The 57,671-nt window shown below is 70.4% G+C and carries 45 protein-coding genes and 3 pseudogenes; 34 read left to right on the forward strand and 14 right to left on the reverse strand.

Features of this window, described 5'->3' with window-relative positions; all coding sequences use genetic code 11:
• The first annotated feature begins 160 nt into the window (after nt 1-160).
• On the forward strand, nt 161-436 hold the full coding sequence (locus tag ABZ208_RS16580) for a hypothetical protein (RefSeq protein WP_356910191.1): 276 nt from the start codon (nt 161-163) through the stop codon (nt 434-436).
• Nucleotides 437-470: 34 nt separating this feature from the next.
• Here ABZ208_RS16580 and ABZ208_RS16585 read toward each other — a convergent pair whose 3' ends face one another.
• The gene (locus tag ABZ208_RS16585) at nt 471-1,391 is read right to left on the reverse strand and encodes a hypothetical protein (RefSeq protein WP_356910192.1); all 921 of its coding nucleotides are present in this window, start codon (nt 1,389-1,391) and stop codon (nt 471-473) included.
• A gap of 292 nt (nt 1,392-1,683) precedes the next feature.
• On the opposite strand from ABZ208_RS16585, the gene ABZ208_RS16590 reads away from it, so the two are divergent.
• The 6 genes from ABZ208_RS16590 (at nt 1,684) to ABZ208_RS16615 (ending at nt 11,108) form a co-directional block, all read left to right on the forward strand.
• On the forward strand, nt 1,684-3,777 hold the full coding sequence (locus ABZ208_RS16590; protein WP_356910193.1) for a phosphocholine-specific phospholipase C: 2,094 nt from the start codon (nt 1,684-1,686) through the stop codon (nt 3,775-3,777).
• Between the two features lie 197 nt (nt 3,778-3,974).
• Nucleotides 3,975-6,194 carry an MMPL family transporter gene (locus ABZ208_RS16595; protein ID WP_356910194.1) on the forward strand — a complete coding sequence of 740 codons (2,220 nt, stop codon included), beginning with the start codon at nt 3,975-3,977 and terminating at the stop codon, nt 6,192-6,194.
• Between the two features lie 15 nt (nt 6,195-6,209).
• On the forward strand, nt 6,210-6,812 hold the full coding sequence (locus ABZ208_RS16600) for a GNAT family protein (protein WP_356910195.1): 603 nt from the start codon (nt 6,210-6,212) through the stop codon (nt 6,810-6,812).
• Nucleotides 6,813-6,839: 27 nt separating this feature from the next.
• Entirely contained in the window at nt 6,840-7,616 is a 777-nt protein-coding gene (locus tag ABZ208_RS16605; protein WP_356910196.1) for a GNAT family N-acetyltransferase, read from the forward strand.
• 161 nt (nt 7,617-7,777) lie between these two features.
• The gene (locus ABZ208_RS16610) at nt 7,778-7,954 is read left to right on the forward strand and encodes a hypothetical protein (protein WP_356910197.1); all 177 of its coding nucleotides are present in this window, start codon (nt 7,778-7,780) and stop codon (nt 7,952-7,954) included.
• A gap of 25 nt (nt 7,955-7,979) precedes the next feature.
• Nucleotides 7,980-11,108 (forward strand): AAA family ATPase, encoded by a 3,129-nt coding sequence (locus ABZ208_RS16615; protein WP_356910198.1) that lies wholly within the window; start codon nt 7,980-7,982, stop codon nt 11,106-11,108.
• 33 nt (nt 11,109-11,141) lie between these two features.
• Here ABZ208_RS16615 and ABZ208_RS16620 read toward each other — a convergent pair whose 3' ends face one another.
• On the reverse strand, nt 11,142-12,299 hold the full coding sequence (locus ABZ208_RS16620) for a PQQ-dependent sugar dehydrogenase (protein WP_356910199.1): 1,158 nt from the start codon (nt 12,297-12,299) through the stop codon (nt 11,142-11,144).
• A gap of 124 nt (nt 12,300-12,423) precedes the next feature.
• Complete coding sequence (locus ABZ208_RS16625) at nt 12,424-13,434, reverse strand: aldo/keto reductase (protein WP_356910200.1); 1,011 nt, start codon at nt 13,432-13,434, stop codon at nt 12,424-12,426.
• 74 nt (nt 13,435-13,508) lie between these two features.
• On the opposite strand from ABZ208_RS16625, the gene ABZ208_RS16630 reads away from it, so the two are divergent.
• From ABZ208_RS16630 to serA, 6 genes are all read left to right on the forward strand, one after another.
• Nucleotides 13,509-14,459: a 2-hydroxyacid dehydrogenase gene (locus tag ABZ208_RS16630; RefSeq protein WP_356910201.1), complete on the forward strand. Its 951-nt coding sequence runs from the start codon at nt 13,509-13,511 to the stop codon at nt 14,457-14,459.
• A gap of 390 nt (nt 14,460-14,849) precedes the next feature.
• Nucleotides 14,850-17,675 (forward strand): EAL domain-containing protein, encoded by a 2,826-nt coding sequence (locus tag ABZ208_RS16635; RefSeq protein WP_356910202.1) that lies wholly within the window; start codon nt 14,850-14,852, stop codon nt 17,673-17,675.
• A 204-nt stretch (nt 17,676-17,879) separates the two neighbouring features.
• Complete coding sequence (locus ABZ208_RS16640) at nt 17,880-19,766, forward strand: acetolactate synthase large subunit (RefSeq protein WP_356910203.1); 1,887 nt, start codon at nt 17,880-17,882, stop codon at nt 19,764-19,766.
• Nucleotides 19,767-19,792: 26 nt separating this feature from the next.
• Complete coding sequence (gene ilvN, locus ABZ208_RS16645; protein WP_328396109.1) at nt 19,793-20,317, forward strand: acetolactate synthase small subunit; 525 nt, start codon at nt 19,793-19,795, stop codon at nt 20,315-20,317.
• 95 nt (nt 20,318-20,412) lie between these two features.
• The gene (gene ilvC, locus ABZ208_RS16650; RefSeq protein ID WP_356910204.1) at nt 20,413-21,414 is read left to right on the forward strand and encodes a ketol-acid reductoisomerase; all 1,002 of its coding nucleotides are present in this window, start codon (nt 20,413-20,415) and stop codon (nt 21,412-21,414) included.
• 328 nt (nt 21,415-21,742) lie between these two features.
• Entirely contained in the window at nt 21,743-23,347 is a 1,605-nt protein-coding gene (serA, locus tag ABZ208_RS16655) for a phosphoglycerate dehydrogenase (protein ID WP_356910205.1), read from the forward strand.
• Nucleotides 23,348-23,433: 86 nt separating this feature from the next.
• Here serA and ABZ208_RS16660 read toward each other — a convergent pair whose 3' ends face one another.
• A complete protein-coding gene (locus tag ABZ208_RS16660) occupies nt 23,434-25,053 on the reverse strand; it encodes an MFS transporter (RefSeq protein ID WP_356910206.1) in 1,620 nt (539 codons plus the stop codon).
• A gap of 95 nt (nt 25,054-25,148) precedes the next feature.
• Here ABZ208_RS16660 and ABZ208_RS16665 point away from each other — a divergent pair, with 95 nt between their 5' ends.
• Complete coding sequence (locus tag ABZ208_RS16665) at nt 25,149-25,736, forward strand: TetR/AcrR family transcriptional regulator (RefSeq protein WP_356910207.1); 588 nt, start codon at nt 25,149-25,151, stop codon at nt 25,734-25,736.
• Here ABZ208_RS16665 and ABZ208_RS16670 read toward each other — a convergent pair.
• Nucleotides 25,731-27,056 (reverse strand): helix-turn-helix domain-containing protein, encoded by a 1,326-nt coding sequence (locus ABZ208_RS16670; protein WP_356910208.1) that lies wholly within the window; start codon nt 27,054-27,056, stop codon nt 25,731-25,733. The genes ABZ208_RS16665 and ABZ208_RS16670 overlap by 6 nt on opposite strands.
• A gap of 172 nt (nt 27,057-27,228) precedes the next feature.
• Between ABZ208_RS16670 and ABZ208_RS16675 the strand changes: the two genes are divergently transcribed.
• The 9 genes from ABZ208_RS16675 to ABZ208_RS16715 all read left to right on the forward strand — a co-directional run bounded on the left by ABZ208_RS16675 (nt 27,229) and on the right by ABZ208_RS16715 (nt 34,827).
• On the forward strand, nt 27,229-28,155 hold the full coding sequence (locus tag ABZ208_RS16675) for a proline dehydrogenase family protein (RefSeq protein ID WP_356910209.1): 927 nt from the start codon (nt 27,229-27,231) through the stop codon (nt 28,153-28,155).
• A gap of 256 nt (nt 28,156-28,411) precedes the next feature.
• Nucleotides 28,412-30,043: an L-glutamate gamma-semialdehyde dehydrogenase gene (pruA, locus tag ABZ208_RS16680; protein WP_356910210.1), complete on the forward strand. Its 1,632-nt coding sequence runs from the start codon at nt 28,412-28,414 to the stop codon at nt 30,041-30,043.
• Nucleotides 30,044-30,170: 127 nt separating this feature from the next.
• The gene (locus ABZ208_RS16685; protein ID WP_356910211.1) at nt 30,171-30,410 is read left to right on the forward strand and encodes a hypothetical protein; all 240 of its coding nucleotides are present in this window, start codon (nt 30,171-30,173) and stop codon (nt 30,408-30,410) included.
• A 108-nt stretch (nt 30,411-30,518) separates the two neighbouring features.
• Nucleotides 30,519-30,890 (forward strand): hypothetical protein, encoded by a 372-nt coding sequence (locus ABZ208_RS16690; RefSeq protein WP_356910212.1) that lies wholly within the window; start codon nt 30,519-30,521, stop codon nt 30,888-30,890.
• A gap of 101 nt (nt 30,891-30,991) precedes the next feature.
• A complete protein-coding gene (locus ABZ208_RS16695; RefSeq protein ID WP_356910213.1) occupies nt 30,992-31,537 on the forward strand; it encodes a GNAT family N-acetyltransferase in 546 nt (181 codons plus the stop codon).
• Nucleotides 31,538-31,768: 231 nt separating this feature from the next.
• Entirely contained in the window at nt 31,769-31,897 is a 129-nt protein-coding gene (locus tag ABZ208_RS16700) for a hypothetical protein (RefSeq protein WP_356910214.1), read from the forward strand.
• A gap of 202 nt (nt 31,898-32,099) precedes the next feature.
• Nucleotides 32,100-32,285, forward strand: a complete 186-nt coding sequence (locus tag ABZ208_RS16705) for a hypothetical protein (protein ID WP_356910215.1) — start codon at nt 32,100-32,102, stop codon at nt 32,283-32,285.
• A 126-nt stretch (nt 32,286-32,411) separates the two neighbouring features.
• Nucleotides 32,412-33,455: a 3-isopropylmalate dehydrogenase gene (locus ABZ208_RS16710; RefSeq protein ID WP_356910216.1), complete on the forward strand. Its 1,044-nt coding sequence runs from the start codon at nt 32,412-32,414 to the stop codon at nt 33,453-33,455.
• Nucleotides 33,456-33,714: 259 nt separating this feature from the next.
• The gene (locus ABZ208_RS16715) at nt 33,715-34,827 is read left to right on the forward strand and encodes a branched-chain amino acid aminotransferase (RefSeq protein WP_356910217.1); all 1,113 of its coding nucleotides are present in this window, start codon (nt 33,715-33,717) and stop codon (nt 34,825-34,827) included.
• Between the two features lie 6 nt (nt 34,828-34,833).
• Here the strand turns inward: ABZ208_RS16715 and ABZ208_RS16720 are convergent, their stop codons facing one another.
• On the reverse strand, nt 34,834-36,255 hold the full coding sequence (locus ABZ208_RS16720) for a cytosine permease (RefSeq protein ID WP_356910218.1): 1,422 nt from the start codon (nt 36,253-36,255) through the stop codon (nt 34,834-34,836).
• Nucleotides 36,256-36,422: 167 nt separating this feature from the next.
• On the opposite strand from ABZ208_RS16720, the gene ureA reads away from it, so the two are divergent.
• From ureA to ABZ208_RS16745, 5 genes are all read left to right on the forward strand, one after another.
• A complete protein-coding gene (gene ureA / locus ABZ208_RS16725; protein ID WP_356910219.1) occupies nt 36,423-37,109 on the forward strand; it encodes an urease subunit gamma in 687 nt (228 codons plus the stop codon).
• Nucleotides 37,109-38,791, forward strand: coding sequence for an urease subunit alpha (locus tag ABZ208_RS16730; RefSeq protein WP_356910220.1), 1,683 nt, complete (start codon nt 37,109-37,111; stop codon nt 38,789-38,791). Before ureA ends, ABZ208_RS16730 begins: the two co-directional genes overlap by 1 nt.
• A gap of 26 nt (nt 38,792-38,817) precedes the next feature.
• Nucleotides 38,818-39,840 (forward strand): agmatine deiminase family protein, encoded by a 1,023-nt coding sequence (locus ABZ208_RS16735; RefSeq protein WP_356910221.1) that lies wholly within the window; start codon nt 38,818-38,820, stop codon nt 39,838-39,840.
• Between the two features lie 336 nt (nt 39,841-40,176).
• On the forward strand, nt 40,177-40,401 hold the full coding sequence (locus ABZ208_RS16740) for a hypothetical protein (protein WP_356910222.1): 225 nt from the start codon (nt 40,177-40,179) through the stop codon (nt 40,399-40,401).
• Nucleotides 40,402-40,724: 323 nt separating this feature from the next.
• A complete protein-coding gene (locus ABZ208_RS16745; RefSeq protein ID WP_356910223.1) occupies nt 40,725-41,330 on the forward strand; it encodes a TetR/AcrR family transcriptional regulator in 606 nt (201 codons plus the stop codon).
• Here the strand turns inward: ABZ208_RS16745 and ABZ208_RS16750 are convergent.
• Nucleotides 41,302-42,069 carry a hypothetical protein gene (locus ABZ208_RS16750; RefSeq protein ID WP_356910224.1) on the reverse strand — a complete coding sequence of 256 codons (768 nt, stop codon included), beginning with the start codon at nt 42,067-42,069 and terminating at the stop codon, nt 41,302-41,304. The two genes, ABZ208_RS16745 and ABZ208_RS16750, sit on opposite strands and share 29 nt — an antisense overlap.
• Nucleotides 42,070-42,560: 491 nt before the next feature.
• Here ABZ208_RS16750 and cimA point away from each other — a divergent pair, with 491 nt between their 5' ends.
• On the forward strand, nt 42,561-44,192 hold the full coding sequence (cimA, locus tag ABZ208_RS16755) for a citramalate synthase (protein ID WP_356910225.1): 1,632 nt from the start codon (nt 42,561-42,563) through the stop codon (nt 44,190-44,192).
• A 27-nt stretch (nt 44,193-44,219) separates the two neighbouring features.
• Here cimA and ABZ208_RS16760 read toward each other — a convergent pair.
• From ABZ208_RS16760 to ABZ208_RS16775, 4 genes and pseudogenes are all read right to left on the reverse strand, one after another.
• Nucleotides 44,220-44,738 (reverse strand): annotated as a pseudogene (locus ABZ208_RS16760) (transposase); the annotation flags it as partial.
• Nucleotides 44,707-44,851 (reverse strand): annotated as a pseudogene (locus ABZ208_RS16765) (30S ribosomal protein S1); the annotation flags it as partial. The pseudogenes ABZ208_RS16760 and ABZ208_RS16765, both read right to left, overlap by 32 nt.
• 73 nt (nt 44,852-44,924) lie before the next feature.
• The gene (locus ABZ208_RS16770; RefSeq protein WP_356910226.1) at nt 44,925-45,272 is read right to left on the reverse strand and encodes a hypothetical protein; all 348 of its coding nucleotides are present in this window, start codon (nt 45,270-45,272) and stop codon (nt 44,925-44,927) included.
• Nucleotides 45,260-45,892 carry an RNA polymerase sigma factor gene (locus tag ABZ208_RS16775; RefSeq protein WP_356910227.1) on the reverse strand — a complete coding sequence of 211 codons (633 nt, stop codon included), beginning with the start codon at nt 45,890-45,892 and terminating at the stop codon, nt 45,260-45,262. The genes ABZ208_RS16770 and ABZ208_RS16775 overlap by 13 nt, the downstream gene beginning before the upstream one ends.
• A 425-nt stretch (nt 45,893-46,317) precedes the next feature.
• Between ABZ208_RS16775 and ABZ208_RS16780 the strand changes: the two are divergent.
• Nucleotides 46,318-46,509, forward strand: a pseudogene (locus ABZ208_RS16780) (IS982 family transposase); the annotation flags it as partial.
• Nucleotides 46,510-46,527: 18 nt separating this feature from the next.
• On the opposite strand, the gene ABZ208_RS16785 reads toward ABZ208_RS16780, so the two are convergent.
• Complete coding sequence (locus ABZ208_RS16785) at nt 46,528-47,511, reverse strand: BtrH N-terminal domain-containing protein (protein ID WP_356910228.1); 984 nt, start codon at nt 47,509-47,511, stop codon at nt 46,528-46,530.
• Nucleotides 47,512-47,786: 275 nt separating this feature from the next.
• A complete protein-coding gene (locus tag ABZ208_RS16790) occupies nt 47,787-49,661 on the reverse strand; it encodes a ricin-type beta-trefoil lectin domain protein (RefSeq protein WP_356910229.1) in 1,875 nt (624 codons plus the stop codon).
• Nucleotides 49,662-49,905: 244 nt separating this feature from the next.
• On the opposite strand from ABZ208_RS16790, the gene ABZ208_RS16795 reads away from it, so the two are divergent.
• The 4 genes from ABZ208_RS16795 (at nt 49,906) to ABZ208_RS16810 (ending at nt 56,801) form a co-directional block, all read left to right on the forward strand.
• Nucleotides 49,906-50,892, forward strand: coding sequence for a LacI family DNA-binding transcriptional regulator (locus tag ABZ208_RS16795; protein ID WP_356910230.1), 987 nt, complete (start codon nt 49,906-49,908; stop codon nt 50,890-50,892).
• Nucleotides 50,893-50,983: 91 nt separating this feature from the next.
• Nucleotides 50,984-54,070: a glycoside hydrolase family 3 N-terminal domain-containing protein gene (locus ABZ208_RS16800; protein ID WP_356910231.1), complete on the forward strand. Its 3,087-nt coding sequence runs from the start codon at nt 50,984-50,986 to the stop codon at nt 54,068-54,070.
• Nucleotides 54,071-54,125: 55 nt separating this feature from the next.
• Nucleotides 54,126-55,460 (forward strand): hypothetical protein, encoded by a 1,335-nt coding sequence (locus tag ABZ208_RS16805; RefSeq protein WP_356910232.1) that lies wholly within the window; start codon nt 54,126-54,128, stop codon nt 55,458-55,460.
• A 141-nt stretch (nt 55,461-55,601) separates the two neighbouring features.
• Entirely contained in the window at nt 55,602-56,801 is a 1,200-nt protein-coding gene (locus tag ABZ208_RS16810; RefSeq protein ID WP_356910233.1) for a S8 family peptidase, read from the forward strand.
• A gap of 95 nt (nt 56,802-56,896) precedes the next feature.
• Here ABZ208_RS16810 and ABZ208_RS16815 read toward each other — a convergent pair whose 3' ends face one another.
• A complete protein-coding gene (locus ABZ208_RS16815) occupies nt 56,897-57,523 on the reverse strand; it encodes a YceI family protein (protein ID WP_356910234.1) in 627 nt (208 codons plus the stop codon).
• Nucleotides 57,524-57,671 lie beyond the last annotated feature (148 nt).

Below are 57,671 nucleotides of genomic sequence, written 5' to 3' on the forward strand. Positions count from 1 at the left end.
GGCGCAGGGGGGGCGGGGGCGGGGGCCGGCGCCCCCCGCGAAGGCAAGGGGACGGCCCCGCCGGGGGGGGGGGCCCCCCCGGGCCCCCCCCACCCCTTGGCGTACGCCCCACGTTCGGCACGCCCGTGACCGGAGCGGGGCCGGGGTCGTTGCTCACGGCATGACCACAGCACAGCGTGTACTCGCCGCCATTGCTCTCGCGACCGGCGCCTCGGCCCTTGCCGCCCCCGCCGCCAGCGCGGCAGCCCCGGTCGAGGTGCCGTCCGTCATCGGGCAGCTCGACTCCCTCGCCGCGACCTCGGTGCCGACGGAGCACCGGGCGCAGGTGCCGACCGTCTCCGAGCAGGTCGGTGGCGGGATGAACCGACTGGGCAAGGTGAACCAGCTCACCGGCCAGGCCGCTCCCGCTCTCGGCCTCGCCTCCGCCCTCCGGTAGCGGATCCGGCCTGTCAGTGGCGTACGGCGGCGTGTCAGTGGCGTACGCCCAGGCCCGGGAGCCACATGTCGCCGCGGTCCTTGCAGCTCACATCCCGGGCCCGCAGTTCCTCCGGCTCCCTGGTGCCACGGGCCCGCAGTTCCGTGACCACCAGGCGGGCCAGCGCGGCGGCGTCCGCCCGGTCGGGGTCGGCGAAGTCCGTCTGCCACCAGCCGCGGTCGCAGCTCTGCCAGCCGCGCGCGAGCATCAGCTGTGCCCGCTCCTGGCCGTCCGGCGCGTCGCGGTCGTCGATCGAGGCATGCAGCCCGTCCTCGAGGCTGTACGACACCAGTAGCTGGCGACCGCGGTCCGCCGCGCTCGTGAGGCAGAAGCTCGTCCAGTCCGTCCCCACCTGCACCGCGAGCTGCTCCACCCAGGCCGCGAGGAGCAGCTCCAGCGAACTCTCGACATGATCCAGCCCGGCGGCGAGCCGGCCGCCGGGCCGCGAGGTCGGACGCTCGCCCGGCCCGCCGCGGTCCAACTGCCAGACGTACGGCAGGAAGTCGAAGTCGTGCGGCTCGCCCCCCGTCCACGCGCCGCCCCATTCGAAGGTCCGGTGTTCCTCCTCCTCCAGGACAACGGTGTCATGAACCGACAGCTGAGCCCGCTGCCGGTCACCCGAGAGGAGCACGAGACGTCCGCTGCCGCGCCACCGGACGTTCGGCCCGCCGGACGAGCCCCCGTAGAGCGTGGGTTCGCCGATGCGGGCCACCACTGCCTCGTAGACGGCACGGAAGGCCTCCCGCCGCTCCCGCAGCGATGCGCCCGGCTCGTACACGAGCACCGGGACGGGAGGCCTGCCGATGTGCGGGCCGGCGGTGTCATGGAGCTGCTGGGCGAACTCCGCTGCGTCGGCCGGCGACAGCGTGGGTTGGTCGGTCCCCGTGTGGATCCCCGTATTCTCCATGCCGGCCATGGTGCCAGCCGGCACCGACATTTCCCCCGGGTCTTGCCGACCTAGGCCGATTCCCGCCTGAGTCTTGCCTGTTGGACGTCGTTACGGTAGAGACCGGACGGCCGGCGGGCTCGAAGGAGCCTCGGTACTCGTGGGGGCGTAGCGGGCGAATCATGACATGCCCAGGCCAAAATGGCATGCCGTGGGGCGTCGGGGAACCGCCGGGCGTTCACTGCCACGCCCTTCGCGGGACCGGTTCAGGTCATCCGGTGTCACTAGCGTCCGGCTGCAGTGCTGGAGTCAGGAGGAAACCGTGTCCAAGGACCTTTCACGACGGCGTCTGTTCGCACTCGGCGGCGCCGGTGTCGCCGGCGCGGCGGCAGGATCGCTGCTGCCGCCGTCCCTGCATGCCGCGCTCGCCGCCGGGCCGCCCTCCGGCGGGCTGCGTGCCGTCAGGCATGTGGTGATCCTGATGCAGGAGAACCGGTCCTTCGACCACTACTTCGGCACGCTGCGCGGCGTACGCGGCTTCGGTGACCGCAACGCCGTCGAACTCCCTTCCGGGGAACCGGTCTTCGAGCAGCCGGGGCCGCTCGGCACGGTGCTGCCCTTCCCCGTACGCGACGCCGCCGAGACGCAGCAGAAGGATCTCCAGTACATAGGCGACCTGGACCACTCCTGGAGCGGCGGCGCCAAGGCCTGGCGCCAGGGCTGGATGGACGGCTGGGTGTCGGCCAAGACCGCCGCGACCATGGCGTACTACGACCGGCACGACCTGCCCCTGCACCACGAACTCGCCGACACCTTCACCATCTGCGACGCCTACCACTCCTCCACCCACACCTCGACCAGCCCGAACCGTAACCATCTGTGGAGCGGCTGGACCGGGTACGAGGCCGACGGCAGCCGGGCCGTGACGAACGCCGCGTATGCCGAGGGCACCCACCCCGGCTACCCCTGGCCGACGTACGCCGAGCGCCTGGAGAAAGCCGGCCGCAGCTGGCGGACCTACCAGGAGTGGGAGAACTTCACCGACAACAACATCGAGTTCTTCACCACCTTCAAGACCATCGCCCGCAAGGCCCTGGCGAAGGCCGGCGACTTCACGTACATGGAGGCCTTCTACGCGAAGGTCCGCGACACCGCCGACGCCGCCGAGCGGACCCGGCTGCTCGCCGCGCTGGAGGAGGGGGTGGCCACGCTCACCGAGCAGGAGCGCTCACTCTTCGAGCGCGGGCTGCGCCGTGGTGAGACCGGCACCCTTGCCGAGCAGTTCCGCGCCGACGTCGCCACGGGCCGGCTGCCCGAGGTCTCGTACCTGGTGCCGTCCGCCGTCGACTCCGAGCACCCCGGCGCCTCCTCGCCCATCGCGTCCGCCTCCCTCGTCTACAAGATCCTTGACGCGCTCGCCTCGCACCCTCAGGTGTGGCGGCACACCGTCGTGCTGATCAACTACGACGAGAACGACGGCTTCTTCGACCACGTACCACCGCCCGTGCCGCCCGCCGACAATACCGACGAGCGCTGGCAGGGCCTGCCGACCGGGCTCGGCATCCGCGTTCCGCTGCTCGTCGTGTCGCCGTGGACCGTCGGCGGATACGTGTGCTCCGAGGTCTTCGACCACAGCTCGGTGATCCGGTTCCTCGAGAGGTGGACAGGTGTCGAGGAGCCCAACATCACCCCGTGGCGGCGGGCCGTCACCGGTGATCTGACCTCCGCGTTCGACTTCCGGCGCGGCAGGCCGCAGCCCGAGGTGGAGCAGCCGGGGCAGATCCCGCCGTTCACCGGACGCTGGCGGCCCGTGCCCCCGGCCGTGCAGCGGATGCCCGTCCAGGAGCCGGGCACCCGGCCCGCCCGTCCGCTGCCGTACCGGCCCGACGCGCACGGCGGGGTGACCGGCCGGACCGTCACCGTCTCGCTCAGCAACCGCGGACGTGCGAGCGCGCACTTCGCCCTCTACCCGTACGCCGGCGAGTTCCCCGTCCCGCAGCACAAGGACGTAAGGGGTGAGGCGCAGTGGTCCGTGCCCCTTACCGGCGAGACGTACCGCTTCACGATCACAGGTCCCAACGGGTTCCGCCGCGAGTTCGCCGGCCGGGCTTCCGGCCGGGCCGGGGTCGTGTCGGCCATCGACCACCACGACCGCGACGTGCATCTCACGCTGCGCAACAGCGGCAGCACGCTCCTCACCTACACCGTCCGGCCGCTGGGTTATGTCGATGAGGCGGACCTGCACGGCTGGACCCGGCGGATCACGGTCAAGCCGGGACGCAGCCGCACCGTCGTCCACTCGGCGGCCGACGCGCACGGCTGGTACGACCTCGAGGTGACCGCCGAGGGTGACGCCGGCTTCCGCCGCCGGCTCATGGGGCACATCGAGAACGGCCGGCCCAGCGTGTCGGGCTGAGCGCGGCACGCTGCGGCAGGTGCGCGGGACCCTCCGGGCCGCAGCCCCGGGGTGCCCGCGCATCGCTGTGCTGTGAGTAACCCCACGAAAGGGACAAAGAAGCCTGTTTGGCTGACAGAGTGTCCCTGTATAGGTCAAGTGTTCTTTGCGGGCTGTTCCCGGACAAAGATCCTCGAACCATCCAGGGAGCGGGTCCGTTGGCAGCTGTTGCCCGGTGGTGCGTCAGTCACCGCCTCGTCGTCGTTCTCCTCTGGTTCCTCGCGCTCGGCGGTGTCACGGCCGCCGCGAGCATCGCGGGAACCGCGTACTCCAACGACTACGAGGTCCCGGGCACCGAATCCGGACGCGCGGTCGACCTCCTGAAAAAGGGCTTCCACGGCCAGGGCGGCGACAGCGACACGATCGTCTGGCACACGGCCGACAGCAGCGTCCGTGCCGACCGCGTCGAGCAGCGCATGGACCGGATGCTCGACGCCGTCGCGGAGCTCGACGGGATCGTCTCGGTCACCAGCCCCTACAGCGGCCGGGGCGACGCCCAGATCAGCGCCGACCGGCACACCGCGTACGCCACCGTCACCTTCGACCGCCAGGCCGACGACATCCCCGAGGAGCAGGTCCGGGCACTCGTCGACACCGCCAAGGCCGCCGAGACCGACGCCGTACAGGTCGAGCTGGGCGGCAGCGCCATCGCGCTCACCGAGGCGCCCGGCGGTCACGTCGCCGAGGTCGTCGGCGTGGCTGTCGCCGCCGTCGTCCTCCTGGTCGCCTTCGGCTCCCTGGCCGCCAGCCTGCTGCCCATAGCGACCGCACTGGTGTCCGTCGGTACCGCCTACTCGGGCATCGTGCTGCTGGGCCATGTCATGACCGTCGCCGACTTCGCGCCGATGCTCGGCATGCTGATCGGCCTGGGCGTCGGCATCGACTACGCGCTGTTCATCGTCACCAGACACCGCAAGGGGCTCAAACGCGGTCTCCCGGTGGCCGACGCGGCCCGCGAGGCCGTGACCACCACCGGCCGTGCCGTCGTCTTCGCCGGCGCCACCGTCTGCATCGCGCTGCTCGGCATGCTGATCCTGCGGCTCAACTTCCTGAACGGCGTCGCGATCGCCGCATCGCTCACCGTCGTCCTCACCGTGGCCGCCTCGGTGACGCTGCTGCCCGCCCTGCTCTCCCTCATCGGCATGCGCGCCCTCAGCCGCCGCGAGCGGCAACGACTCATCAGCCACGGACCGCAGCCCGAACTGCCCACCGGCTTCGCCGCCCGCTGGTCCGCCTTCGTGGAACGTCACCCCAAGCTGCTCGGTGGGCTCGCCGCGGTCGTCATGCTCGTACTCGCCCTGCCGACCTTCTCGCTCCACCTCGGCACCTCCGACCAGGGCAACGGACCCGCCACCGCCACCACCCGCCAGGCATACGACCTGCTCGCCGACGGCTTCGGCCCCGGCGTGAACGGCCCGCTCACCCTGGTGGGCCGGCTCGACGGCGCGGACGACCAGGTGGCGATGGACCGGCTGCCGCAAGCGCTGCGCGGCACCGACGGTGTCGCCTCCGTCGGTCCGGTCACATACAACAGCAGTGGCGACACGGCGGTGCTCACCGTCGTGCCGGAGACCTCGCCGCAGTCACGGTCGACGAGCGAACTCGTCGACCGGCTGCGCTCGGACGTCCTGCCCGACACCGAGCGGGGCACCTCGCTCGAGGTGGACGTGGGCGGTGTCACGGCCGGCTACGACGACTTCGCCGAGATCATCGTGGGCAAGCTGCCGCTCTTCGTCGGCGTCGTCATCGCGCTCGGCTGTCTGCTGCTGCTCGTGGCCTTCCGGTCGGTCGGTGTCCCGTTGAAGGCCGCGGTGATGAACGTGGCCGCCGTCGCCTCCGCCTTCGGCGTCGTCGCCGCGATCTTCCAGTGGGGCTGGGGGAGCGAGTTGCTGGGTCTCGGCAGCGCGGGCCCGATCGAACCCTTCCTGCCGGTGATCATGGTCTCGGTGCTCTTCGGGCTCTCCATGGACTACCAGGTCTTCCTGGTGAGCCGGATGTACGAGGAGTGGCTGGAGACCGGTGACAACCGGCGCGCCGTACGGGTCGGCCTCGCCGAGACCAGCCGCGTGATCAACTCCGCGGCCGTGATCATGATTTCGGTCTTCCTCGCCTTCGTCCTCAGCGGCGACCGGGTCATCGCGATGTTCGGCATCGGTCTGGCCGCAGCGGTCGCCCTGGACGCCTTCGTCCTGCGCACGCTGCTGGTACCCGCCCTGATGCACCTGCTCGGCGGCGCGAACTGGTGGCTGCCACGATGGCTCGACCGGTGGCTGCCTCGGATCAGCATCGAGAATCCCGGGAGCCGCGATGCCGCGCATGCGAGGATCCCGGAGCAGAGCGCAAGCCTCGACGGCGAGGACAGCAAGCTCACACCCTGACCACCGAGGAGCGGTATGTTCGCGATCAGCCTGGGCGACGACGGAGCCGAGCTGCGCCCCCTGGAACCGTGGCAGGCCGAGGAGTACTTCGCCCATATCGAGCGCGGGCGTGAGTACATAGGCCGGTACATCGCACTGGCGAGAGTCGCTTCGGACGTGGAATCGGCCCGTGCCTTTCTCCAGTCGTACGCGGACAAGGCGGCCGCCGATGCCGGCCGGATCTACGGCATCTGGCTGGACGGCACGCTCGTCGGCGGCGTGCTCTTCCGCACCCTGGACGTGGCCCTCGGCACCTGCGAGGCGGGCTGCTGGCTGGAACCCTCCGCGGCCGGCCGGGGCCTGGTCACCCGCGCCGCGACGATGATCATCGACTGGGCCGTGGAGCAGCGCGGGATCCACCGGGTGGAGTGGCAGGTGTCGTCCGAGAACAAGGCCAGCATCAACGTGGCCAAGCGGCTCGGGATGACCTACGAGGGCGCACAGCGCGAGAGCTACCTCTACGGCGGCGTACGGCACGACATGGAGATCTGGTCCGTACTGGCCCCGGAATGGCGCGCCCGTCGCGCGGCAAGCGGCACGGACGAGGTCCTGGCGGGAACGGGAAACCACTTGGCGTGAGCCGGGTCCCGCTGCTCGAATGCCCCGGTGAACCGACGCGACACACTCTCACTCTTCGACCGCCAGATGCGCCGCCGCACCGGCTCCGGACGGTCGGCGGCCGTACGGACCGGCGACGTCGTACGCCAGGTCGGTGCCGACGGCGACTGGTGCGGTGTCGTCTGGTCCGGACTCGAGGCGCGTACGGCGGACGCTGCCATCGCCGAGCAGGTGCGGTATTTCACCGCCCTCGGCCGCCCCTTCGAGTGGAAGCTGTACGACTACGACCGGCCCGCCGACCTCGCCGGCCGCCTGCTGAACGCCGGATTCACCCCCGAGCCTGCCGAGACCCTGATGGTTGCCGGGACGAGCGATCTGCCCACCGCCGTCGATCTTCCCGACGGGGTGCGGCTGGAACGGGTGACCGGGCCGGCAGGCATCGACCTCGTGACCGAGGTCCATGAGCGGGCGTTCGGTACCAGCGGCGCCCGGCTGCGCGAACAACTGCTCGCCCAGCTCGCCGACGGCGGCCCGGACACGATCGAGATCACGATCGCGCTGGCGGGCGACCTGCCGGTGAGCTCGGCGCGCCTCGAAGTGCACCCTGGCACCGACTTCGCCGGCCTCTGGGGAGGCGGCACCCACCCGCTGTGGCGCCGTCGGGGCATCTATCGGGCTCTGATCGCCCACCGCGCCCGTATCGCGGCCGACCTGGGCATCAGCTATCTGCAGGTCGACGCCTCGGCGCAGAGCCGGCCGATCCTCGAGCGGCTCGGCTTCGTTGCCCTGGCCACCACCACTCCCTACCTCCATGACCCGCACTGAGCGGGGGGACTTAGGGCGCCCGGCCGACTGCGGTCGCAGGGCCTAAGGCCCCCGGTCACCGGAAGATGCGGCACTCGCCCGATGCGGCGGTACCCCCTGGGAGACGAAGGTTGAGGCATCAGCCGGGGCCGGCAGTGGCCCCGCCCACCAGGAGGTACGAGATGTTCGAGTACGAGATCCAGAAGCTGCGCCAGAACGAACTGATCAGGGAGGCCGACGCCCGGCGCCTCGTCCGCCAGGTGCAAAGAGCACGCCGTGCCGCCAGAGCCTCCGCCAAGAACGCGGGGGAGGACCGGGTGAATCCAGCAGGAACCAGCCGCTACACACGCGCCGCGTGACCCCGGCGTGATGATCGTCATCCCGATGAACGGTCCCACGCCGCCGGACAGCTGTGCGATGCTCGGCAGCGTGGAGACCAGGTCCGTCAGCCCGGTGTTCGTCGGCCGCGCCGGCGAACTGGCCCTGCTGACCGATGCACTTGCCCGAGCCGCCGGCCCGGACACCTCCGGGGCCGGTGGCCCCGGAGGAGAGCCGCAGGCGCTGCTCGTCGGCGGCGAGGCAGGCGTCGGCAAGACCAGACTCGTCGAGGAGTTCATCGGCGAGGCCTGCCGCACGGACGCCGTCGTCGCCGTCGGCGGCTGCGTCGAGATCGGGGCGGACGAACTGCCGTTCGCGGCCTTCTCCACCGCTCTGCGCACCCTGCACCGGCGGCTGCCGGCCGAACTGCTCGCGGCCGCCGCCGGGCAGGAGGACGAACTGGCCCGGCTGCTGCCCGAACTGGGCACATCGGCCACGGGCGGGCAGAGCCGGCACGACGAGGAGGGCATGGCGCGGCTCTTCGAACTCACCGCACGGCTGCTGGAGCGCATCGCCGCCGAACGCGCCGTCGTGCTGGTGCTGGAGGACCTGCACTGGGCCGACGCGTCCACCCGGCACCTGCTCGCCTACCTCTTCCGTACGCTGCGCCGCGGCCGGCTCGTCATCATCGCCACCTACCGCTCCGACGACGTCCACCGGCGCCATCCGCTGCGGCCCTTCCTCGCCGAACTGGACCGGATGCGCACCGTCCAGCGCATCGAACTGACCCGCTTCAACCGCGCCGAGGTACGCCGCCAGATGGCCGGCATCCTCGCCGTGGAGCCCGACCCGGCCCTGGTGGACCGGGTTTTCGACCGCTCCGACGGCAACGCCTTCTTCGTCGAGGAGCTCTCCAGCTGCAGCGGCGGCGACTGCGCCGGCCTGCCCGACTCGCTGCGCGACCTCCTGCTCGTGCGGGTCGAGGCACTGCCGGACGATGCGCAGCGGCTCGCACGGATCGTCGCCGAGGGCGGCTCCACCGTCGAGCACGGCCTGCTGCACGCCGTCGCCGGGCTGAGCGAGGACGACCTCGACGAGGGCCTGAGGGCCGCCGTCGGCGCGAACATCCTGCTCGCCACGCCCGACGGCGACGGCTACCGCTTCCGGCACTCCCTGGCCCGTGAAGCGGTCAGCGACGACCTGCTGCCCGGCGAGCGCTCCCGTCTCAACCGCCGCTATGCCGAGGCACTGGAGGCCGACCCCGGCCTTGTGCGCGAGGCCGAGCGCGCGATGCGACTGGCGACGTACTGGTACCGCGCGCACGACCCCGCCAAGGCGCTGCCCGCCGTGCTCGAGGCCTCCGTCGAGGCCCGGCGGCGTCATGCCTACGCCGAACAACTGCGGCTGCTGGAACGTGCGATGGAGCTGTGGGACAGCGTCCCCGACGACGTGCGCGGCGCACTGCGGCCCGTCGACCACGCCGAGATCTATCCGCCCTGCGGCTGCGACCCCGCCACCACCCCGCTGCGCTATCTCGACCTGATGGCCGAGGCGGCCGTCGCGGGCCGGCTGTCCGGCGAACGCGAACGCGCACTGAAGATCACCAAGCGGGGGCAGCGCCTCGCCGAGGCCGAGGACGACTCGCTCCGCGCCGCCTGGTTCTCGGTCCAGCGCTCCCGGCTGGTCTCGGCACTGGGTCGCGGCGACGGCTGGGCCGAACTGGGCACCGCACAGGACCTTGTACGCGGCCTGCCGCCGTCCACCGTGCACGCCGAGGTCCTCGTGGAAGCGGCGGCCTGGGGCATGACCCACGAACCCGGCCCCGCAAGTCTGGCAACGGCGGAACGCGCCGTGGACCTCGCCCGCATGGTCGGCGAGGAGGACATCGAACTGCATGCCCGCCTCACGCTCGGCAGCCTGATGGCCGACGCCGGCGACGTCGAGGGTGGACTCGCCGAGATGTACGAGGTCAAGAACCGGGTCGTCGCACTCGGTCTGGCCGTCCACATCGGCCGCACCCATGTGAACCTCCCCTCCGTCCTGGAAGGTGTCGGCCGCTCACGCGACGCCCTCGACATCCTCACTGAGGGCATCGACCTCTCGCAGAAGTACAGCCTGTTGGACACCGAGGCCTGGATCCGGATGAATCTGGCCGAGTCCTGCCAATCGCTGGGACGGTGGGACGAGGCGGTCCGGATGGGCGAACGCGCCCTGCAGATCGCCCTCAGTCCCAAACCTCGCGGTCATGCCAGCACCCGCCTCGCCATCCTCGCGCTGGAGCGCGGCGACGTGACGAAGGCAGCGGAGCACCTGCAGGCCGCCTATGGACACTTCGGCGCCAACGACCCCATGCCCCAGGCGAACCTGCCGCTGACGATGATCGCGCTGCAGATCGCCGCGGCCGAGGGGAGGGTGCTCGACGCCCGCGCCGAACTTCGGCACGCCACCGAAGCCGGCTTTCCGCCCGGCACCCAGCGCTACGCCTGGCCCCTGCTGCGCGCCGCCGCCACCCTGGAGGCCGACACGCGGGGACTGCCCGTCGCCGAGCCGGGGCGCGCGGACGCACTGGACCGGATCCGCGGGGCAGCCAGAACGCTCGTCACCGCCGCGCCGGTGTGGACGGCGCACGAGCGCTGGCTGCGCGCCGAGTTGCTGCGCGCCGGCGGGGAGGACACTCCGGTCGACTGGGCGGAGGCCGTGGACGCCTTCACCGGGCTGGACCGCCCTTACGACCTGGCGTGGGTACGGGTGCGCCTGGCCGAGTCCCAGCTGCAGGCCGCCCGTCCCGGCCCGGGGGAGACGGACCGCGCGACGGCTGCCGGACTGCTGCGTCAGGCGCTGGCCACGGCACAGCAGTTGTGCGCCCGCCCCTTGGCCGAGGACATAGCCCTGCTCGCCCAGCGCGCCCGCATCAGCCTCACCGACGACTGCCCCGACCCGTCGGCCGCGGGGGAGCCGCCGGCCGGCGCCCCGGCGCTCGGGCTGACCCCGCGTGAACAGGACGTACTGCGCCTGGTGGCCGCCGGGCACAGCAACCGCCGGATCGCCGAGGAGCTCTACATCTCACCCAAGACCGCGAGCGTCCATGTCTCCAACATCCTTGCCAAGCTCGGCGTATCGGGCCGTGGCGAGGCGGCGGCCATGGCCCACCGGCTGCGCCTCTTCCCGGACCTGGCGAGCGAAGCGGTCTCCTGACGAAGCGGTGCCGGCCAGGAGCCGCTCACCCCGCTACTTCACCTCCAGCAGGAGGATCTTGTCGTCACCCGGCTCGGGTGTGCCCCGGGTGTCCGTCTCGCTCGTCACGAGCCAGAGCCGGCCACCGCCCGCCGGCAGGACGGTCCGCAGGCGGCCGTGCTTCTCGGTCAGGAACGACTGGGGCTCGGCGGAGGGCTGCGCTCCGTCCAGCGGGATACGCCACAGACGCTTGCCCGCCAGCCCCGCCATCCATATCGACCCCTGTGCGTAGGCGATACCGCTCGGCGAGGCGTCCGCCGTCTTCCACTGGGCGACCGGATCGACGAAGCCGTCCTTGCCGCCCTTGCCCTCGACCTCCGGCCAGCCGTAGTTCCTGCCGGGCTCGATCAGATTCAGCTCGTCCCAGGTGTCCTGGCCGAACTCTGCCGCCCACAGTCGCTTCTCGGAGTCCCACGCGAGCCCCTGCACATTGCGGTGGCCGTACGAGTAGACGACGGAATCCGCCTCCGGATTGCCGTGCACCGGCTGACCGTCCGGAGTCATCCGCAGGATCTTGCCGCCCAGCGACTCCTTGTCCTGCGCCAGCCCCGTCTCCCCCGTCTCGCCCGTGCCCGCGTACAGCATCTTGTCCGGGCCGAAGGCGATCCGCCCGCCGTTGTGCACGAAGCCCTTGGGGATGCCTCTGAGGACTGTGTCCGGCGCGCCGAGCTGCTGCCCGGCAGGCTTCTGCTCGTCGTACAGCAGCCGGGCGATGCGATTGTCCGACGCGGTGGTGAAGTACGCGTACACCTGGTGGTCGGAGGCGAACGACGGGGAGACGGCCAGCCCCAGCAGACCGCCCTCGCCGCCCGGCGCGACTCCGGGCACCGAACCGATCACGGTCTTCTTGCCGCCGTCCGCCGCGACGCGGGTGATCGTCCCCTCGTCGCGTGAGGCGACCAGCAGATCGCCGCCGGGCAGCGTGGCCACACCCCAGGGCGACTCGAGATCCTCGGTCAGTACGGACACGACCTCGACGGACCCCTTGGCGGCCGGCAGGTTCGGGTTCGCGGAGGCGCTGGAACCGGTCGCGGTGGGGGAGGCGGCCGGAGCGGAGGAGGTCGTCCCCCTCCTCCCCGCCCCGTTCTTCTCGTCGCCCGAGGAACACCCGGCCGCGAGAACAAGGACGGCGGTGGCCACGAGGGCACTCACAGCAGGACGGTGCACGGTTCTGATCCCTTCGACGGCTGCTCGAGCTGCCTTACTGCCCTTCTTACACCGCAGCCGCCCCTCAGGTTCCCGATCTTGTCAGATCGCTCGGAGGGCGGAGCGCCGATCAGTCCCAGGATCCCTGCGCGGGCGGCAGTCCGGCGATCTCGGCCAGGTCGTACGCCGTGAGTTCCAGCTCCGTGGCCCGGGCGTTCTCGACGGCCCACTCCTCCCGCTTGGCGCCCGGCACCGCCACCACGTGCCGGCCACGTGTCAGTACCCATGCCAGCGCGACCGTCGCCGGCGTGGCCACCGGCCCGTGCCGCTCGGCGATCCGCCGCAGCCCCGCCACCACCGGCTGGTTCGCGGCCATCATCTCGGCGGTGAACCGCGGATGCCGCGCCCGGACATCGTCCGGCTCGAAGCCCTGTCCGGGCGTCAGCGTGCCCGTGAGAAAGCCGTTGCCCAGCGGCATCGCCGCCAGGAACCCCACCCCGCGCGCCTCGCACCACGGCAGCAGCCGCTCCATCGCCTCGGGCGACCACACCGACAGCTCCGCCTGGACCGCACTGACCGGGAACACCTGCTGCACCCGCTCCAGCTGCCGGATCGTTCCTTCGTGCAGATCCGCCCCGGTCCGCGCCCCCGGCCTCCGCATCGCCCGTGCGCCCACCGCGCACATCCCCAACGCCCGTACCTTGCCGGCCCCGACAAGCTCCGCCATCGCGCCCCAGGTCTCCTCGACCGGAACCTCCGGATCGGCACGGTGCAGCTGGTACAGGTCGATCACATCGGTCTGCAGCCGGCGCAGCGACGCGTCACAGGCCCGTTTCACATAGCCGGGCCTGCCGTTGGCGACCACATGCTGATCACCGGCCAGCAGCCCGACCTTCGTCGACACGAACGCGTCCGCCCGTCGCTGCTTCAGCACCCGGCCGACCAGCAGCTCATTGGTGAACGGGCCGTACATGTCAGCGGTGTCCAGCAGGGTCGAGCCGGCGTCGAGCGCTGCGTGAACGGTGCGCAGCGACCGGTCCCCGCGCTGCTGGGAGCTGCTGTAGGCCCAACTCATCGGCATGCAGCCGAGCCCCACGGCGCCCACTTCGAGGGCTCCCGCACCGATTGTCCTGCGCTCCAACTCCCCGTACCCCTCCCTCGACGCACCCAAAGCTAGCCAATGCCACCGGGCAGGCTTCGCATAGCCTCCGGAGCATGACTGCTGATGTGTGGCTCCCTGTCCCGGCCGACGAGATCGAAGGCCTGCCCGATCCCGCCAAGTCGGGTCTCACCTACCGACTCTGGGACGGCGGGCAGGAGTTCCCGGCCGACCCCGCCGACTGCGTCTTCTATGCCGTCCCGTACATGAAGGGCACGGAGGTCGCCGTACGCCCGCTGGCCGCCATGACCTCCGTGCAGGTCGTGCAGACCCTGTCCGCGGGAATCGACCATGTGGTGCCGGGACTCGGCGCGCTGCGGCCCGGCGTGCGCCTGTGCAATGCCAGAGGGGTCCACGAAGCCTCCACCGCCGAGCTCACCCTCGCCCTGATCCTTGCCTCCCTGCGCGGGATCCCCCGCTTTGTGCGGGGCCAGGACCAGGAGGAATGGCACTCCGGCTTCTATCCGGCGCTTGCCGACAAGTCGGTGCTCATCGTCGGGTACGGCTCCATCGGCGCGGCGATCGAGGACCGGCTCGCGCCCTTCGAATGCGCGCGGGTGGCGCGCGTCGCGCGCTCTGCCCGCGCCACGGAGCGCGGAGAAGTGCGCGCACTCGCCGACCTGCCCGTCCTGCTGCCCGACGCGGACGTCGTGATCCTCTCGACCCCGCTCACCGATCGGACGAAAGGCCTGGTCGGCGCGGACTTCCTGGCCCGGATGAAGAACGGCGCCCTGCTGGTCAACGTCGCCCGGGGTCCGGTCGTGGACACAAACGCCCTGCTCGCGGAGGTCGGGAGCGGACGCATCACCGCCGCCCTCGATGTCACCGATCCCGAGCCGCTGCCCGCCGGTCATCCCTTGTGGCACGCGCCCGGCGTGCTGATCAGTCCCCATGTCGGCGGCTCCACCTCGGCGTTCATGCCACGGGCCAAACGCCTGCTGGCACGGCAGCTCACCCGGTTCGCCGCCGACGACCCTGTGGACAACGTGGTGCTCACGACCGGCTGACGATCTCGAATCGCACCCCTTCGATCACTCTTCGAAGTCACTCGGATGCACCGCGTGCCTTGATAGCCACAGGTCGTCACGGAGAGTAGAGGGGCTATGTCCCTGAGTGACGATATTGGTGTATCGTCCCGACCTGGGGGCTGCGCCGAAGCGAGGGGCGGTGCCGTGACGCGAACTGACTGGCGATCACATCAGAGGGGGGCGACGGGCGATGCACGGCCGATGGACCAACGATCCGACGCGGCGGGGCCGCCACCGGCGACCCCAGCGCGCCCCGGCGCGCCGACTCCTTCCGGCACGACGGACACCGCACCTGCCGGAGCGGCCGCAGACACAGGCTGCCGGACCGCCGAAGCGTCCCACGCCGGCAGCGAGGCCGGAGGCGACGCGATGAGCGCGCCCGGGGCGCTGGTGGCGCCGGGCGCCGCCCGGCAGGCCGTCCCGGGATGCGGCACGGGGCTGCTCGCCCGGTTCCTCCTCGTGCTGCTGTGCACCGCCTACGGCGCAGGAGCCGCCCTGGGCTGGGGGTCACGCGAACTGGCGGTGTTCATGGGTGACTTCGGCCTCAGCGCCGCCGCCCTGCTCGCGGCCGTCTCCTGCCTGATGTACGCCCGCACCGAGTCCTGCCGCTTCCGGCCCGCCTGGCTGCTGTTCGCCTTCTCGTCGCTCATGGCCTCGGCGGGGAACGCGGTCTGGGGATGGTACGAGTTCGTGCTCGACCGTGACGTACCGAGCCCGTCCGTCGCCGACCTGTTCTTCCTCTGCTTCGCGCCCCCGGCCATCGTCGGACTGCTCGTGCTCGCCAAGCGCCCGGTGACCAAGGCCGGCTGGGTCTGTCTGGGACTGGACGCCTGGCTGATCGGCGGCTCCCTGCTCACCCTCGCCTGGAGCCTCGCGCTCGCCCACACCGCGCTCGCGCAGGGCGAGAGCGTGGCCCCGGCCGCCCTGACGCTCGCCTACCCGCTGCTCGACATCGTGCTGGTCAGCATGGTCCTCGCACTGCACTTCCGCCGATCGTCGAGCAACCGCTCCGCGGTCAACACCGCGATCGCGGGCCTCGCCCTGACCGTGCTGTGCGACGCCGTGTTCACCTCGCCCCTGCTTCAGGAGAGCTACAAGTCCGGCGAGCTGCTCGACGCGGGCTGGTTCGCGGGTTCGCTGCTGCTCGCCTACGCCCCCTGGGGCGCGCGCCGGGCGGCGGAGGCCGCGCCGCCGCCGCTCCGCAGCCGTCAGCCGAACCGGCCTCTCGCGAGCTCCCTCGCCGCGCTCACGCCGTATCTCGCCGCGGCGGTGTGCACGCTCGGGATTCTCTACAGCGTCGTCGAGGGGCGTCGTGTCGACCGGGTCGTCGTCCTCACCGGCTGCACCGTCGTGCTCGCACTGGTCGTGCGCCAGGGCATCATGCTGCTCGACAACATCGCCCTGACACACGAACTGGCACAGAAGGAGAACCACTTCCGCTCGCTGGTCCAGGGATCGAGCGACGTCATCATGATCGCCGCCTCCACCGGCGTCCTGCGGTACGTCTCGCCCGCGGCGAACGGTGTCTACGGGCGCGACGCCGAGGAGCTCGTCGGCTCCGAGCTTGCCTCGCTGATCCACCCCGAGGACCTCGGCCGCGTCGTCCACGAGGTACGCCGGTTTCTGGCCGCCTGCGCGACGCAGGAACCCACCACCCGGATCGAGTGCCGCTTCCGCTCCGGTGCCGGGGACTGGCTCAATGTGGAGTCCACGATCAGCCGCCATCAGGGCGGCCTGATCCTCAACAGCCGGGACGTCACCGAACGGGTCCGTCTGCAGGCGCAGTTGCAGCACAACGCGGAACACGACCCGCTCACCGATCTGCCCAACCGCGCCCTGTTCACCGAGCGCGTCCGGATGGCCCTCACCGGCCGTCGTACGGGCGATCCCGGAACCGCCGTGCTCTTCATCGACCTCGACGGTTTCAAGGGCGTCAACGACCGCCTGGGCCACCAGGCCGGCGACGAACTGCTGATCCAGGCGGCCCGCAGGCTCGCGGACTCGGTGAGGGCCGGGGACACCGCCGCCCGCCTGGGCGGGGACGAGTTCGCGGCCCTCATCATCGGCGACGGCATCCGGGACCGGTCCGCCCGCGAGCGCCAGGTCCACGAGATCGCCGACCGGCTGCGCCTGACGCTCGCCCAGCCGTACAGCGTCGACGGCCGTGAGGTGCGCGTGGCCGCCTCGATCGGAGTGGCCTTCGCCGAGCCCGCCCAGGGCCCCAACGACCTCATGCGCAACGCCGACCTCGCGATGTACCGCGCCAAGGCCGGCGGCAAGGACCGGGTCGAGCTGTACGCGCCCCAGATGCAGGCCGACGTCGTCCACCGCACCGAGCTCGCCGCCCGGCTGCGCAGCGCACTGCACGACGGAGAGTTCGCCCTGCTCCATCAGCCCGTCGTGAGCCTCGGCACCGGGCGGATCTCGGCCGTCGCCGCCCAGGCCCGCTGGAGGTCCGCCCAGGGGATCCTGTTCACCCCGGCCGAGTTCCTGCGCATCGCCGACGACGGCGACCGCACCGCCGAGCTCGGCCGCTGGCTGCTCGAGGAGGCCGTCGAGCAGGCCGCCGAGCGTGCCCGGGCAGGCCTTCAGGTTCCTGTGTCGGTCCGTCTCACGGGCCGGCTGCTGCTCGACCGGTCCCTGCCGCTCGGCTCCGTCGAGGCCCTGCTGACCCGGCACGAGCTGCCGTCGGGAGCGCTGGTCGTCGAGCTGGCCGACAGCGATCCGCGGATCTCCTTCGACGAGCTGGAGCAGCGACTGGTCGCGCTGCGCAGACTCGGCGTACGGATCGCCCTGGACGGCTTCGGGAGCGGCTATGCGGCGATCAACGCGCTGCGCCGCCTCCCTCTGGACGTGCTGAAACTGGACAGGGGGCTGGTCGAGGGCGTCGTCGAATCGGCGAGACTGCACAAGATCACAAGTGGGCTGCTCCGTATCGCCTGCGATCTCGGTATGCAGTCCGTGGCGGACGGAGTGGACGTGCCGGAGCAGGTGCTGGCCCTGCGGGCGATGGGCTGCACACACGGGCAGGGCATGGCGTTCTCCGGGCCTCTGGACGAGTACCGGCTGCGCCGTGCGCTGGTCCGCGACGAGTACCCCGTACCCGGCACAATGGCCCTGCCGGTCCTGTCCGGCGGGGGGCTCCCGACTCCCCGTTTTGGCTCAAATAATGAGACGCGCGTCCCACCCACTTGACAGTGACCGCGCCACGGGGGGAGGGTCATTGCCATGCGCACCCGAATTCTCGTACTTGAAAAGCGCGTCGGCTGAGCAGAGCCCGTCCACAGGCCCTGCAGACCCTCCCGACGCGCTCCCCTCGCTTGCCTCCCGGCACGAGGGGTTTTTTGTTGCACCGGCACTTACCAAACCCACGCAAAAACCCTCAGCTTCGAGAAGAGAATGCCGATGACCGAGCAGGCCACCGGGGCCCACCATCCGCAGCCGCGGGCCCGTAACGGCGGACAGACCTCCGCCCGCGTTGAGCACGTCACGGGCGCGCAGTCCCTCATTCGCTCTCTCGAGGAAGTAGGGGCCGACACGGTCTTCGGCATCCCGGGCGGAGCCATCCTCCCGGCGTACGACCCGATGATGGACTCGACCAAGGTCCGTCATGTCCTGGTCCGCCACGAGCAGGGTGCCGGGCACGCCGCCACCGGCTACGCCCAGGCGACCGGCAAGGTCGGCGTCTGCATGGCCACCTCCGGCCCCGGCGCGACCAACCTGGTCACCCCGATCGCCGACGCGCACATGGACTCCGTTCCCCTGGTCGCGATCACCGGTCAGGTCGCCTCCAAGGCGATCGGCACGGACGCCTTCCAGGAGGCGGACATCTGCGGCATCACCATGCCGATCACCAAGCACAACTTCCTGGTCACCAAGGCCGACGACATCCCGCGCACCATCGCCGAGGCGTTCCACATCGCCTCGACCGGCCGCCCGGGCCCCGTCCTGGTCGACATCGCCAAGGACGCCCTCCAGGCGCAGACCACGTTCAGCTGGCCGCCGCAGACCGACCTGCCCGGCTACCGCCCGGTGACCAAGCCGCACGCCAAGCAGATCCGCGAGGCCGCAAAGCTGATCACCGCCGCCAAGCGGCCCGTCCTGTACGTCGGCGGCGGTGTCATCAAGGCCGGTGCCACGACCGAGCTGAAGGTTCTCGCCGAGCTCACCGGCGCCCCCGTCACCACCACCCTGATGGCGCTGGGCGCGTTCCCCGACAGCCACCCGCTGCACGTGGGAATGCCGGGCATGCACGGTTCGGTCACCGCCGTCACCGCGCTGCAGAAGGCCGACCTGATCGTCGCCCTCGGCGCTCGCTTCGACGACCGCGTCACCGGCAAGCTGGACAGCTTCGCCCCGTACGCCAAGATCGTCCACGCCGATATCGACCCGGCCGAGATCGGCAAGAACCGCACCGCGGACGTGCCGATCGTCGGTGACGCCCGCGAGGTCATCGCCGACCTGGTCCAGGCCGTCCAGGCCGAGCACAACGACGGCAACACCGGCGACTACAGCGCCTGGTGGAACGACCTCAACCGCTGGCGCGAGACCTACCCGCTCGGCTACGAGAAGCCCGCCGACGGCAGCCTCTCCCCGCAGCAGGTCATCCAGCGCATCGGTGAGCTCGCCCCCGAGAGCACCATCTACGCCGCCGGTGTCGGCCAGCACCAGATGTGGGCAGCCCACTTCATCAACTACGAGAAGCCGGCCACCTGGCTGAACTCGGGCGGTGCCGGAACGATGGGCTACGCGGTCCCGGCCGCGATGGGCGCCAAGGCCGGAGCCCCGGACCGCACGGTCTGGGCGATCGACGGCGACGGCTGCTTCCAGATGACCAACCAGGAGCTCACCACCTGCGCCCTGAACAACATCCCGATCAAGGTCGCGATCATCAACAACGGCGCGCTCGGGATGGTCCGCCAGTGGCAGACCCTCTTCTACAACCAGCGGTACTCCAGCACCGTCCTGCACGCCGACGACACGGGCCACCACGTCGCCGGCTCCCAGGTCGGCGCGAGCACCACGGCGCGCCAGGGCACCCGCGTGCCGGACTTCGTCAAGCTGTCCGAGGCCATGGGCTGCTACGCGATCCGCTGCGAGTCCCCGGACGACCTGGACAAGGTCATCAACGAGGCCAACGCCATCAACGACCGCCCGGTCGTCATCGACTTCATCGTCCACGAGGACGCCCAGGTGTGGCCCATGGTCGCCGCCGGCACCTCCAACGACGAGGTCATGGCCGCCCGCGGCGTCCGTCCCGACTTCGGCGACAACGAAGACGACTGAGAGCCGTAGGAAGAGGAACGACGCACATGTCCAAGCACACGCTCTCCGTCCTGGTGGAGAACACCCCCGGCATCCTGGCCCGGATCGCCGCGCTGTTCTCCCGCCGCGGCTTCAACATCGACTCGCTCGCCGTCGGTGTCACCGAGCACCCCGACATCTCCCGCATCACGATCGTGGTCAACGTCGAGGACCTCCCGCTCGAGCAGGTGACCAAGCAGCTGAACAAGCTGGTCAACGTCCTGAAGATCGTCGAGCTCGAGCCCGCCGCCGCGATCCAGCGCGAACTCGTGCTGGTGAAGGTCCGCGCGGACAACGAGACCCGTTCCCAGGTCATCGAGATCGTCCAGCTGTTCCGCGCCAAGACCGTGGACGTCTCGCCCGAGGCCGTCACGATCGAGGCCACCGGTTCGAGTGACAAGCTCGAGGCGATGCTCAAGATGCTGGAGCAGTTCGGCATCAAGGAGCTCGTCCAGTCCGGCACCATCGCCATAGGGCGCGGCGCCCGCTCCATCACGGACCGCTCCCTGCGGGCGCTGGACCGATCCGCCTAGCGGACCGACGTTCCGCCTGGCGAGACCCCGAAACGTCCACATCCCTCCCCGCCGTACGGTGGGACGCAACACCAGCACTCCAAGGAGATATCCCAGTGGCCGAGCTGTTCTACGACGACGATGCCGACCTGTCCATCATCCAGAACCGCAAGGTCGCGGTCATCGGCTACGGCAGCCAGGGCCACGCCCACGCGCTGTCGCTGCGTGACTCTGGTGTCGACGTCCGGGTCGGTCTGCACGAGGGCTCCAAGTCCAAGGCCAAGGCCGAGGAGCAGGGCCTGCGCGTGGTGACGCCGGCCGAGGCCGCCGCCGAGGCCGACGTCATCATGATCCTCATCCCGGACCCGATCCAGGCCCAGGTCTACGAGGAGTCCGTCAAGGACAACCTGAAGGACGGCGACGCGCTGTTCTTCGCCCACGGTTTCAACATCCGCTTCGGCTTCATCAAGGTCCCGGCCGGTGTGGACGTCGCCCTGGTCGCTCCCAAGGGTCCGGGTCACCTGGTCCGCCGCCAGTACGAAGAGGGCCGTGGCGTCCCGGCGATCGCCGCCGTCGAGCAGGACGCCTCCGGCAACGCGTTCGCCCTGGCGCTCTCGTACGCCAAGGCCATCGGCGGCACCCGCGCCGGCGTCATCAAGACCACCTTCACCGAGGAGACCGAGACCGACCTGTTCGGTGAGCAGGCGGTCCTCTGCGGTGGTACGTCCGCGCTGGTCAAGGCGGGCTTCGAGACCCTGGTCGAGGCCGGCTACCAGCCGGAGATCGCCTACTTCGAGTGCCTCCACGAGCTGAAGCTGATCGTGGACCTCATGTACGAGGGCGGCCTCGAGAAGATGCGCTGGTCGGTCTCCGAGACCGCCGAGTGGGGCGACTACGTCACCGGCCCCCGGATCATCACCGACCAGACCAAGGCCGAGATGAAGAAGGTTCTCACCGAGATCCAGGACGGCACGTTCGCCAAGAACTGGATGGACGAGTACCACGGCGGTCTGAAGAAGTACAACGAGTACAAGACGCAGGACGAGAACCACCTGCTGGAGACCACCGGCAAGGAGCTGCGCAAGCTCATGAGCTGGGTCGACAACGACGAGGCGTGAGCCGTGACGGTGAGGGGGCCAGCCCGGCCCCCTCACCGGCCCGCTCCGCCGGTGCGCTCCAGCCGTTCTCCGGGCCGGTCCCGTGCAATGCGACCACCGGCACGAACCACCAACGGCCCCTTGGACGACCTCGCACCCGGTTCGCCACTCTGTCCAGCCACGGACGGGTGATCCTGCCAAGGAGGCGCAAGATGCATCCCATGGCACCACTACACTCATCAGTACATACGCGTCAGGCCCACAGTGTCGTGCGTCTTCCACGCGGCTAGCCCCTCCACCGCCTGCGGCCGTCGGGACGGCCGTCCGCACTGGACATGTGAGGACTCACGTGAGCTCGGACCCTCGTCAAAAGCCAGTAGTACTCATCGCTGAAGAGCTGTCGCCCGCCACCGTCGACGCCCTGGGACCGGACTTCGAGATCCGGCACTGCAACGGCGCCGACCGTGCCGAGTTGATCCTTGCCGTCGCCGATGTCGACGCGATCCTCGTCCGCTCGGCCACCAAGGTCGACGCCGAGGCCATTGCCGCGGCCAAGAAGCTGCGGGTCGTCGCCCGCGCCGGTGTCGGCCTGGACAACGTGGACGTCTCCGCCGCCACCAAGGCCGGCGTCATGGTCGTCAACGCTCCGACGTCCAACATCGTCACCGCCGCCGAGCTCGCCTGCGGTCTGCTGGTCGCCACCGCGCGTAACATCCCGCAGGCCAACACCGCTCTCAAGAACGGCGAGTGGAAGCGCTCCAAGTACACCGGCGTCGAACTCAGCGAGAAGACCCTCGGTGTCGTCGGCCTCGGCCGCATCGGCGTGCTCGTCGCGCAGCGCATGTCCGCCTTCGGCATGAAGATCGTCGCGTTCGACCCCTACGTACAGCCCGCGCGGGCCGCCCAGATGGGCGTCAAGCTGCTCTCGCTCGACGAGCTGCTCGAGGTCTCCGACTTCATCACCGTCCACCTCCCCAAGACCCCCGAGACGCTCGGCCTGATCGGCGACGAGGCGCTGCACAAGGTCAAGCCGACCGTCCGCATCGTCAACGCCGCCCGTGGCGGCATCGTCGACGAGGAAGCGCTGTACTCGGCGCTCAAGGAGGGCCGGGTCGCCGGCGCCGGTCTGGACGTGTACGCGAAGGAGCCGTGCACCGACTCCCCGCTGTTCGAGCTGGACCAGGTCGTCTGCACCCCGCACCTCGGCGCGTCCACGGACGAGGCGCAGGAGAAGGCCGGTATCGCCGTCGCCCGCTCGGTGCGCCTCGCGCTCGCCGGTGAGCTGGTCCCGGACGCGGTCAACGTCCAGGGCGGTGTCATCGCCGAGGACGTGCGCCCGGGTCTGCCGCTCGCCGAGAAGCTCGGCCGGATCTTCACCGCGCTCGCCGGTGAGGTCGCGGTCCGCCTCGATGTCGAGGTCTACGGCGAGATCACCCAGCACGACGTCAAGGTGCTCGAACTGTCCGCGCTCAAGGGCGTGTTCGAGGACGTCGTCGACGAGACCGTCTCGTATGTGAACGCTCCGCTCTTCGCCCAGGAGCGCGGTGTCGAGGTCCGGCTGACCACCAGCTCGGAGTCCCCGGACCACCGCAATGTCGTCACCGTGCGCGGCACGCTCTCGGGCGGCGAGGAGGTCGCGGTCTCCGGCACGCTGGCCGGCCCCAAGCACCTCCAGAAGATCGTCGCCGTCGGCGACTACGACATCGACCTGGCGCTCGCCGACCACATGGTCGTGGCGCGCTACGAGGACCGTCCCGGTGTCGTCGGCACCGTCGGCCGGATCCTCGGCGAGGCCGGGCTGAACATCGCCGGCATGCAGGTCTCCCGTCAGGAGGAGGGCGGTGAGGCGCTGGTCGTGCTGACCGTCGACGACACCGTGCCGCAGTCCGTGCTCACCGAGATCGCGGAGGAGATCGGTGCCACGTCGGCCCGTTCGGTGAACCTCAACGACTGATCCATCCCTGCTGGACGCCCGAAAGGGCCCGGGAAACCGGGCCCTTTCGGCATGTCCGGGGCGGAACGCACGGCGGCCGGGGGCGGTCAGAGCGCCGCGGCCTTGGCCCGCGCGGCCCGTTCCTGCGTCGTGGTCCCGCCCGCCGCGGAGGCCGATTCGTGCGCGGGGTCTTCGGCCCGCTCGGCCGGGCCCACGGTACGCAGCAGTACGGCGGCGAGAACCGCGGCTCCGACGAGCAGTACCGCACCGCCTGCCGCGGCGATCTGCATCCCGTGGACGAAGGCCTCGCGCGCCACCTCCAGTACGGCCTGTCCGGCGCCGACCGGCAGCTGTCCGGCGACGACCGTCGCGCCGCCGAGTGTGTCGCGCACGGTGTCCAGGGCGTCGGCCGACAGGCCCGCGGGTGCGGAGTCGGCGATGTCCCTGCGGTAGACGGCCGCGCCCACGCTGCCCAGGACCGCCATGCCCAGCGCTCCGCCGAACTCCTGCCCGGTCTCCAGCAGCGATGCGGCCGAACCCGCCTTCTCCGCCGGCGCCGCGGCCAGCGCCATGTCGGAGACCAGCGACATCACGGTGACGATGCCGCATCCCATGACGGCGGCGCCGGCCAGCACGATCCACAGTGTGTCGGTGCCGGTGAGGATCAGGATCGCGAACCCGGCCGCGCCGACGACGAATCCGGCGGCGACGACATAGGCGCGGTCGACCCGCTGGGCGACGGCGCCGGCGGTGGGGGCGGCGACGCCGATCGCGAGCGAGGGCGCCAGGCTCCACAGCGCGGCCTCCATCGTGCCCATGCCGAGCACCGACTGGAGGTACTGGGTGGTGAAGTAGGCCGAGCCCATTATCGTGAAGGCGGCGACCGCGTTGAGGGCGATCCCTGAGCCGAAGACGCGCCCCCTGAACAGGGTCCGGCTGATCATGGCGTCCGGGCGGCTGCGCTGACGCTGTACGAACACCCAGCCGACCGCGAGCCCGCACGTGATGAACAGAGCCCTGACCGGGCTCCAGCCGTCGGCCGCGATCTCCTTGAGCCCGTACACGACGGGGAGGACGGCGCCCATCGACAGCGGCACGCTCAGCAGGTCGAAGCGGCCGGGTGCGGGGTCCTTGAACTCGGGTACCAGCACGGGCACCAGGACCAGCAGGAGCAGCATCGCGGGCACGTTGACCAGGAAGACGGAGCCCCACCAGAAATGGTTCAGCATCAGGCCGCTCATCACCGAGCCGAGCGCGATGCCGCCGGCCATGGCCCCGGACCAGATGCCGATGGCCTGACTGCGCTGCTTGTCGTCCTGGAACATGCTCCGCACGAGCGCCAGCGTCGAGGGCATCAGGGTGGCACCGCCGATACCGAGCAACGCCCTGGCGGCGATGAGCATTTCGGCACTCTGAGCGTAGGCAGCGGCGATGGAGGCGATCCCGAAGGCCGTGGCCCCCATGAGCAGGAGCCGGCGCCGGCCGATGCGGTCGCCGAGTGAACCCATGGTCATGAGCAGCCCGGCGAGGGCGAAGGCGTAGATGTCGAAGATCCACAGCTGCTGCGTGCTGCTCGGGTCGAGCTCGCGGCTGATGGCCGGGATGGCGAAGTAGAGGACGGAGACGTCCATCGAGACCAGGAGGAGCGGGAGCAGGAGGACCACGAAGGCGGTCCATTCCTTGCGTCCGGCGCGCGAAGTGGCGCTGCGCGCGGTGGAGTTCGTCATGACGAGGAATGTACGCACGTATTAAACGTCCGTCTAGTACGACTGTGTAAAACGACCGTATTGGACGGCTGTATGGTTGCCGGTACGCTGCTGACATGGGACATCGCGAGGATCTGCTCGAGGGCGCGAAGCGCTGCCTGCTGGAAAAGGGGTTCGTGCGCACCACGGCGCGCGACATCGTCAAGGAGTCGGGGACGAACCTGGCCTCGATCGGCTATCACTACGGCTCGAAGGACGCCCTGCTCGCCGAGGCGTACGTCGCCCTGGTCGAAGGGGTCTCGGACGACTTCGACGCGACCGAGCGGGCGACGACCGGGACGCGGTCCGGTTCGCTCGAGAGGTTCCAGGAGGTCTGGGCCAACGTCATCGGCACCATGTCAGGGCCCGACTCGCTGTGGCGGCTCAGTATGGAGATCGTGGTCATGGGCGACCAACTGCCCGCAGTGCGCGACCACTTGGCCAAGGCCCAGCGGGAGGGAGCGCGGGGGATCATCCCCATGCTCATGGGCGGTGAGGAGGCCGACGTCGCGGAGGAGGACGTCGACACGCTCGGCAAGTTCTACATGACCCTCATGATGGGCCTCATCGCCCAGTGGATGTTCGACCCGCAGACGGCCACCCGGGCGGACGAGTTGACGGAGGGCCTGCGCCGGGTCATCAAGGCCGCCCGCGAGGCGTCATAGCCGCGCGCCCTTGAGTGCCATGTGCAGCAGCAGCCGGTCCTCGCCCTCCGTCAGGTGCAGACCGGTGAGCTCCTCGATGCGCGACAGGCGGTAGTAGAGCGTCTGGCGGTGGATGCCCAGGGCCGCCGCGGTGCGGCTCGCCTGGCCCGCGCAGTCGAGGAACACCTCGGCGGTGCGGGCCAGTTCGGCATGGGCGGGGGAGAGCAGCTCCTGTACGGCGGGGTCGGGCCCCGTGCCTGGGGGCAGCGCCGTCAGCATGCGGTACGGGCCGAGGTCCGACCACCGGGCGACCGGGCCGAGCCGGGGTTCGGCCAGCGCCGCCCGCGCCGCCGAAGTGGCCTCGTACCAACCGGTGTCGAGGTCGGCGAGTCCGCGTCGCGGTGCGGCCACCCCCGCGGCGGCTGCCGCGCCGCGGCCCGTTGCGGCGCTCGCACCTTCGGTGCCCTGGGTGGGCCCGCCACCCGCGGCGGCTCCCGGGAGTCCGTCGGCGCCCCGCGCGCCCCCGGCCGCCGTGGCTTCCTCCACGGGCCGGCGGCCTGGGCCGGCTGCCGGCCCCGCATCCGCGCCCGCGGCTTCGCGCAGCCGGGCGGCCACCGTCAGCGCGGGGGTCAGGTTGTCGGCCGAGCGCAACCGCACCAGCGCAGCGAGAGTGTGCTCGGCGGGCCCGCCCGGAGCCCCGGCCGCCGCCCGCGCCGGCAGCGGCACCGTGCACAGGGCCGACGTGCCCGGCAGCGAGCGTGGCGACGGAGCGTCCCCCGCGGACCAGGGCGTCACGCACACGACGGTGTGCAGCCCGTCGGCGTCCGGGCCGAGTGCCGTACGCAGCGCCGCCACCGCCATGTCGTACTGCCAGCCCCGCCCGGCCGAGAGCACCGCACGGAACTCGCGGGACAGGTCTGCGCCCGCCCGCTCCTCGTCCGCGAGCAGGGTGCCGATCCGCTCGGTGACCTCCATCGCCGCGGCCAGCTGCTCGGCGGTCGGCCCCGGGTCCGCGTCGAGCAGCCATACGTACCCGAGCACCACGCCCCGGTGCCGTACGGGCAGGCAGATGCGGTCCCGGAAGACGCCGGCGTCGGGGGCGGCGGGGATGCGGACCGGGCCCGTGGCGCGGGTGATGCCGTACCCCTCGAACCAGGAGCGGACCGCGGGCGTGGACTTCCTGGTGAGGATCGAGCGGGTCCGGACCGGGTCCATCGCCGTGTCGTCCTCGCTGTCGTGGGCCCCGAAGGCGATCAGCCCGAAATCGCGGTTCTCCAGCGTCGCCGGGACGGCCAGCAGCGCCGAGATCTCGTCGACGAGTTCTTGGTAGTCGCCCTTCACGCCGACATTCTCGCACCCCCTTCAGACAAATGTCTGAGATCCCGGCCATGGATGCGTGACAGCTGTCGATGGCCGAGGATCGGAGCGATCCTTAGGTTTCACGGTGGTTCTTCGTGCCGTTCCCGTCTCGTTCGGTTCCGGCCCCCTTCAACCTGCTTCGTGGAGGTGCCCCGTGCTGGCTCCCGTGATCCTCGCCGCGTCCCGCAGCGACAAGATGCGCCGTTTCGTCTCGGCCGCTCCGGGGACCAAGCAGGTGGTTGCCCGGTTCATCGCCGGCGAGACGGTCGACCAGGTCGTCCCGATCGTCAAGGAGACGGTCGGCAAGGGGCTCGAGGTCACGCTGGACGTGGTCGGCGAGGACATCACGACCCGCGAGCAGGCCGCCGCGGCGCGCGACGCCTACCTCGAGCTGATCGAACACCTCAAGGGCCTCGGGTTCGGCACCAAGGCCGAGATGTCCGTCAAGCTGTCGATGTTCGGCCAGTGCCTGGAGGGCGGACACGAGCTGGCGCTCGCCAATGTCCGCCCGGTCGTGGAGGCCGCCGCCGCGATCGGCACCACGGTCACCCTGGACGCCGAGGACCACACCACCCTCGACTCGATGTTCGCCATCCACGAGGAGCTGCGGAAGGACTTCCCGCAGACCGGATGCGTCATCCAGGCCTACCTGTTCCGCACCGAGGAGGACGCCCGCCGCCTCGCCGCGAACGGCAGCCGGGTCCGTATCGTCAAGGGCGCGTACAAGGAGCCCGCCTCCGTCGCGTACCAGGACAAGTCCGAGATCGACAAGGCGTACGTCCGCATCCTCAAGATCCTTATGGAGGGTGAGGGGTACCCGATGATCGGGTCCCACGACCCGCGCCTGATCGCCATCACGCAGGAGCTCGCCCGCAGCGCAGGGCGCAAGCTGGACGAGTACGAGTTCCAGATGCTGTACGGGATCCGCGGCGACGAGCACGTCCGGCTCGCCGCCGAGGGGCACCGGATGCGCGTCTACACCGCGTACGGCACCGACTGGTACGGCTACTTCATGCGGCGCCTCGCGGAGAAGCCGGCCAACCTGCTGTTCTTCGTCCGCTCGATGATCACCAAGGGCTGAGCGACGGTTGTCGTCCCTCAGGCGTTCAGGCGCATCCTGGATGACGACAGCCACCGCTCTTCGGCCGGATGAGCCGGGCCCGGTTCCGTTCCGCCGTCGGACAAGGAGCTACGGAACTCGTGACTGCGCCCCATAGGCGCTTCTCACCCACCCGCCGAAGCAAGCTCGTGACGGTCAAGCCCTGACCGCTGCAACGTAAGCCACCACTTCAGTTCCTCTCAGCTGAAGTCAGGGATTCACTCGGAAGAGGTAACTCATGGACGCTGTGACCCAGGTCCCCGCTCCCGTCAACGAGCCGGTGCACGGCTACGCCCCCGGTTCGGCGGAGCGCCTCCGCCTCGAGGCCAAGCTCAAGGAGCTGGCCGAGAACCCCATCGACCTCCCGATGACCATCAACGGTGTGAAGCGCATGGGCGGCGGCGAGCGCGTCGACGTCGTACAGCCGCACAACCACCGGGCCGTCATCGGCACCTTCGCGGGCGCCACGCAGCAGGACGCCCAGGACGCGATCGACGCCGCGCTCGCCGCCGCCCCGGCGTGGCGCGCGATGGCCTTCGACGACCGCGCCGCGATCATCCTGCGCGCCGCCGAGCTGCTGGCCGGCCCGTGGCGCGAGACGCTGGCCGCCTCCACCATGCTGGGCCAGTCGAAGACCGCGCAGCAGGCCGAGATCGACACCCCCTGCGAGCTCGTCGACTTCTGGCGCTTCAACGTCGCCTACGCCCGCCAGATCCTGGCCGAGCAGCCGCCGGCGAACTCCCCGGGCGTGTGGAACCGCCTCGACCACCGCCCGCTCGAGGGCTTCGTCTACGCGATCACCCCCTTCAACTTCACCGCCATCGCGGGCAACCTGCCCACCGCCCCCGCCCTCATGGGCAACGTGGTGGTCTGGAAGCCGTCCCCGACGCAGACCCACGCCGCTGTACTGCTGATGCAGCTCCTCGAGGAGGCCGGCCTGCCCAAGGGCGTCATCAACCTGGTGACCGGCGACGGCATCGCGGTCTCCGAGGTGGCCCTGAACCACCGCGACCTGGCCGGTATCCACTTCACCGGATCGACCAAGACCTTCCAGCACCTGTGGAAGACGGTCGGCAACAACATCGAGAAGTACCGCTCCTACCCGCGCATCGTCGGTGAGACGGGCGGCAAGGACTTCGTCGTCGCCCACCCGAGCGCCGACCGCGCCGTCCTGAAGACCGCGCTGACCCGCGGCTCCTTCGAGTTCCAGGGTCAGAAGTGCTCCGCGTCCTCGCGTGCGTACATCCCGGCCTCGATCTGGAACTCGGGCTTCAAGGAGGAGTTCGCGGCCGAGGTCGACGGCATCAGGATGGGTGACGTCACCGACCTGACGAACTTCATCGGCGCCGTCATCGACGAGCGTGCCTTCGCCAAGAACAAGGCGGCGATCGACCGCGCGAAGGAAGACCCGACCTGCACCGTCGTCGCGGGCGGCAGCTACGACGACTCGGTCGGCTACTTCGTCCGCCCGACCGTCATCGAGTGCTCCGACGCTTCGAACGAGGTCTTCACGACCGAGTACTTCGGCCCCATCCTCGCCGTGCACGTCTACGAGGACGAGAAGTACGACGAGATGCTGGCGCAGATGGAGTCCGTGTCGGCGTACGCGCTGACCGGCTCGATCATCGCCGGTGACCGCGCCGCCGCGGCCGACGCGATGGAGAAGCTCCGCTACGCCGCGGGCAACTTCTACATCAACGACAAGTCGACCGGAGCCGTCGTCGGCCAGCAGCCCTTCGGCGGCGGCCGCGCGTCCGGTACGAACGACAAGGCGGGCGCTCCGCAGAACCTGATGCGCTGGACGCTGACCCGCGCGATCAAGGAGACGCTGGTCGCTCCGACCGACTACCCCTACCCCCACATGGGCTGACGCCCGCCCGGGGCAGAGCCCCGTCCGTGATCACCGCCCCCTGCCGATCCCCCCAGACCGGCCGGGGGCGGCTCACGTCCGGCGGGCTTACGCTGCTGGAAGGGGGGACGAGGTCTGGAGGGACGACATGCCTGGTTCCACGACTCTCGGCCCCGGCCACGGGGTCGACGTGATCGATCACCCCGACGCCCAGCGGCTCGCCTCCGTCATGCGCGAGCTGCACCGGCTGCTGGACATGGCGGGCCCGAACCGGATCACCGAGGCGCAGGTCGCCGCCTTGTGCGGGGGCGAGGCGCATCACCGCGAGGAGTTCACCCGGTGGGTGGACGGAGCCGCGCGCCGGCTGGAGGAGACGACCTCGGCCTGACGGACCCCCTGCCTCTTCGTCCCACCGTGCCATACTCCCCGGGTGTTCGAACTCCTCCCGGGACCGCGCCTGTTGTTGCCGCACGGTGCAGGGACCTTGAGCTTCGGCATGGGGGAGCAGCAGGCGCAATGGGCCTTGTCCACGCTCTGCGACGTGCGCCCGGGCTGGGTCTGCGGCACGGCTTGGGCGTGCTCGGGGGAGTTCGACGGCGTCAGGGTGCTGATGTGGGGAGCGCTCGAGGAACCGCACACGGGCGAGCTCGAGTTCATCGAGGTGGCCCGGATCGAGGACCCGCCCCGAGGCCCGTGCGTGACGCCGTTCGTCTGGGACGGCATCGATCTGCTCGGGTATCCGCAGCGCGAGATCGCGCCCTTCGTGCCGGACGAGGCGGAGCTGTGCGTACCCGCCGTCCCTGAGGCGTATGTGAGCGCCGTCCGGCTCGGTGCGGGCCGGCGGCGCTCGGCGCGACCCGGACCGTGAACGGTGCCAACTCCCCTTCCAGGGACGGTTTTCCGACAGTCAGTTCCTGCGCCGCCACCGGCTCGGTACCTGACGCGTGCGGTGCCTGCGAGAGTTGCGCCATGAGTGACACGCTGCGCACGGCGCACACGTACCAGCTGTCCGACGGCGCACTCGCCGAGATCCGGTCCCTGCTCGACACCGCCTTCCACGGGGACTTCGGCGACGAGGACTGGACCCACGGCCTCGGCGGCATCCACGCCTGCGTACGCGACCGGGACGGTCTCGCCGCCCATGGCAGCGTCATCATGCGCCGGCTGCTGCACGCGGGGCGCTCGTACCGCGTCGGATACGTCGAGGCCGTCGGTGTCCGCGCCGACCGCCGCCGCCAGGGCCTGGGCGGCCGGGTGATGGCGGCGCTGGAGTCGGTGATCGACGGCGCGTACGACCTCGGCGCCCTGTCGGCCTCGGACGACGGCGCCGCGCTGTACCGCGCCCGGGGCTGGCACCTGTGGGGCGGCCGGATCGAGGCGCTGAGCCCCGACGGAGTGGTGCACCTCCCGGACGAGGAGACCTCCACCTACCTGCGCCCGGCGGCGGACCGTCCCCTTCTGGACCCGGCCCGCGGCGCGCTGCTGTTCGACTGGCGCGACGGCGACGTGCTCTGAGGCGGTCCCGGCACACCTCGTCCAAGATCGCGTCTCAGATAGTAGGAAGTCCGAGTAATTGTGGAGACAGAAGCGTGTAGCTGACTTAGCTTTGTAGAAGCCGAACGTCTCGCTCGATCCAGCGAATGGCGGCTGCGAGCCCGTGCCCTATGCAGGCAACCCCTGCGGCACCGCTCCCCGCCCCTTCCGGCACCTTCGAAATCTCTCGTGATCTCCAAGGAGTCGATCACCATGCCCGCTGAGACCGTCCGCCGAGTCCGACACTCTTCCCGCAGCAGTGAGTCCGACCGCAAGAACGCCGCCGCCGCCCTGCAGCGAGCCCTCGACCGCAGGGACAACGGAGGCGAGACGGGCCACTGAGCGACGGGCCGAGCCCGCCACCCACGCACCGTCACGCCCCACCTCGCAGTGGTCGATGCGCTTGCCGCTCCCGGCAGGCGCGGAGACCTTGAGCTTCGGGCTCGCGCCGGCCTCCGCCTCCACCTCGAGGAACGAGAAGCCGGTGCACCGGACACGCGACCACTCCGCGGTGTCCGGGCCGGGCAGCCGCAAGCTTCGTCCGGTGGAACGTCACGACGGTGTCGTGGCCATGGGCGTTGCCCTCGCGGCTGCCTTCACCCCGAGCCCGAAGCCGTACGGATCCGCGCATGCTCATGCCGCGCACGAGCTGTGGGGGGCCGAGGTCCAGGGTGTCAGCAATGACGCCGAACGTGTCAGTAACTTCCGCCCCCACCGGACTGACGGGTGAATGCCCTTCGAACCCCGGTGGATCGAAGGGTGTCGCCCGCCGCGGCCGTCAGCTGGGGCGACACGCCGCACGTCCACATGATGGACGTCGGATGTCATGGGGTGGGACGCGGAGTAGGGTGCCGACATGTCTCGCAGCATCAATCTCGCAGTGATCCCCGGTGACGGCATCGGCCAGGAGGTCGTGGCTCAGGGCCTGAAGGTCCTTGCCGCCGTCCTCCCGCAGGATGTGAAGCTGGAGACCAAGGAGTACGACCTCGGCGCCCAGCGCTGGCACCGCACCGGTGAGACCCTCCCGGACGCGGAGCTCGACTCCCTCAAGAACCACGACGCGATCCTGCTCGGCGCCATCGGCGACCCGTCGGTGCCGTCGGGTGTGCTGGAGCGCGGCCTGCTGCTGAAGCTCCGCTTCGCCTTCGACCACTACGTCAACCTGCGTCCGTCGAAGCTGTTCCCCAACACCGCGACTCCGCTGGCCGGCCGCCCCGACATCGACTTCGTCGTCGTGCGCGAGGGCACCGAGGGCCCGTACACGGGCAACGGCGGTTCGCTGCGCACGGGTACGGAGCACGAGGTCGCCACCGAGGTCAGCGTCAACACCGCGTTCGGCGTGGAGCGCGTCGTCCGTGACGCGTACGAGCGCGCCAACGCCCGTCCCCGCAAGAAGCTGACGCTGGTCCACAAGAACAACGTCCTCGTCTACGCCGGCCACATGTGGAAGAACATCTTCGACAGGGTCGGCCAGGAGTACCCCGAGGTCACCACCGACTACCTGCATGTCGATGCCGCGACGATCTTCTTCGTCACCCAGCCGGAGCGCTTCGACGTCATCGTCACCGACAACCTCTTCGGCGACATCCTCACCGACCTCGCCGCTGCCGTGACCGGCGGTATCGGCCTGGCCGCGTCCGGCAACATCAACCCGACGGGCACGTTCCCGTCCATGTTCGAGCCCGTCCACGGCTCCGCGCCCGACATCGCGGGCACGGGCAAGGCCGACCCGACGGCCACGATCCTCTCCGTCGCCCTCCTGCTGCGTCACCTCGGCTTCGAGGCCGAGGCCGTGCGCATCGAGGGGGCCGTCTCCGCCGACCTCGCGGAGCGCGACGGTGACACCGTCCGCACGACGGACCAGATCGGCGACGCGCTCGCGGTACGCGTAGCGAGCTGACCCGACCGACTGCATTCCATCGGGGCTTCGCCCCCGCACCCCCAGTCGCCGCCGGGTCGCTTCAGCGCCCGGCGGCTTCTCCTGTGCGGCCTCCGGGTGCCACCATCAATCCAGGGCCGTACTCACACCGTTCCCCCCAAGGTTTTGCGCGCGCGATAATCGGACGTGGGCCGTGTCGCGCGGGAGAACTCGGACGTCCAAGCATCAGCTGCGGCGTGAGCGCGGTCCGTCACAACAACCGGTGAAGGACACTGCACTCATGACGACGCCCTCGATCGAGCTCAAGCCCTCCTCGCACCCGCTGTCCGACGCGGAGCGCGAGGCGATCCTGACCAGCCCCGGATTCGGCCGCTACTTCACCGACCACATGGTCACGATCAAGTGGACCGAAGGGCGCGGCTGGCACGACGCCGAGCTCGTCCCGTACGCGCCGCTGTCGATCGACCCCGCCAACATGACCCTGCACTACGCGCAGGAGATCTTCGAAGGCCTCAAGGCGTACCGCCACCCCGACGGCTCGGTGGCCACGTTCCGCCCCGAGGCCAACGCCAAGCGCTTCCAGGCGTCCGCCCGGCGCCTCGCCATGCCCGAGCTGCCGGTCGAGACCTTCATCGCCGCCTGTGACGCGCTGGTCCAGCAGGACAAGGCGTGGGTTCCGGCGCACGGCGGCGAGGAGTCGCTCTACCTGCGTCCGTTCATGATCGCGACCGAGGTCGGTCTGGGCGTGCGCCCTGCCAACGAGTACCTCTTCATCGTCATCGCCTCGCCCGCCGGTGCCTACTTCCCCGGCGGGGTCAAGCCGGTCTCCATCTGGCTCTCCGAGGACCGCGTGCGCGCCGTCCCCGGCGGCATGGGCGACGCCAAGACCGGCGGCAACTACGCCGCGTCCCTGCTCGCCCAGGCAGAGGCCGCCGCGAAGGGCTGCGACCAGGTCGCCTACCTCGACGCCGTGGAGCACAAGTGGGTCGAGGAGCTGGGCGGCATGAACCTGTACTTCGTGTACGGCCAGGAGGACGGGGGACAGCGGATCGTCACGCCCGAGCTCACCGGCTCCCTGCTCGCCGGCATCACCCGTGACTCGCTCCTCCAGCTCGCAGAGGACCTCGGCTACAAGTCCGAGGAGGGCCGGATCTCCATCGACCAGTGGCGCGAGGACACCGCGAACGGTTCGCTCACCGAGGTGTTCGCCTGCGGTACGGCCGCGGTCATCACGCCGGTCGGCCTGGTCAAGTCCGCGAGCGGCGAGTGGAAGCAGTCGGGCGGTCAGCCGGGCGAGGTCACGCTGAAGCTGCGCAAGGCGCTGCTGGACATCCAGACGGGCAAGGCGGAGGACGTCCACGGCTGGACGCACCAGCTCGGCCGGGACGTGTAGGACGGTTCAGACCCCGGGCCCCGCAGCCTGAAAGGCAGGCTGCGGGGCCTTCGCCCTGCGGGTGCCCAGGGCCGCGTACACCGCACCGCCCACCACCCCCGACAGGACGAAGCTGCAGTCCAGGCCGCCCGTCAGTGCGAGCAGCGGGCCCTCGTACAGCGGGGTGGAGACGGCACCCAGACCCACCGTCGCGCCCAGTGCCCAGGACCCGGCTGCGCGCGGGTGCCACCCCGCGCGGAACCAGTAGACACCGCCGCGTGCCCGGCGGTTGTAGACCTGCAGGGCGTCCGCGTCGTACGTGCCGCCGCAGCGCACGTGCTCGATCAGTGTGATCACCGCCCAGGGTGTGCCGACCGCCGTCAGCAGCAGCACGAACGACGTCATCGCCGACTGTGCGTCCCAGACGAAATGGCCGAGGAAGACGAATGCGGTCGCGACGACGGCGACGACCAGGGTGGCCCGGGTACGTGTGGCGCGCGGCAGGATCGCGTCCAGGTCCAGGCCCATCGAGTACAGCATCAGGCCCGCGTTGCCCACCGAGCCCGCGGCCGCGGCGATCAGCAGCGGGACCAGGTACCAGGTGGGGGAGGCGGCGACCAGCGGACCCGCGTAGTCCGGCGAGGCACGGGCCGCGAGCGCGGTGAACGTACCGAAGAGCTGGGGGACGAGCAGGCCCGCGACCAGCCCCGCGGCGGTGGCGCGCAGCACGAGCCGCGGACTGTGGCGCTGCGGCGAGATGTAGCGCGTGTAGTCGCCGAGCAGCGTGATGAAGGCGATCGGACCGCTCAGGCCCGCGGCGACGGCGGACAGCCCCCAGGTCGGCCAGAAGGAGCCGAGCAGATACGGGGTGTCGGGCAGGGCGGCCGTGGTGAAGTCGGGGGCGTAGGCGATCACACCGAGCAGCAGCAGCCCGGTCATACCGACCGCGAGCACCTTGCTCAGGCGCAGCAGCAGCCGGTAGCCGTACACCGCGCCGACCACGGTGCAGGCCGCGAGCAGGGCGTAGACGAGGGTGTGGGCGAGGCCGCCGGTCGGCAGTCCGGCGATGCGCGCCAGCGTCCCGATCATCACGTCTCCGCCGATCCACAGCGTCAGCGCGGTGTAGCCGAGTGAGAGCAGCAGACCGACGACCGAACCGACGAGCCGGCCGCGCACGCCGAAGGCGGCGCCGCTGGACGTGGACAGATTGGTCGCCGTACGCAGTGACACGAGGGCGAGCGGCGCGGTGACCACGACGCCCACCACTGTGCCGGCGACGACCGAGGTGAGCGAGGGCCACAGTCCCAGTCCGAAGGAGACCGGGAGCCACCCGAAGACGATCACCCCCAGACAGAGGTTCGACCCGAGCAGGATCGAGACGAGATCGCGCGGAGTGCTGGTGCGCTCCCCCTCGGGGACGGTGTCGACTCCGCGCTGTTCCATCGGCATGAGGCTGCCCCTGACGCTGGACTGTTTGAGTGATGCTCTAATTGAGTGCTGTTCAATGTGGGCCATGTCTCGCCCTGAGTCAATGGCTTCAATTGATTTGGCACAAAGGCTTCCGGTCGAGCCGTGCCTGTAATTAGAGTGCTGCTCAAATCAGGAGGTGTGGTGACGTGCGACTGACCCCGACCGAACGCGACCGGCTGCTGCTGTTCGGCGCAGCCGAGCTGGCCCGGGCACGCCGTGCCCGCGGACTGCGGCTCAACGTGCCCGAGGCGACCGCGCTGATCGCGGACACCGTCTGCGAGGCGGCCCGCGACGGACGGCGCCTCGCCGAGGCCATCGCCGCCGCCCGTGCGGTGCTCGGCCCCGACGACGTGCTCCCGGGCGTCGCCGACGTCGTCACCGAAGTGCATGTCGAGGCCGTCTTCGACGACGGGTCACGGCTCGCCGTCGTCCGCGACCCGATCGGTGGCGGCACACTCGGGGCCCACGCGCCGGGCGCGCTGCTGCCGGGGCCCGGCCACGACGAGCTCGAACCGGCACTCACGCTGAGCGTGCACAACACCGCCACCGTGCCCGTCAGCGTCACCTCGCACTTCCACTTCTTCGAGGCCAACCCGCGGCTCCGCTTCGACCGGGCCGCGGCCTACGGCATGCGGCTCGCCGTCCCGGCCGGCTCCTCCGTCCGCTTCGACCCTGGCGGTGAGGCCGAGGTCGGACTGCTGCCGATCGGCGGCGACCGTGTCGCCATCGGCTTCGCGGGCCTGGTCGACGGCCCGCTGGATGCGCCCGGCGCACGGGAAGAGGCCCTGCGCAGGGCAGCGGCCTGCGGCTATCTCGGAGCGGAGGAGAACTGATGGACCCGTACGCATACGCATCCGTGCACGGCCCCCGCGCCGGCGACCGCGTCGTGCTCGGCGACTCGGGACTCGTCGTCCGCGTCGAGTCGGACGCGCAGAAGCCGGGCGACGAGTTTCTGGCCGGCTTCGGCAAGACCGCCCGTGACGGGCTGCACCTCAAGGCCGCGGCCGTACGCGAGACCTGCGACGTCGTCATCAGCAACGTCCTTGTCATCGACGCCGTTCAGGGCATCCGCAAGGTCTCCGTCGGCATCCGTGAGGGCCGCATCCACGCGATCGGGCGGGCCGGCAACCCGGACACCCTCGACGGCGTGGACGTCGTCGTCGGCACGGGCACGTCCATCGTCTCCGGCGAGGGCCTGATCGCGACCGCCGGCGCCGTCGACACCCACGTCCATCTGCTGTCGCCCCGCATCATGGAGGCCTCGCTGGCCTCCGGCGTCACCACCGTCATCGGCCAGGAGTTCGGCCCGGTGTGGGGCGTCGGCGTCAACTCGCCCTGGGCGCTGAGGCACGCCTTCAACGCCTTCGACGCCTGGCCCGTCAACATCGGCTTCCTGGGCCGCGGTTCGTCCTCCGACCCGGCCCCGCTCGTCGAAGCGCTGGCCGAGGGAGGGGCGTCCGGCTTCAAGGTCCACGAGGACATGGGCGCGCACACCCGGGCGCTGGACACCGCGCTGCGCGTCGCCGAGGAGCACGACGTCCAAGTGGCGCTGCACAGCGACGGCCTGAACGAGTGTCTCTCCGTCGAGGACACCCTGCGCGTCCTCGACGGCCGTACGATCCACGCCTTCCACATCGAGGGCTGCGGCGGCGGACACGTACCGAACGTGCTCAGGATGGCGGGCGTGCCGAACGTCATCGGCTCCTCCACCAACCCCACCCTGCCCTTCGGGCGGGACGCGGTGGCCGAGCACTACGGCATGATCGTCTCCGTCCACGACCTCAAGACCGACCTGCCCGGCGACGCCGCCATGGCCCGCGACCGGATCAGGGCAGGGACGATGGGCGCCGAGGACGTCCTGCACGACCTCGGGGCGATCGGCATCACCTCGTCCGACGCCCAAGGCATGGGCCGCGCCGGCGAGACCGTGCGCCGTACCTTCGCCATGGCCGGAAAGATGAAGGCCGAACGCGGCCCCCTGGACGGCGACGGAGCGCACGACGACAACGCGCGGGTCCTGCGCTACATGGCCAAGCTGACCATCAACCCCGCCGTCGCCCACGGTCTCGCGCACGAGATCGGCTCCATCGAGGTGGGCAAGATGGCCGACATCGTGCTGTGGCGGCCGGAGTTCTTCGGCGCCAAGCCGCAACTGGTGCTGAAATCGGGCTTCCCGGCGTACGGGGTCGTGGGCGACCCGAACGCCGCGACCGACACCTGCGAACCGCTGGTGCTCGGCCCGCAGTTCGGCGCGTACGGCGCCACCCCGGCCGACATCTCCGTCGCCTTCGTGGCGCGGGCCGCCGTCGATCTCGGCTCCGACCGGATGCCGACCCGGCGGCGCCGGGTGGCCGTACGCGGCACGCGGGGCATCGGCCCGGGCGATCTGCTGCTCAACTCCCGCATCGGCGACGTCTCGGTGGACGGCCGCACGGGCCTGGTCACCCTCGACGGCGACCCGCTGCGCTCCGAGCCCGCCGACTCGGTCTCCCTCAACCGCCTCTACTTCTTGTAGACCGAAACAGCCCCGAGGACTGATCCATGTTCCGTATGCCGCCCGAGTGGTTCCCGCACGAGCGCACCTGGATGGCCTGGCCCGGCCCCAACCCCACCTTCACGGACGAGGCGGAGCTGGCCGAGGCCCGTCAGGCGTGGGCCTGCGTCGCTCGTGCCGTACGCCGCTTCGAGCCCGTGACGATGGTCGTGGGCACCGGGCAGTCGGACTCCGCGCGCGCCCACCTCGGAGCGGACATCGACGTCGTCGAGCGGGACCTGGACGACGCGTGGATGCGCGACATCGGCCCCACCTTCGTCACCGACGGCCCGCAACTGGCCGCCGTGGACTGGGTGTTCAACGGCTGGGGGGCGGCGGACTGGGCGCGCTGGGACCACGACGAGAAGATCGCCCGCCATGTCGCCGACCTCGTCGGCGTGCCGGTCCACCCGTCACCGCTGGTCAACGAGGGCGGCGCGCTCCACGTCGACGGCGAGGGCACGGTCCTGCTCACCGACACGGTCCAGCTCGGGCCCGAACGCAACCCCGGCTGGAGCCGCCAGGAGGTCGAGGACGAGATCCACGCGCGCCTCGGAACGACAAAGGCGATCTGGCTGCCGCGCGGCCTGAGCGGCGACTACGGCATGTACGGCACGCGGGGCCATGTCGACATCGTCGCCGCCTTCGCCGGGCCGGGCGTCGTGGTCGCCCACACCCAGCCCGACCCGTCCCACCCCGACCACGAGCTCTGCAAGGCCAACGTCGAACTCCTCGCGTCCCGGACGGACGCGAAGGGCCGCCGTCTGGAGGTGGTCGAGGTCCCGGCACCGACGGTGCTGCGCGACGAGGACGGCGAGTGGGTCGACTACTCGTACATCAACCACTACGTCTGCAACGGTGGCGTGGTCCTGTGCGCCTTCGACGACCCTCGCGACGAGATCGCGGCGGGCATCTTCCGGCGGCTGTACCCCGGGCGGACGGTGACGCTGGTCGACGCGCGGGCGATCTTCGCGGGCGGGGGAGGCATTCACTGCATCACGCAGCAGCAGCCGAGGGTGAGTGCCGTGTGACGGCGGCCGGCCCGCCCGGGTGCACCACGTGGTTCCCCTGCGGGGGTGGGCACCGACAGCGGCGGCCGGCCTCGTCCCGGCCGTGGGCAGATGTCGGCCCTCCCGTGGGGAGCCGGGAGGGTCGGCAGGCACCGCCCGGGTTTCCGGCTCCCCGGGCGAGGTGCGCACAGCATGCACCCGTTTCGGCCTGCGGGACAGAGGCCTGACCGGAAAGTCTCGATGGAGTTCCGGTGGTCCGGGCGCGGCGGCCGACGGTCCGCTGTCCCCATGGAGGGGTCGCTGCGGGCGTTGACAGCGTTCGATCATGCCGGGCATCGTCCACGACGGCCCTGACCAGTGCCTCCAGACCTTCTGCTCCTGCCCGACGACGCCTGGTACCTGGAACTGCACGAGACCGCACGGGACGCCGTGCTCGTGGTCGCGATCGTCCCTGACGAGGATCCCGGGCGGGAGCCGACGATCTGCTTCGACGAGAGCGCCGGGCACCACCCTGTGCCGCACACGGTCATGCGGTGGTTCGTGGACGAGTCGCGGGGGAGATCGCGAACGGCCGCGGCCTGATGGAGCTGGACCCGCCGCTCGTCGCGGTGATCCGCCGGCTGCTGGACGTCTTCCAGAGGGTCGTGAGCGAAAAGGACTGCGCACCCCTGCTGGTGATCATTCCGGTCTTCTCCCCGAGCCCGATGTCGGCCTCGTCGTCGAGGGGGTCTTCGGGATCGGGTGCCTGGAGGCGATCGCCTCCGCGAAGGCGGCGCCGGCGTCCCGCGAGGCGGTACGCGGCCTGCGCGAGGAGATGTCCGAGGCAGGTTGGCGCATCACCGACGGCGACCGCCACACATCAGGTAGAACGTACGAGTGAAACCACCGCCCCCGGAGGCCCCCGCATGACCCCCGCGGCCCGACGTCGCAATGTCGCCCCGCCCCGTGAGGCGCTGCTCGCCGCAGCCATGGACACGATCGCCGAGCGCGGGCTCGACGGGCTGACCATGGCCGGGCTCGGGCGTGAGGTCGGTATGAGCAGCGGACACCTGCTCTACTACTTCCGCACCAAGGACGAGTTGCTGCTCCAGACGCTGGAGTGGAGCGAGGGCCGCCTCGGCGCGGAGCGCAGTGCGCTGCTCTCCCGCCAGGCACCGGCGCGCGAGCGGCTCGAGGCGTACGTCGATCTGTACGTCCCCGACGGGCCGCGCGACCCGCACTGGACGCTCTGGCTCGAGGTCTGGAACCGGTCGCAGAACGCGGACGACGACGCCCGGAACCGCCAGGCCGCCATCGAGGGTGCGTGGCACCGTGACCTCGTGGCGCTGCTGGCCGAGGGCGTCTCACGCGGGGAGTTCCGGTCCGTGGACCCTGACCGCTACGCGGCCAGGCTGCGGGCCCTGCTCGACGGATTCAGCGTTCATGTCGCGGTCGGGGTACCGGGCACGGGCCGGGCCCAGGTTCTCGCTCACGTGCGGGAGTTCATCGCCGACGGCTTGCTCCCGGGTTGATGCCCCCTTCCTCCGGAAGCGGGCCCTGGCCCCGCCCCGAGGACGACGGCCGTGCCGGGTGCATGGCGCTCGCGCCCGGCCCCTGGGCCAGACGCTTCCGCATCTTCCGGAGCCCGTCGGCCGCTTGCTCGCGGACCTTCCTCAGCGCATCCGTTTGCCCGCCGGCGCTCGCGGTGAGCACCGTCGCGTCCGCGCGCGCGGTGAGGAGGACATAGACACGGTCCGTCCGCGTCCCGTCCTCGGCGACGACCTGTCTGCCCTCCTCGGCGACGATCTCGTCGAAGCCGGGTACCTGCGGGGACGGCGTCGTGTGTACGCCCACCCAGCGCTCACTGTCGCGGTGCTGCTGCGGACAGCGGCGGATGCCGTCCCGCACGTCGGTCACATACGCCTGCGCCGTGTCCTCGTCGTCGAACAGCCGCACCTCGGACGTCGCCGAGAGACCGGACGCGACCTCGTAGACGCTCCTCGAGACGGAAGCCACCGTGCCCGCCCGGACGGCGCGGCTGGACCACTCGCAGGTCAACAGGACCACGGATTCGGCCACCGGGGCGGTCTCGTACCGCGTACTCCGGATGAAGCCGGGCCCCCAGTCCGCAGGGGTCAGAGCCACCCTGGAGGCCAGCCGCCGGGCTGCCGCCCGGTCGGCCGCCGAACCGGTCGGTGAAGGGGAGCGGGCGATGCTGCCGGCGGTGTCGGATCCGTCCGGGCCGCCGGCGCGCATCAGAGCGGCAGACACGAGCCCGAGGCCGAGCACCGCCGCACCGATGATCAGCGCAAGGCGTCGACGGGGCGGCCGGCGTGCGGGCCCGGGGGCGGGCGGCTGTGTCAGGGGGCCGGTCGGAGGTCCGCCGGGCGGTGGTGAGTTCACCTCGTTCCCATACCACCGGCGTCCGAGGTTCTCCTGCCCGCCGATCGGGTGTACGCCCCGGCCGCCCGCATCCTGAGACCGATGTCCAGATGGGCGCGCACCTGTGGCAGACTGCCGATGTGCTCTCGTTCGCCATGATTATCGGCAACAGCGCGCCGGTCCGCAGTGACCGCTGAACCGTGGACGTATCCCCTCGCGGCAGCGGCACCGTGCCCCAGACCCGCGCGCAGACCTCTCGCACCCGCGAGGGGTTTTTTCGTTTTACGGCCCGACCCAGGCCACAGGCGAACCGCGCGAAGATGGGGGCAAGTGGAGCCAGAACTTCCGGAGCCACTCATCCGACAGGAGTCAAGACAGCCATGACCACCAAGGCCACGGACACGCAGACCGGCGGCGGTTCTCGTGTCGACGACAGCTTCCATGTCTTCGACACGACGCTGCGTGACGGTGCACAGCGCGAGGGCATCAACCTCACGGTCGCGGACAAACTGACGATCGCCCGGCACCTGGACGAGTTCGGCGTGGGCTTCATCGAGGGCGGCTGGCCGGGCGCCAACCCCAGGGACACGGAGTTCTTCGCCCGCGCACAGCAGGAGATCACCTTCCGGAACGCACAGCTCGTCGCGTTCGGTGCCACCCGTCGGCCCGGTGCCAGGGCCGCCGAGGATCCGCAGGTCAAAGCACTCCTCGACGCGGGCGCCCCGGTGATCACGCTGGTTGCCAAGTCGCACGACCGGCATGTCGAGCTCGCCCTGCGCACGACGCTGGAAGAGAACCTGGAGATGGTCCGTGACACCGTCTCCCACCTGCGCGAACAGGGCCGCCGGGTGTTCGTCGACTGCGAGCACTTCTTCGACGGCTACCGCGCCAACCCCGAATACGCCAAGTCCGTCGTCCGCGCCGCGGCCGGGGCCGGCGCCGAGGTCGTCATCCTCTGCGACACCAACGGCGGCATGCTGCCCGCCCAGGTCCAGGCCGTCGTCTCCACGGTCCTGGCCGACACCGGCGCGCGCCTGGGCATCCATGCCCAGGACGACACGGGCTGTGCCGTCGCCAACACGCTCGCGGCCGTCGACGCGGGCGCCACCCACGTCCAGTGCACCGCCAACGGCTACGGCGAGCGGGTCGGCAACGCCAACCTCTTCCCGGTCGTCGCCGCGCTCGAGCTCAAGTACGGCAGAAAGGTCCTGCCGGAGGGCTCCCTGCAGGAGATGACCCGGATCTCGCACGCGATCGCCGAGGTCGTCAACCTCACGCCCTCCACGCATCAGCCGTACGTGGGAGTTTCCGCCTTCGCCCACAAGGCCGGACTGCACGCGTCCGCGATCAAGGTCGACCCCGACCTCTATCAGCACATCGACCCCGAGCAGGTCGGCAACACCATGCGGATGCTCGTCTCCGACATGGCCGGGCGCGCGTCCATCGAGCTCAAGGGCAAGGAGCTCGGCATCGAGCTCGGCGGCGATCGAGAGCTGGTCGGCCGGGTCGTCGAGCGTGTCAAGGAGCGCGAGCTCAGGGGCTACACGTACGAGGCCGCCGACGCGTCGTTCGAGCTGCTGCTGCGTGAGGAGGCCGAGGGACGGCCCCGCCGCTACTTCCGCACCGAGTCCTGGCGCGCGATTGTCGAGGACCGCCCGGACGGCACGCACGCCAACGAGGCCACGGTGAAGCTGTGGGCCAAGGGCGAGCGCATCGTCGCCACCGCCGAGGGCAACGGCCCGGTCAACGCGCTGGACCGCGCGATGCGGGTGGGCCTGGAGAGTTTCTACCCCCAGCTCGCCAAGCTGGAGCTTGTCGACTACAAGGTCCGTATCCTCGAAGGCCGCCACGGCTCCGAGTCCACGACCCGCGTCCTGATCACCACGGGCGACGGCAGTGGCGAATGGTCCACGGTCGGCGTCGCGGAGAACGTGATCGCCGCCTCCTGGCAAGCCCTGGAGGACGCGTACACCTACGGCCTGCTGCGCGCCGGCGTCGAGCCGACGGACTAGGACGTGTCCGGGCGATCGCGTTCGCAGCCAGATAGCGAGGGGCTTCAAGCGGTTGATCGTCCGTTCGACGGTGTTGCGTCTCTTGTGCCGTTCTTCGTCGGAACCGGGTGGCCGTCCGCCGCGAGAGCCTTTGCGTAGGCGGGCGGCCTGGCTGTCGGTCTTCTCCGGGATCGTGTGCCGGATGCTCCGGCGTCGCAGACAGTCGCGGCAGGGCCCGTTGCTGTAGGCCTTGTCGGCTGCGACACCGTCCGGCTTCTTGCGTGGCCTGCCCCGTCCGATCTTCGGGACGCGGATATTCTCCAGCACCGGCCGGAACTGGGTGCAGTCCGCCCGCTGCCCTGGTGTGACAACCAGGTACAGCGGGCGGCAGCGACCATCGGCACTCAGGTGGAGCTTGCTCGTGAACCCGCCGTGCGAGCGGCCCGGGCCTTCACCTCCCGCACCACCACCGCCAGGCGGGCGACGAGGCTCTGCCACAGCGTCTCGCCCTGGTGTTCCCTCCCTTGTGCCCCACACACGAGGCACGCCGGCCGATCTCGACGACATCGGTGGGAGCCTCGATGTGGCGCCAGGACAGTTCGGGGATCACGATGAACCCGACGCCGGGCAATGTCGGATGATCAGGGCCGTCGTCCAGGCGCCACGAAAACCCCGAACCGTGCCGGACAGCTCCTGGACGAGTCATTCCGAATGATCAGTGGTCGTGGTCACCGGGAAGCACCCGGGACGTTGCTATGGGCTGCCCGTGGCCTTCGCCGCCGTGTGCGCCTTGGTGAGGGTGCAAACGCCGTCCACACACTGGCGCTCCAGACGGCCGAGGGAGATGGTCTGTGCCAGGCCGACCATCCAGCAGGTAGGGCAGCCGCGGAAGGCAATCAGGGCCAACGGGGCCGCCAGCAGGGTGGCCGGGCCGGCGACGGGCACCAGGGCGATCGAGCCGATGATCAGCCCGAAGCCGATGGCGCCGCGCGCTAGATGGCGCGGGACGGACTTGCTGGCGAAGTTCATCTCGGGCGCGGCGGCCTGGGCCTTCGCGCCCTGCGCGGGCTTCACTGTGTTCGCGACGTTCACGGTGTCCACGGTCGTGAGACTCCTCCGACTGGTTGGTCGATAGCTTGATCGCGCGCCTGATCGGCGGCTTGACCGAGTGGTTGGTCTGTCACTGCCAGGGAGTGACGCAGTGCTGCGCGTGCTCTGTGCAGCCGCGACTTCATCGCGGCATTGCTCAGACCGAGCGAATGGGCAACGGTCTTGCCGGGCAGGCCCTGTACGTCCCGCATGATCAGAACCTGCCGCTGGTCACGGGGAAGGACGCTGACCGCAGCCGCGATCCGCTCCGCCTCCAGCCTGTGCAGCACCGCGTCCTCGGCGGACGGTTCCGCAGTCGCCTCCGGTTCGGCTGTCGCCTCGTCGCTCCGTGAGACGAGCAGCCGTACCTGCCGGAGGCATTCGTTGCGCACGATCCGGAACATCCATGAGGCAAGCGCGCCAGTGGCCCGCAAAGTGCCGATCTTCCGGTAGAGGATGATCAGCGCCTCCTGCGCCGCGTCCTCCGCGTCCTGCGGTGAGGGGCACAGCGATATGGCGAACCTGCGCACATGAGGCTGCGATTCCATGACGACGGTGGTGAGCGAAGTGACGTCGCCGTCCTGAGCGGCCTTGATCAGCCGCTCGTCCGGCCAAGTGAAGCGTTGGTTCATCTGAGACTCCTACCCGGAAGGCGCCCTACGGGCAGGTGCTGGTCAGCTTCGGCTCTTGTAGCGCCGCATCAGGTGCCGGCTGCACGCACCCACGAGCAGGGCTCCGATCACTACGAGGCTGGTGACCATCATTGGTGGTTCCTCCCAGTTCTGCCGGCCCGTTCGGCCGGTACACAGACAAGAGGCGGGGAGATCCGAAAAGGATTCCCCTCCGGCCGAAGTCCCTTTCGAACCCCGCTCCCGCAGCCACGGCACGCGGGGCGCAGAGGCCGGGAAACGACGGCGCGCGCCGCGCCACGTCGCCGAACCGGCCGCTCAGCGGCACAGCCGGGGGCGACTGGCGGATGCGGACGGGGCCGGCCCCGGTGTCCGCAGACAGGGCGTCCAAGATCGTTCTGTGACGAATGAGCTGGACGCCCTGCTGACTACGGCAGTTGATCGAGTCGGTCAACGACACCCTCAAGGGCCGGCTCGATCTGGAACAGCACGGCGGGCGGACCTTCGAGGGCGTCGCCGTCCGCGTCGCCCAGCGCATCCTCGCGATGGCCGCCGCGATCTGGCACAACCACAAGACCCGCCGGCCGGTCGCACGATCACTGATCGCGTACGACCACTGATCATTCGGAACAACTCGTCTAGAGCATGCTGAGTGCCTGCATCGCATCGCGTTCGATGCGCGAGAGCTCGTGGAGGATGGAGCCGGCCTGCATGAGGTTCTTCGCGTCGCCGGATTCGCCTGCTGTCCCGACGAGTGCGGCCACCTGTGTCCAGAGGGTGGCGGCCTCGGCATACAGGCTGTGGCCAGTGCGCAGGTGGCTGCTGTCGATCAACTGGGCACACTCGGCGAGGAAGTCCCGGTAGAGATTGCGGAACAGAGCGCCGCCGGTGCCGGCCCTCTCCATGAGGACGGCGGCCCGTGGCAGGTCCTCCTGCGGATTGTCGCTGCGCTGCAGCCACTTCGGCACTTGCTTCGCGGTCTTCTCGATGCCCCGGTGGCCCAGGTTCGCGATGGGCGGGTTCAGGAAGGCGTCGGCGCAGGTCTTGATCGCGGGGATGATCCGGTCCTGCGGTGACATCAGGTTGCCGGGCGCTGTGATGGTGAAGGAGCGATGCTTGGCGGTCATGGGGCCGCGCTCGGCTCTGGCCCTGGCCAGGCCGGCGAGGCTGGTCGAGACGGCTCCGCCCTGCGGGTCGGTGTCCACCAGGTAGGCGTCCTGTTCGTCGTAGCCGTACATGGCCACGACGTGCCCGCCGAAGTGCACCTTGGTGCTGAAGTAGTCCAGGTGGTAGCTGTCGAGCTGAAGGCCGACCGGCCGACCGGCGTCGATGGGTGCCGCCACGTTCAGCCATGCCTTGCGCGGGGAGGTGGTCTCCCCGACCAGCAGCTGAAGCCCGAGTACGGCGGCCAGGTTCCTGGTGAGCTCGAACGGCTTGACCCGGCCTCCCAGGAAGGGAAAGCCCATGCTTTTGCTGTCCCAGTAGATGAAGGACAGCCCGGAGCCAAGCCCGAACAGCATGGGCTCGGACAAGTCGAGTCCCTCATGGCGCAGCAGCACGCCCAGCGCCGTCGTCTCGCAGTGCTGCATACCGCGGACATCGATGTCCTTCACCATGGTCATGCCGCTGATTCTCCTCCCTCACCAGACGACGACGCAGGAGATGGGCATACCAGACCATCACGTCCCAGGCATGATCCGCCGGACAAGGCCTGGTCGAGCCGACGGACGAGGCGCATGGGTCCGCGGCTCGTTCACACGGCTGATCGGTAGGTCGGCCGGCACGGTCGCGCAGGCCCGCCGGGCCGATACCCCGGTCCGGAATCGACAGGTGCATGAACATGTACTCCACCTCTTCTCGAGGTGGAGTACACAAGGCGGACCAGGAGGCCGTCCGGCTACTGCAGGCGCCATTTCTGGTTGGCCGCCCCCGTGCAGGACCAGATCTGCGCACGCGCCCCGTTCGCCGACGAGTTGTCCGTGACGTCCAGGCACTTGTCCGCCGAGACGTTCACCAGGTCGCCGCTGCCCGACTCGTGGCGCCATTGCTGGGCGCCGGAGCCGTTGCAGCCGTACAGCTGCACCTTGGCGCCGTTCGTGGTCGATCCCGAGGTCACGTCCAGGCACTTGCCGAGCGCCCGGACCGAGCCGTCGGAGCGGATCGTCCAGCGCTGGGCCGCGGAGCCGTTGCAGTCCCAGAGCTGGACCGCGGTGCCGTCCGCGTCGGCGCCGCCCGCGACGTCCAGGCACTTGCCTGCCAGACCCGCCAGGGCGCCGGACGGCTCCGAACCGCCGCCGGACTGGGCACCGGACCAGGTGAAGGTCGCGGACGTCCTGCCGGGCAGTGCATACGTGTACCGCCGGCCGCCCCAGTTGACCGTCATCGTCTGCGCGTCGGACGAGTCGTTGTAGGCGATCAGCGCCTTGGAGCCGTCCGGGTTGCGCCACGCCACGTTCGGGACGGCCGAGCTGCCCGTGGAGGCGATCCGGTGGGCTCCGGGCTTCACGAACTTCGTGAGGTGGCCCATCGTGTAGTACTCGATCGTGTAGTCGACCTGGCCGTGCCGTGCGTCACCGTTGTGCACGGTGACCAGGCCGTCGCAGACCCCGCAGCCGCCGTTGTGCGGGCCGCGGTTCTGGTCGACCGCGAGGGACCACTTCGTCACCGACTTCGCCCAGTTACGGGTGTAGTCGATGATGTTCGTCATGTCCTCGCGCTGCTGGTTCGCGATCCAGGTGCCGCCCGAGTGCTCGGTCTGGAAGGCGTCCAGCTGCGGGTACTGGTTGTGGACGTCGGTCTGCTTGGAGACGTTCCCGCCGTAGCCGTGCCAGGCGATGCCGCCGAAGTTCGGATGGCTGCGCACCGCCGCGTCGTTCACCGTCTCGGCTGCGTACGCGTCGTACGTGTCCCAGTTCCAGTCGTGCGCCAGCACCTTGGTGGGCAGGCCGGCGGACTGGAGCTTCGGCAGCAGCTCGCTTCTGGTGAAGTAGGCGAGTCCCGAGGCGTTCCAGCTCATGGAGGGATAACCGCCGCAGCAGGTCGGCTCGTTCTGTGCCGTGACGTAGTCGACCGGAACACCTTGGTCGCGCCACGCCTGGAGGTACTTCACGAAGTAGGAGGCGTATACGCCGTAGTTCTCGGCCTTCAGCCAGCCGCCGTTGAGCTGCCCGCTGTCCTTCATCCAGGCGGGCGCCGTCCACGGCGACGCCACGACGGTGAGCGCGGGGTTGAGCTGCTCGGCCTGCTTGGTCAGCGGCAGGACGTCCTGAAGATCGTGGGCGATCGAGAATCGTGACAGCGTCGGGTCGGTCTGGCCGGCCGGCATGTCGTCGTACGTGTAGCCGAAGCGGGCCAGGTCCGAGCCGCCCATCGGATTGCGGACGAAGGAGAGACCGATGCCGTCGGTGGGCGAGAACAGCTTCTGCATCGTCGCGTCACGGGTCGCCTGGGACAGTGCGCCGCTGCCCTTCATCAGCCAGGCGGCAGTGTCCGTGAAGGATGCGCCGCCGCCGGTGAAGGTCTGGTAGCGGGTGTTCTCGTCGACGGTGATGTTCGTGCCGCCACCTCCGTTGCCGGACTCGAAGGTGACGGGTGTCTGCTGCTGCAGGCCGCGGGTGACATGGCGGCCGCCGCTGTCATCGGTCGTGGTCAGCCAGATGTTCACCTGTTCGCCCGCGGCCTGCGCGGTGCCGGCCGACAGGCCGGTCAGTCCGGCCGCGGCCAGCGCTCCCGCGAGCAGGATGCGGAGCGTTCTCATCGGTCGTCGTGCCATGGGCTGAAGCCCTTCTCGGCAGAGGTGTGGGGGACGAGGCGTGAGTGAACTGCCGATCTGAACGTCCGTCAAGGGTTTGAGCATTCAGGATCTGAACGAACAACGCCCTTCAGTGGCATGGAAATTGAGATTCGGCCGATCTCGGTGTGAAGTCTTGACGACAGGACTCGCTGCCGATTGACTCGCCGCGCACCACCGGTACCGGTTCCGGTACCGGTTCCACCTCGAGGCGGAGGCCCCTTCGATGCGTGTCACGATCGCCGACGTCGCACGTGAGGCGGGGGTCAGCAAGACCACGGTCTCCCGGGTCCTCAACACCAGGGCGGATGTGGACTCCCACACCGCGGCCCGTGTTCGTGAAGTGATCGCTTCCCTCGGCTATGTGCCCAGCTCCGGCGCCGTCGGCCTGGCCCGCGGCAGCAGCCGTACGATCGGCATGCTGACGCCTCCGCTCACCTGGCCGTGGATGGGCGAGGTCCTCCAGGGAGTCGTCGACACGGTCGAGGCGGCCGGCTACGGACTGCTGCTGTTCACCTGCAACCGCGGCGTCGAGTCCGTGGACCACTTCACCAGCCAGGTCTCCGCCCGCGCCTTCGACGGACTGCTCGTCGTCGAACCGGAGAACACCCTTGACACCATCACCGCCATGCACCGCCGCGGGCTGCCCGTCGTCCTGATCGACGACCGCGGCCACCACCCCGAATTCCCGTCCGTGGCCACCACCAACCGCGAGGGCGGCGCGGCCGCCGCCCGGCACCTCCGGACGGCCGGCCGCACCCGGCCCCTCGTCATCACCGGCCGCCGCCACTTCGGCTGCGTACGCGACCGGCTGGAGGGCTTCGTCGACGTCATGCCGACGCCCGTCGGCCGGATCGCCGAAGGCGACTTCACCGAGATCTCCGGTCGCCTCGCGATCGAACGCCATCTCGCCCAAGGCACGGTCTTCGACTCGGTGTTCGCGCACAACGACCTCAGCGCCGCAGGTGCCCTGCGGGCCCTTCGCGACGCCGGCCGCACCGTCCCGGACGACATCGCCGTCGTCGGCTTCGACGACATCCCCATGGCCCGGCACACCGAGCCCCCGCTGACCACCGTCCGCCAGCCCATGCGCCGGATGGGGGAGACGGCGGCAGATCTGCTGCTCTCCCGGCTCTCCGGCGGGGCGGTCCCGGCCGAGCCGGTCGTGCTGCCGACCGAGCTCGTCGTCCGGGGCTCCGCGCCCACCCGCTGACCACGACCCGGCACTGCTCATAGGGCCAGGCGTCTCGCCGCCCCGGCACACCGCCCGCTCCCGCACGCCGTCGACCACCGAAGGAGCCGTCATGCCACGAACACGACCACGATTCAGAGCCCGGACGAGGACGGGAACGGCGGTGATGGCGGCGACGGCCGTACTCGGCAGCCTCCTGGTCGCCGCCCTCCCGAGCGCCGCCGCGGCCGACGACCCGGCGCCCGTGCCCGTCGACCGGTTCGAGGGCGAGATCCCCTTCGCGAACCCGCCCGCCGAAGGCATCTTCACCTGGGGCAGCGACGCCGACGACCAGCCGAAGCTCGAGCTCAAGGAGCGCGCCGACGCCCCCGAGGGCAGCAAGGTCCTCCAGGGCAGCTACGACATCAGCGGCTGGGGCGGACTCACCCACGACTTCGCCTTCGACAAGCCGGCCCACGACTGGACCGGCCGCAAGGGCATCCGCTTCTGGTGGTACGGCCAGAACACCGCGCCCCTGCCGCCGGGTTCGGGCAAACGCATCCACTTCGAGATCAAGGACGGCGGCGCCAACGGCGAGGCGTCCGAGCTGTGGACGACGTCCTTCACCGACGACTGGGAGGGCTGGCACCTTGTCGAGCTCCCCTTCACGGACTTCGTCTACCGCGCCGACTACCAGCCCGTCGGCGGCATCGACCAGGTCCTCGGCCTGAACGAGACGTGGGGGTACGCCCTCACCCTGCCGACGGGCGCCCCCGGCTCGTTCGCCCTCGACGGCGTCGAGCTGTACGGCAAGGCCGACCCGGTCCTCAGCGCCAAAGTGGTCACCGACGCGGCCGTCCACCCGGTCGCCGAGGGCGGCACCGCCCAGGTGAAGATCTCCGTGGCCACCACCGGTTCCGGACCGATCGACGAGCCCGTCACCGTCGCGTACACCACCGCGGGCGGCAGCGCCGAGGCCGGTACGGACTACACGCCCGTCTCCGGCACGCTCACCTTCCCGGCCGGCACGGCCTCGGGCGAGACCCGTACGGTCGCCGTCCCCACCAGGAAGGACGGCGCGGCCGAGTCCGCCGAGACGATCCCGCTCGAGCTCACCGTCACCGGCGCCACGTCCCCTGCCGAGTCCCCGCAGGTCGTCGTGAACGCGCATGGGCTGCCGTACCTCGACGCGAAGCTCCCGGTGAAGAAGCGCGTCGCCGACCTGCTCGCGCGGATGTCCCTCGCCGAGAAGGCGGGCCAGATGACCCAGGCCGAGCGCAACGCGCTCAAATCCCAGGGGGACATCGCATCCTACGATCTCGGCTCGCTGCTCTCCGGCGGCGGTTCGGTGCCGACGCCCAACGCGCCCGAGGCCTGGGCCAGGATGGTCGATGCGTACCAACTGCGCGCCCAGGCCACCCGGTTCCAGATCCCGCTGATCTACGGCGTGGACGCGGTGCACGGGCACAACAACGTCGTCGGGTCGACGATCATGCCGCACAACATCGGCATCGGCGCCTCCCGCGATCCGGCGGTCGCGGAGAGGGCCGGAGCGGTCACCGCCAAGGAAGTCCGGGCCACCGGCATCCCGTGGGACTTCGCGCCCTGCCTGTGTGTGACACGCGACGAGCGCTGGGGCCGCTCGTACGAGGCCTTCGGCGAGGACCCGGCGCTGGTCACCGCCATGGAGACCGTGATCAAGGGGATGCAGGGCCCGGCGTCCGGCAAGGACCTGGACCGCAACGACAAGGTGCTGACCAGCGCCAAGCACTTCGCCGGCGACGGCGGCACGGAGTTCGGCTCGTCGGCCACCGGCTCGTACACGATCGACCAGGGCGTCACCAAGGTCACGCGGGAGGAGCTGGAGGCGGTCCACCTCGCGCCGTTCGCCGAAGCGGTCGAGCGCGGCGCCGGCACCGTCATGCCCTCCTACTCCTCGCTCGACATCCTCGGCGACGACCGGGGCCCGGTGAAGATGCACGCCAACGCCGAGATGATCAACGGGGTCCTGAAGGACCGCATGGGCTTCAAGGGCTTTGTCATCAGTGACTGGCAGGCCATCGACCAGATCCCCGGCGACTACCCCAGCGATGTGCGCACCTCGGTCAACGCCGGACTCGACATGATCATGGTGCCGACCAACTACCAGGACTTCACGAGGACCCTCAAGGACGAGGTGGCCGCCGGGCGCATCAGCCAGGCCCGTGTCGACGACGCCGTGTCCCGCATCCTGACCCAGAAGTTCACGCTGGGCCTGTTCGAGAAGCCGTACGCCGACACCACCCACCTCGCGAAGATCGGCTCGGCCGAACACCGGACGGTGGCCCGTGAGGCCGCGGCCAAGTCCCAGGTGCTGCTGAAGAACGACGGCGGTGTGCTGCCGCTGAAGCCGTCGCAGAAGGTGTACGTCGCGGGATCCAACGCCGACGACCTCGGCAATCAGGCCGGCGGCTGGACCATCAGCTGGCAGGGCTCCTCCGGGAGGATCACCACCGGGACCACCATCCTCGAGGGCATGAAGAAGGCCGCCCCCGGCACGGAGATCACCTACTCCAAGGACGCATCCGCGTCGACCGGCGGCCATGACGTGGGGGTGGTCGTCGTCGGCGAGACACCGTACGCCGAGGGCATCGGCGATGTGGGCAACGGTCACGACCTGGAGCTCGGTGCCGCGGACAAGGCCGCCGTCGACAAGGTGTGCGCCGCGATGAAGTGCGCGGTGCTCATCGTGTCCGGCCGCCCTCAGCTCATCGGCGACCGGCTCGGCGACATCGACGCGCTCGTCGCCTCCTGGCTGCCGGGCACCGAGGGCGACGGGGTCGCCGACGTCCTGTACGGCAGGCGCCCCTTCACCGGACAGCTTCCGGTCACCTGGCCGAAGTCCGAGGCCCAGCTGCCGATCAACGTCGGTGACGCGTCGTACGACCCGCAGTTCCCCTACGGCTGGGGCCTGACCACGCTGCGGAAGACACCCGCCGGCGGCGAGCTCACCCTCAAGGCGATGGGCATCGCGGCGAAGGTCCTTGAGGCGACCGGCCGGGCGAGGTCCCCCGAGGCGAGGGAGCTGGTCACCCTGGCCAGGCTGATCACCCAGCAGAGGGTGGGCGGTCATCTCACCGAGGCGTCGGCGAAGCCCTTCGCCGACGCGGACCATCTGCTGCTCGCGGGCCGTCCGGCCGGTGCGGTCGCCAAGCTGACCCAGGCCTACCGGGCGGCCTGAAACCTATACCTCGGCAGATGCCCGAAAACAACCCCTCTCGGGTAGTTTCGATGATATGAAGACCAGGCTGTTCACTGCACTGTCCGGTCTGCTGCTCGCGCTCTCGGCAGCCGCCCTCGGGGCGGCGCCGGGGGCGCACGCGGCCACCGGTCCCGAGACCGTGGCCGAGGCGCTCAAGGAGGGCCCCGTCTACGTGGACCCCGGCGCCGCGGGCCAGCTGTCCCCTGCCCAGGCCGACGCCCTGGCCCAGAAGATCAAGGACGCGGACAAGCCGGTCTTCGTCGCCGTGCTGCCCGAGACCTCCGCCTTCCCGGCGGACAGCATTCTGCGAACCGTACGCACCGAGACCGGGATCACCGGCCTGTACGCCATCCGGCTCGGCGACGGCTTCGACGCGGGAGCGGACCGCAGCGTCATGTCCCGCCAGGCCGTCGACAACCTCACCGACGCGGTGAAGGCGACCGGCCCAGTGGACGCGGCCACCCAGCTCGACAACTTCGTCGACCAGGCGCTCCCGCAGACCCGCGGCAGCGCCCCCGCCTCCTGGAACACCGGCCCGGGCGTCGACGGCGGAGTGAGCGCCGCCGGCCTGATCACCCTCGGAGCGGTCCTCGCCGCCGGCGGCACCACCGCATTCGTGGTCGTCCGCGGCAAGCGGCGCCGCAAGGCCGAGGAGGAGCGGGCCGCACTCGAGAAGCTCCGCGTGGTGGTCGACGAGGACATCACCGCCTTCGGCGAGGAACTCGACCGCCTCGACTTCCATCCCTCGGAGAAGGGCGCCGACGACACGATGCGCGCCGACTACGAGCGGGCGCTGGATTCCTACGACACGGCCAAATCGCGCATGGGCGCGGCAAAGCACCCCTCCGACGTGCGCGCAGTCACCGAGGCACTGGAGGACGGCCGCCACTCGCTGGTGGTGCTGGCCGCACGCCGCGAGGGCCGGCCGGTGCCCGAGCGCCGCGCGCCCTGCTTCTTCGACCCCCGCCACGGCCCCTCGGTCGCCGACGTCTCCTGGTCCCCGGCTGCCGGCACCGCCCGCGACGTCCCCGTCTGCGCGGCGGACGCGGCGCGTCTCGAGTCCGGCCAGGACCCGCTGGCCCGTACCGTCGAAACGGACTACGGCCGCAGGCCCTACTGGGAGGCAGGCCCGGCGTACGGCCCGTGGGCGGGCGGCTACTTCGGCGGCGGCCTCCTGCCCGGCCTGCTGGTGGGCACGGTGCTCGGCAGCATGCTCTCGACCCCGGCGTACGCCGCCGAGTACGGCGGCGGCGACTTCGGTGACTCCTCGGGCGGTGACTACTCCGGCGGCGACTTCAACTCCTCCGACTTCGGCGGCGGTGGCGACTGGGGCGGCGGCGGTGGCTTCGACGGGGGCGGCGGGTTCTAGCCGGACCAGGGTGCACCGGCCCCTGTGCCCGTCATGGCTGTACGGCAATCGGCGGGGCGGGGAACGACTTCACTACCGAAAGTAGTTAATAGCCACGGTCGGTGATTGATCGCGATCGGCCGCGGTGCTTGCCTCGTCCCCATGCGAAAGAGAACGAGGTTCTGCGCCCTCGTGGCGGCAGCGGTCACCACCGCGGTGATGACCGCTGCCGCCACCCTCCCGGCCGCCGCCCAGTCCGACCCCACCCCCGTCCCCAGGCTCGCCCCGCTGTACCGCTCGGCCAACGCCGTGCCCGGCCACTACATCGTGCGCCTCAGCAAGACCGTTGCCGCGGCCGAGGTGCCCGGCCGCTTCGGCGTCAAGCCCCTCTTCACCTACACGTCGGCCATGCGAGGTTTCGCGGCCGCACTCAACCCGGCCCAGCTGAAGACCCTGCGCCGGACGCCGGGCGTCATGTCCGTCGAGGAGGACGCCAAGGTGACGGCCTTCGACACGGGCGGCAGCGTCCCCCGGGCGCGGGCCGCCTCCTGGGGCCTGGACCGCATCGACCAGCGGAGTCTGCCGCTCAGTGGCTCGTTCACCGCGAGCGGCGACGGGCAGGGCACCCTCGTGTACATCCTCGACACCGGTATCGACTACACCCACGCCGAGTTCGGCGGGCGCGCAGTGTTCGGCTACGACTCCGTCGGTGACGGGCGGCGAGGCGCGGACTGCAACGGTCACGGCACCCATGTCGCCGGCACCGTCGGCGGCAGTACGTACGGTGTGGCCCGCAAGGCGACCCTGGTCAGCGTCCGCGTCCTCAGCTGCGAGGGCTCGGGCAGCTGGTCGGGGGTGATCGCCGGGTTCGACTGGGTGGCCGCCAACGCCCGGCAGCCGGCCGTGCTCAATGCCTCTCTCGGCGGCGGCAGGTCCTTCGCGGTGAACAGCGCGGCCACCGCCGTCGCGGACAGCGGTGTCCTGCCGGTGGTCGCCGCGGGCAACTCCTCGCAGGACGCCTGCCAGATCTCCCCGGCGTCCGCGGAGCGCGCGGTGACCGTCGGCGCGACCAATCGCTCCGACAAGGAGACGGATTTCTCCAACTACGGCGCATGCCTGTGGCTGTACGCCCCCGGTGCTTCCATCGTCTCGGCCAGGCTGGGCGGCGGTGCCCGGACTCTGAGCGGCACGTCCATGGCCTCGCCGCACGTCGCCGGTGTCGCCGCCCTCTACAAGTCGGCGCACCCGGCCGCTGCCGTGGCGGAGGTCGCCGACTGGCTGGCCGACCAGTCCACCAAGGACGTGGTCGTCGGCACCGGCGACAACTCGCCCAACCGTCTGCTGTTCACCGCCGGACTCTGAGAGGCGACGCAGACCCCGTGACGCAGGCCGGCGGGGCCGGGTGGCTCCCGGCCCCGCCGTGGCGGTGCACACGTCAGGTGGTGCGTGCGGTCGGATCAGGCGGCCTGCGGCGCGGCCTTGATCGCGGAGATGTCGAAGGTGAGCTTCACCTTGTCGCTGACCATCACGCCGCCGGCCTCCAGCGCCGCGTTCCAGGTCAGGCCCCAGTCGGAGCGCAGGATCTCGGTACCGCCCTCGAAGCCCACGCGCTCGTTGCCGTACGCGTCGGTGGCGGAGCCGTTGAAGTCCAGGTCGATGGTGAGCGGACGGGTCACGTCCTTGATCGTGAGATCGCCTGTGATCCGGTACTTGTCGCCGCCCAGCTGCTCGGCGCCGGTGGAGCGGAAGCTCATCTTCGGGAACTTCTCGGCGTCGAAGAAGTCACCGCTGCGCAGGTGGCCGTCGCGGTCGGCGATGCCGGTGTCGATGCTGGCGATGTCGACGTCGATCGCGGCGGTGGAGCGGGAGGGGTCCGCGCCGTCCAGCGACAGGGTGCCCTCGTGGGAGCCGAAGCTGCCCCGGACGTTGGTGACCATGGCATGACGGACGGTGAAGCCGATGCTGCTGTGCGCGGGGTCGATGGTGTAGTCGCCGCTCAGTGCCGCCAGTGCCGGGTCCACCTCCAGGGTGGAGACGGCCTGCGAGACGGTGACGTCGGTGTTCTTGCGGTTGAAAAGACCCATGACTGCTCCCTGGGGACGGGCGCCGGAGCGCTGTTGTTTAAGCTTCAACGAAATTGACTGTAGACGCATTCCGTTCAAAGTTCAACATCTTCGGGGAAGGTTCACTCCAGGAGTCGTCGAGGCCCGTGGTCACCGGCAGGGGGATCCC

This window comes from Streptomyces sp. NPDC006208 (assembly GCF_040613775.1).
GTDB lineage: Bacteria > Actinomycetota > Actinomycetes > Streptomycetales > Streptomycetaceae > Streptomyces.

Bases quoted from the DNA above. Each gene is read 5' to 3' on its own strand.
- ABZ208_RS16580 (WP_356910191.1), top strand. From the start codon at position 161: ATGACCACAGCACAGCGTGTACTCGCCGCCATTGCTCTCGCGACCGGC.
- ABZ208_RS16585 (WP_356910192.1), bottom strand. From the start codon at position 1,391: ATGGCCGGCATGGAGAATACGGGGATCCACACGGGGACCGACCAACCC.
- ABZ208_RS16600 (WP_356910195.1), top strand. From the start codon at position 6,210: ATGTTCGCGATCAGCCTGGGCGACGACGGAGCCGAGCTGCGCCCCCTG.
- ABZ208_RS16610 (WP_356910197.1), top strand. From the start codon at position 7,778: ATGTTCGAGTACGAGATCCAGAAGCTGCGCCAGAACGAACTGATCAGG.
- ABZ208_RS16615 (WP_356910198.1), top strand. From the start codon at position 7,980: ATGAACGGTCCCACGCCGCCGGACAGCTGTGCGATGCTCGGCAGCGTG.
- ABZ208_RS16630 (WP_356910201.1), top strand. From the start codon at position 13,509: ATGACTGCTGATGTGTGGCTCCCTGTCCCGGCCGACGAGATCGAAGGC.
- ABZ208_RS16635 (WP_356910202.1), top strand. From the start codon at position 14,850: ATGAGCGCGCCCGGGGCGCTGGTGGCGCCGGGCGCCGCCCGGCAGGCC.
- ABZ208_RS16640 (WP_356910203.1), top strand. From the start codon at position 17,880: ATGCCGATGACCGAGCAGGCCACCGGGGCCCACCATCCGCAGCCGCGG.
- ilvN (WP_328396109.1), top strand. From the start codon at position 19,793: ATGTCCAAGCACACGCTCTCCGTCCTGGTGGAGAACACCCCCGGCATC.
- ABZ208_RS16660 (WP_356910206.1), bottom strand. From the start codon at position 25,053: ATGACGAACTCCACCGCGCGCAGCGCCACTTCGCGCGCCGGACGCAAG.
- ABZ208_RS16665 (WP_356910207.1), top strand. From the start codon at position 25,149: ATGGGACATCGCGAGGATCTGCTCGAGGGCGCGAAGCGCTGCCTGCTG.
- pruA (WP_356910210.1), top strand. From the start codon at position 28,412: ATGGACGCTGTGACCCAGGTCCCCGCTCCCGTCAACGAGCCGGTGCAC.
- ABZ208_RS16685 (WP_356910211.1), top strand. From the start codon at position 30,171: ATGCCTGGTTCCACGACTCTCGGCCCCGGCCACGGGGTCGACGTGATC.
- ABZ208_RS16690 (WP_356910212.1), top strand. From the start codon at position 30,519: ATGGGGGAGCAGCAGGCGCAATGGGCCTTGTCCACGCTCTGCGACGTG.
- ABZ208_RS16695 (WP_356910213.1), top strand. From the start codon at position 30,992: ATGAGTGACACGCTGCGCACGGCGCACACGTACCAGCTGTCCGACGGC.
- ABZ208_RS16700 (WP_356910214.1), top strand. From the start codon at position 31,769: ATGCCCGCTGAGACCGTCCGCCGAGTCCGACACTCTTCCCGCAGCAGT.
- ABZ208_RS16710 (WP_356910216.1), top strand. From the start codon at position 32,412: ATGTCTCGCAGCATCAATCTCGCAGTGATCCCCGGTGACGGCATCGGC.
- ABZ208_RS16715 (WP_356910217.1), top strand. From the start codon at position 33,715: ATGACGACGCCCTCGATCGAGCTCAAGCCCTCCTCGCACCCGCTGTCC.
- ABZ208_RS16720 (WP_356910218.1), bottom strand. From the start codon at position 36,255: ATGCCGATGGAACAGCGCGGAGTCGACACCGTCCCCGAGGGGGAGCGC.
- ABZ208_RS16730 (WP_356910220.1), top strand. From the start codon at position 37,109: ATGGACCCGTACGCATACGCATCCGTGCACGGCCCCCGCGCCGGCGAC.
- ABZ208_RS16735 (WP_356910221.1), top strand. From the start codon at position 38,818: ATGTTCCGTATGCCGCCCGAGTGGTTCCCGCACGAGCGCACCTGGATG.
- ABZ208_RS16745 (WP_356910223.1), top strand. From the start codon at position 40,725: ATGACCCCCGCGGCCCGACGTCGCAATGTCGCCCCGCCCCGTGAGGCG.
- cimA (WP_356910225.1), top strand. From the start codon at position 42,561: ATGACCACCAAGGCCACGGACACGCAGACCGGCGGCGGTTCTCGTGTC.
- ABZ208_RS16775 (WP_356910227.1), bottom strand. From the start codon at position 45,892: ATGAACCAACGCTTCACTTGGCCGGACGAGCGGCTGATCAAGGCCGCT.
- ABZ208_RS16785 (WP_356910228.1), bottom strand. From the start codon at position 47,511: ATGACCATGGTGAAGGACATCGATGTCCGCGGTATGCAGCACTGCGAG.
- ABZ208_RS16790 (WP_356910229.1), bottom strand. From the start codon at position 49,661: ATGGCACGACGACCGATGAGAACGCTCCGCATCCTGCTCGCGGGAGCG.
- ABZ208_RS16795 (WP_356910230.1), top strand. From the start codon at position 49,906: ATGCGTGTCACGATCGCCGACGTCGCACGTGAGGCGGGGGTCAGCAAG.
- ABZ208_RS16800 (WP_356910231.1), top strand. From the start codon at position 50,984: ATGCCACGAACACGACCACGATTCAGAGCCCGGACGAGGACGGGAACG.
- ABZ208_RS16805 (WP_356910232.1), top strand. From the start codon at position 54,126: ATGAAGACCAGGCTGTTCACTGCACTGTCCGGTCTGCTGCTCGCGCTC.
- ABZ208_RS16810 (WP_356910233.1), top strand. From the start codon at position 55,602: ATGCGAAAGAGAACGAGGTTCTGCGCCCTCGTGGCGGCAGCGGTCACC.
- ABZ208_RS16815 (WP_356910234.1), bottom strand. From the start codon at position 57,523: ATGGGTCTTTTCAACCGCAAGAACACCGACGTCACCGTCTCGCAGGCC.